The organism is Sphingobacterium sp. UBA865, from assembly GCF_002295765.1.
Classification (GTDB): Bacteria; Bacteroidota; Bacteroidia; order Sphingobacteriales; family Sphingobacteriaceae; genus Sphingobacterium; species Sphingobacterium multivorum.
Genome location: NZ_DBGB01000002.1, coordinates 1 through 57,671, shown reverse-complemented (window position 1 = coordinate 57,671; position 57,671 = coordinate 1). Strand labels below are relative to the sequence as shown.

The 57,671-nt window shown below is 41.4% G+C and carries 44 protein-coding genes and 2 pseudogenes; 11 read left to right on the top strand and 35 right to left on the bottom strand.

Annotated elements, in window-relative coordinates; translation table 11 throughout:
• Positions 1-1,042: 1,042 nt before the first annotated feature.
• Complete coding sequence (locus B2O97_RS01425) at positions 1,043-2,125, bottom strand: endonuclease/exonuclease/phosphatase family protein (protein ID WP_286766782.1); 1,083 nt, start codon at positions 2,123-2,125, stop codon at positions 1,043-1,045.
• 77 nt (positions 2,126-2,202) lie between these two features.
• Entirely contained in the window at positions 2,203-3,294 is a 1,092-nt protein-coding gene (locus tag B2O97_RS01420) for a mechanosensitive ion channel family protein (RefSeq protein WP_286766781.1), read from the bottom strand.
• Positions 3,295-4,076: 782 nt separating this feature from the next.
• Between B2O97_RS01420 and B2O97_RS01415 the strand changes: the two are divergent.
• Positions 4,077-4,613, top strand: a pseudogene (locus B2O97_RS01415) (helix-turn-helix transcriptional regulator); the annotation flags it as partial.
• Positions 4,614-4,934: 321 nt separating this feature from the next.
• Here B2O97_RS01415 and B2O97_RS01410 read toward each other — a convergent pair.
• The 8 genes from B2O97_RS01410 to B2O97_RS25180 all read right to left on the bottom strand — a co-directional run bounded on the left by B2O97_RS01410 (position 4,935) and on the right by B2O97_RS25180 (position 15,267).
• Positions 4,935-5,735 carry an endonuclease/exonuclease/phosphatase family protein gene (locus B2O97_RS01410; protein ID WP_286766780.1) on the bottom strand — a complete coding sequence of 267 codons (801 nt, stop codon included), beginning with the start codon at positions 5,733-5,735 and terminating at the stop codon, positions 4,935-4,937.
• 8 nt (positions 5,736-5,743) lie between these two features.
• The gene (locus tag B2O97_RS01405; protein WP_286766779.1) at positions 5,744-6,619 is read right to left on the bottom strand and encodes an endonuclease/exonuclease/phosphatase family protein; all 876 of its coding nucleotides are present in this window, start codon (positions 6,617-6,619) and stop codon (positions 5,744-5,746) included.
• A gap of 14 nt (positions 6,620-6,633) precedes the next feature.
• Positions 6,634-8,229: a RagB/SusD family nutrient uptake outer membrane protein gene (locus B2O97_RS01400; RefSeq protein WP_286766778.1), complete on the bottom strand. Its 1,596-nt coding sequence runs from the start codon at positions 8,227-8,229 to the stop codon at positions 6,634-6,636.
• Between the two features lie 5 nt (positions 8,230-8,234).
• The gene (locus tag B2O97_RS01395) at positions 8,235-11,441 is read right to left on the bottom strand and encodes a SusC/RagA family TonB-linked outer membrane protein (RefSeq protein WP_286766777.1); all 3,207 of its coding nucleotides are present in this window, start codon (positions 11,439-11,441) and stop codon (positions 8,235-8,237) included.
• A gap of 160 nt (positions 11,442-11,601) precedes the next feature.
• Positions 11,602-12,642 (bottom strand): FecR family protein, encoded by a 1,041-nt coding sequence (locus tag B2O97_RS01390; RefSeq protein WP_286766776.1) that lies wholly within the window; start codon positions 12,640-12,642, stop codon positions 11,602-11,604.
• 46 nt (positions 12,643-12,688) lie between these two features.
• A complete protein-coding gene (locus B2O97_RS01385; protein WP_286766775.1) occupies positions 12,689-13,243 on the bottom strand; it encodes an RNA polymerase sigma factor in 555 nt (184 codons plus the stop codon).
• A 157-nt stretch (positions 13,244-13,400) separates the two neighbouring features.
• On the bottom strand, positions 13,401-15,032 hold the full coding sequence (locus tag B2O97_RS01380) for a TlpA family protein disulfide reductase (protein WP_286766774.1): 1,632 nt from the start codon (positions 15,030-15,032) through the stop codon (positions 13,401-13,403).
• Positions 15,033-15,090: 58 nt separating this feature from the next.
• Entirely contained in the window at positions 15,091-15,267 is a 177-nt protein-coding gene (locus B2O97_RS25180) for a transposase (protein ID WP_376779830.1), read from the bottom strand.
• A 273-nt stretch (positions 15,268-15,540) separates the two neighbouring features.
• Between B2O97_RS25180 and B2O97_RS01375 the strand changes: the two genes are divergently transcribed.
• Positions 15,541-15,981 (top strand): hypothetical protein, encoded by a 441-nt coding sequence (locus tag B2O97_RS01375; RefSeq protein ID WP_286766773.1) that lies wholly within the window; start codon positions 15,541-15,543, stop codon positions 15,979-15,981.
• Positions 15,982-16,357: 376 nt separating this feature from the next.
• Positions 16,358-17,377, top strand: coding sequence for a LacI family DNA-binding transcriptional regulator (locus tag B2O97_RS01370; RefSeq protein ID WP_286766772.1), 1,020 nt, complete (start codon positions 16,358-16,360; stop codon positions 17,375-17,377).
• Positions 17,378-17,446: 69 nt separating this feature from the next.
• On the opposite strand, the gene B2O97_RS01365 is transcribed toward B2O97_RS01370, so the two are convergent.
• The 10 genes from B2O97_RS01365 to B2O97_RS01320 form a co-directional block, all read right to left on the bottom strand.
• Positions 17,447-18,646, bottom strand: a complete 1,200-nt coding sequence (locus B2O97_RS01365; protein WP_286766771.1) for an endonuclease/exonuclease/phosphatase family protein — start codon at positions 18,644-18,646, stop codon at positions 17,447-17,449.
• 54 nt (positions 18,647-18,700) lie between these two features.
• Positions 18,701-19,525, bottom strand: coding sequence for an endonuclease/exonuclease/phosphatase family protein (locus tag B2O97_RS01360; protein WP_286766770.1), 825 nt, complete (start codon positions 19,523-19,525; stop codon positions 18,701-18,703).
• A gap of 47 nt (positions 19,526-19,572) precedes the next feature.
• The gene (locus tag B2O97_RS01355; RefSeq protein WP_286766769.1) at positions 19,573-20,904 is read right to left on the bottom strand and encodes an IPT/TIG domain-containing protein; all 1,332 of its coding nucleotides are present in this window, start codon (positions 20,902-20,904) and stop codon (positions 19,573-19,575) included.
• A gap of 19 nt (positions 20,905-20,923) precedes the next feature.
• Positions 20,924-21,730 carry an endonuclease/exonuclease/phosphatase family protein gene (locus B2O97_RS01350; protein WP_286766768.1) on the bottom strand — a complete coding sequence of 269 codons (807 nt, stop codon included), beginning with the start codon at positions 21,728-21,730 and terminating at the stop codon, positions 20,924-20,926.
• Positions 21,731-21,770: 40 nt separating this feature from the next.
• A complete protein-coding gene (locus B2O97_RS01345) occupies positions 21,771-22,475 on the bottom strand; it encodes a DUF3823 domain-containing protein (protein WP_286766767.1) in 705 nt (234 codons plus the stop codon).
• 26 nt (positions 22,476-22,501) lie between these two features.
• Positions 22,502-24,400 (bottom strand): RagB/SusD family nutrient uptake outer membrane protein, encoded by a 1,899-nt coding sequence (locus B2O97_RS01340; RefSeq protein ID WP_286766766.1) that lies wholly within the window; start codon positions 24,398-24,400, stop codon positions 22,502-22,504.
• Between the two features lie 11 nt (positions 24,401-24,411).
• The gene (locus tag B2O97_RS01335) at positions 24,412-27,558 is read right to left on the bottom strand and encodes a SusC/RagA family TonB-linked outer membrane protein (RefSeq protein ID WP_286766765.1); all 3,147 of its coding nucleotides are present in this window, start codon (positions 27,556-27,558) and stop codon (positions 24,412-24,414) included.
• Positions 27,559-27,638: 80 nt separating this feature from the next.
• Positions 27,639-28,805, bottom strand: coding sequence for a glycoside hydrolase family 130 protein (locus tag B2O97_RS01330; protein ID WP_182983117.1), 1,167 nt, complete (start codon positions 28,803-28,805; stop codon positions 27,639-27,641).
• A 160-nt stretch (positions 28,806-28,965) separates the two neighbouring features.
• On the bottom strand, positions 28,966-30,243 hold the full coding sequence (locus B2O97_RS01325; protein WP_286766764.1) for a sugar porter family MFS transporter: 1,278 nt from the start codon (positions 30,241-30,243) through the stop codon (positions 28,966-28,968).
• Positions 30,240-31,100: an ROK family protein gene (locus B2O97_RS01320; protein ID WP_286766763.1), complete on the bottom strand. Its 861-nt coding sequence runs from the start codon at positions 31,098-31,100 to the stop codon at positions 30,240-30,242. The genes B2O97_RS01325 and B2O97_RS01320 overlap by 4 nt, the downstream gene beginning before the upstream one ends.
• A gap of 430 nt (positions 31,101-31,530) precedes the next feature.
• Between B2O97_RS01320 and B2O97_RS01315 the strand changes: the two genes are divergently transcribed.
• The 5 genes from B2O97_RS01315 (at position 31,531) to B2O97_RS01295 (ending at position 38,829) form a co-directional block, all read left to right on the top strand.
• The gene (locus tag B2O97_RS01315) at positions 31,531-34,614 is read left to right on the top strand and encodes a SusC/RagA family TonB-linked outer membrane protein (protein ID WP_286766762.1); all 3,084 of its coding nucleotides are present in this window, start codon (positions 31,531-31,533) and stop codon (positions 34,612-34,614) included.
• A 12-nt stretch (positions 34,615-34,626) separates the two neighbouring features.
• The gene (locus tag B2O97_RS01310) at positions 34,627-36,192 is read left to right on the top strand and encodes a SusD/RagB family nutrient-binding outer membrane lipoprotein (RefSeq protein WP_286735659.1); all 1,566 of its coding nucleotides are present in this window, start codon (positions 34,627-34,629) and stop codon (positions 36,190-36,192) included.
• 18 nt (positions 36,193-36,210) lie between these two features.
• Positions 36,211-37,023 carry a DUF4397 domain-containing protein gene (locus tag B2O97_RS01305; protein ID WP_286766761.1) on the top strand — a complete coding sequence of 271 codons (813 nt, stop codon included), beginning with the start codon at positions 36,211-36,213 and terminating at the stop codon, positions 37,021-37,023.
• Positions 37,024-37,025: 2 nt separating this feature from the next.
• A complete protein-coding gene (locus B2O97_RS01300; protein WP_286766760.1) occupies positions 37,026-38,018 on the top strand; it encodes a phosphodiester glycosidase family protein in 993 nt (330 codons plus the stop codon).
• 664 nt (positions 38,019-38,682) lie between these two features.
• A complete protein-coding gene (locus B2O97_RS01295) occupies positions 38,683-38,829 on the top strand; it encodes a hypothetical protein (protein WP_317195281.1) in 147 nt (48 codons plus the stop codon).
• A gap of 143 nt (positions 38,830-38,972) precedes the next feature.
• Here the strand turns inward: B2O97_RS01295 and B2O97_RS01290 are convergent, their stop codons facing one another.
• The 10 genes from B2O97_RS01290 to B2O97_RS01245 all read right to left on the bottom strand — a co-directional run bounded on the left by B2O97_RS01290 (position 38,973) and on the right by B2O97_RS01245 (position 47,838).
• Positions 38,973-40,067 carry a PAS domain-containing sensor histidine kinase gene (locus B2O97_RS01290; RefSeq protein WP_286766759.1) on the bottom strand — a complete coding sequence of 365 codons (1,095 nt, stop codon included), beginning with the start codon at positions 40,065-40,067 and terminating at the stop codon, positions 38,973-38,975.
• Positions 40,068-40,157: 90 nt separating this feature from the next.
• Positions 40,158-42,179 (bottom strand): glycoside hydrolase domain-containing protein, encoded by a 2,022-nt coding sequence (locus B2O97_RS01285; RefSeq protein WP_286766758.1) that lies wholly within the window; start codon positions 42,177-42,179, stop codon positions 40,158-40,160.
• 516 nt (positions 42,180-42,695) lie between these two features.
• Positions 42,696-42,974, bottom strand: coding sequence for a hypothetical protein (locus B2O97_RS01280; RefSeq protein ID WP_286766757.1), 279 nt, complete (start codon positions 42,972-42,974; stop codon positions 42,696-42,698).
• A gap of 23 nt (positions 42,975-42,997) precedes the next feature.
• Positions 42,998-43,450 (bottom strand): DUF5675 family protein, encoded by a 453-nt coding sequence (locus B2O97_RS01275; protein WP_286766756.1) that lies wholly within the window; start codon positions 43,448-43,450, stop codon positions 42,998-43,000.
• Between the two features lie 3 nt (positions 43,451-43,453).
• Positions 43,454-44,032, bottom strand: a complete 579-nt coding sequence (locus tag B2O97_RS01270) for a hypothetical protein (RefSeq protein ID WP_070570023.1) — start codon at positions 44,030-44,032, stop codon at positions 43,454-43,456.
• 313 nt (positions 44,033-44,345) lie between these two features.
• The gene (locus tag B2O97_RS01265; RefSeq protein ID WP_286766755.1) at positions 44,346-44,627 is read right to left on the bottom strand and encodes a hypothetical protein; all 282 of its coding nucleotides are present in this window, start codon (positions 44,625-44,627) and stop codon (positions 44,346-44,348) included.
• 66 nt (positions 44,628-44,693) lie between these two features.
• Positions 44,694-45,467, bottom strand: a complete 774-nt coding sequence (locus B2O97_RS01260) for a LytR/AlgR family response regulator transcription factor (protein ID WP_286766754.1) — start codon at positions 45,465-45,467, stop codon at positions 44,694-44,696.
• A 26-nt stretch (positions 45,468-45,493) separates the two neighbouring features.
• Positions 45,494-46,522 (bottom strand): hypothetical protein, encoded by a 1,029-nt coding sequence (locus B2O97_RS01255; RefSeq protein ID WP_286766753.1) that lies wholly within the window; start codon positions 46,520-46,522, stop codon positions 45,494-45,496.
• A gap of 179 nt (positions 46,523-46,701) precedes the next feature.
• Positions 46,702-47,625 carry a hypothetical protein gene (locus tag B2O97_RS01250; protein ID WP_286766752.1) on the bottom strand — a complete coding sequence of 308 codons (924 nt, stop codon included), beginning with the start codon at positions 47,623-47,625 and terminating at the stop codon, positions 46,702-46,704.
• Positions 47,626-47,709: 84 nt separating this feature from the next.
• Complete coding sequence (locus B2O97_RS01245) at positions 47,710-47,838, bottom strand: hypothetical protein (protein ID WP_286766751.1); 129 nt, start codon at positions 47,836-47,838, stop codon at positions 47,710-47,712.
• Positions 47,839-48,163: 325 nt separating this feature from the next.
• Between B2O97_RS01245 and B2O97_RS01240 the strand changes: the two genes are divergently transcribed.
• Entirely contained in the window at positions 48,164-49,135 is a 972-nt protein-coding gene (locus B2O97_RS01240) for a helix-turn-helix domain-containing protein (protein WP_286766750.1), read from the top strand.
• A gap of 314 nt (positions 49,136-49,449) precedes the next feature.
• Entirely contained in the window at positions 49,450-49,845 is a 396-nt protein-coding gene (locus tag B2O97_RS01235; protein ID WP_286766749.1) for a hypothetical protein, read from the top strand.
• 65 nt (positions 49,846-49,910) lie between these two features.
• Here B2O97_RS01235 and B2O97_RS01230 read toward each other — a convergent pair whose 3' ends face one another.
• From B2O97_RS01230 to B2O97_RS01215, 4 genes are all read right to left on the bottom strand, one after another.
• Positions 49,911-51,230 carry a RagB/SusD family nutrient uptake outer membrane protein gene (locus B2O97_RS01230; RefSeq protein ID WP_286766748.1) on the bottom strand — a complete coding sequence of 440 codons (1,320 nt, stop codon included), beginning with the start codon at positions 51,228-51,230 and terminating at the stop codon, positions 49,911-49,913.
• Positions 51,231-51,313: 83 nt separating this feature from the next.
• Positions 51,314-54,460 (bottom strand): SusC/RagA family TonB-linked outer membrane protein, encoded by a 3,147-nt coding sequence (locus tag B2O97_RS01225; RefSeq protein WP_286766747.1) that lies wholly within the window; start codon positions 54,458-54,460, stop codon positions 51,314-51,316.
• Positions 54,457-55,071, bottom strand: coding sequence for a TlpA family protein disulfide reductase (locus B2O97_RS01220; RefSeq protein WP_286766746.1), 615 nt, complete (start codon positions 55,069-55,071; stop codon positions 54,457-54,459). Before B2O97_RS01220 ends, B2O97_RS01225 begins: the two co-directional genes overlap by 4 nt.
• Positions 55,068-55,451, bottom strand: a complete 384-nt coding sequence (locus B2O97_RS01215) for a hypothetical protein (protein ID WP_286766745.1) — start codon at positions 55,449-55,451, stop codon at positions 55,068-55,070. The genes B2O97_RS01220 and B2O97_RS01215 overlap by 4 nt, the downstream gene beginning before the upstream one ends.
• Positions 55,452-56,327: 876 nt before the next feature.
• On the opposite strand from B2O97_RS01215, the gene B2O97_RS01210 reads away from it, so the two are divergent.
• Entirely contained in the window at positions 56,328-56,813 is a 486-nt protein-coding gene (locus tag B2O97_RS01210) for a hypothetical protein (RefSeq protein ID WP_182983091.1), read from the top strand.
• 453 nt (positions 56,814-57,266) lie between these two features.
• On the opposite strand, the pseudogene B2O97_RS01205 reads toward B2O97_RS01210, so the two are convergent.
• Positions 57,267-57,671, bottom strand: a pseudogene (locus B2O97_RS01205) (hypothetical protein); the annotation flags it as partial.

Genomic DNA, 57,671 nt, shown 5'->3' with positions numbered 1-57,671 from the left:
AAACAAAAAAAATAGAAAAATAAACAACAACAATAAACACACTGTTTTCTCCTTAAGAAAATAGAAAGCCAAAATGTAAATATCACATTAAGAAACATATTTCAAATTAAATCTGAAAAATGGAAACATATTCATTAAAAAAAGTAAATTGTTTAAACATATTAAATTATAGAACAATAAATGCCTGATAAAAATATTTGAAAAACGCTAAAAAAATATACATTCATTTGTTTAGTAAAAAGTCTGGAGGAAAAAAGCTGGATTAATCCGGTTTATTGTCGCAAAAAAGCCTCTTTGCCGTTCTGGTCTTTGCCAAGCCTACAATATGCAGCGCATGATCATCTGTTGTTTGCCAAGCATCAAACGCACTTTGGCGCATTAGAGCGTCGACAATAGACCTCCATGCAAGCGCAAGTAGTTGTGAGCGCATTCTAAGTAAGCATTCCTGACTGTGTATAGGGGCGAAATTGCTACAGGAGTTTTACCCATCCGGATCATTTCTAATTCGAGAAAAGAATTACCAGTATAGGACCAGCAGGTATTGGAGGCCCCCTGGTTCTTCACAGCTGTACTTTCCAAGTGGATTAAATCTGTAAAGACAAACTCCGACTTAAGCAACTTTATATTTTTCGGATAATAAAATCTATAAAGAATGGCTCCCGCCGCCAAAATAACTGCTACGATTGCCAGAACGATCCAATTCTTTTTTTTCATGATAATCTACCTCCGCAAATAACTGCCGTAAAACTGGGCAACAGCTTCTTAATAGCCCAATAAAATAATAGCCTAACAGTATAATAATGACTGGACAGAGAAAATACAAAAATAGCATAAAAAAAACCTGAGATAAAAAAGAAAAGCGGCACACAAATTTCAAACACGAACTTCGAAAAAAGAAAAAAAACGTATGCGAAAACAGGAAAGTAGAGTATATTAATCTGTTTTGAACCTTGAATGATGAAATTGGAAAAATCTGTAGGAATAAAGACTACCCCTACGATGAGTGGAAAACGCAAAAAATCGATAGTTTTCGATAAGAGCATTATTCCTCTTCCGGAATTCGATTGTCACTCTCTTCCTCTTTACCTGCCGCGATCATCTCGTTGACATCGGTCATATCACCTTCCTCCAGGTGCTCAATATCCTCCGCCTGCTCTTCGGAGTAGCGGTCGATAAAAAAGGTACAGCCCATTGGAAAATGATCCGATCCAACAGAAGGATAAATAAAAAGTTTATCGATAAATACCGTTGGACTATGAAACAACAGATCCAAGGGGACTCTGAAAAACCAATAATTGGCATGAAAGGTGGAAAGAATACCCCGGCCAATACGTGCATCGATCAATTTGCTGGTTTTTTTGAACAAGAGCGAAGATTTGGCCCAAGCGACATTATTAAAATCCCCTGTAACAACCACGGGCATTTTATAATCACGCACCCGCTTGGCCACACTGAGCAGATCGCCATCCCTTTCTTTTGAAGTTTCCTCTTCGGTCGGACTCGGCGGTGGTGGATGTACGGCAAAAAAGATAAAACGATGACCATCGGCGGTTTCCAGTTCGGCTTCAATACTCGGAATATCATCCGCCACAAAATAATGCACCTGACATTTGTTGATCTTGAGATTGGTATAAAAATGCATACCATAGGTATTGTCCAAGGTTACCTTCTCAAAATTAGGATAATCACTTTCCAGCACATGTAAGGCTTTTTCCCATGCCGCATCGCTTTCCATGGTCAAAAAAACATGCGGTTTTTCTTTCTGAATCAGGTCAATGAAGCGCTTATACGCCGTATTGAATTGCAGCACATTACAGGAGATCACTTTAATACTATCGGATGCATTTTCACCTTTTTCATATTTTTCCCGTCGCCAAAATTTGGTATAACGTATTAATATATAGGCATGATAAACAATCAGAGCCATTTGCACCCCCTGCAGCCACCATATCCATGAATCTTTACCCACGAGGTAAAAGCCTATTGCCAATGCCGGCACCTGAAACACCAGCAGCTGCAGTTTAACAAATTCAGCTACCCGAAAGATCCAATGCTGGCTTTGAATAAAGGGCAATAAACTCAGTACAATCAGTATCCCTGAGAATACAGTATAGAAAATTAGCATATCGCTAGAACTAACATTTTAGACAAACTTAAACAAATTACGCTCATTTTCAACAGACCATCATTTTCGATCGCTCCTTAGTTATTCAATTTCTTTTCTGAACCTTCCTGATAATCCACCCGTGTTCTGGCTAATGCATCCGGGAAATTCGTATGGATATAGGCAATCATCTGTTCACGTATATAACAGCGTAGGTCAAAAGCCTGGCCCGAATTACGGCAGCTCATCAGGCATCGGATCTCCATGGTACGCTCTTTAAAGTCTGTCACCTGAAGTACATTTACCTGACCGTCCCAAAGTGGATGCCCGGTAAGTAAGGTCGTGAGTTTATCCCGCAATTGCTGCACAGGTACGGTAAAGTCTGTATAGATAAATACAGTACCTAATATCTCAGAGGTCGTACGTGTCCAATTCTGGAAAGGTTTTTCAATAAAATATGTAATGGGCAATACCAAACGGCGTTTGTCCCAGATATTGACGACAACATAGGTCAGATTGATTTCCTCTACACGACCCCATTCCCCTTCGACTACCAATACATCATCCATACGAATAGGCTGTGTAAAAGCGATCTGAAAACCGGCGAGCAGGTTCCCTAAAGATTTCTGTGCTGCAAAACCGATGATAATTCCGCCAACCCCCACCCCTGTGAGCAAGCCGGCGCCGATCTTCTGCATGCTATCAAAACTGAGTAGGATGATTGCCAAGGAAATTACGATGATCAGAGTGACCACCACTTTTCGGATAAAAACAATTTGTGTCCTGATCTTCCGTTCCCGCAGGTTATTTTCCTTGTTGATATCAAAACGATGGTAGAGGTAGTCTTCAAAAACCTTGATCCCCTGTATCAGCACGATGGCAAAAAAACTGACCAGCAAAAGTTCATTAGTTTTACTGACCACGCGAAACGTCCGTTCGTTAAATTGGGCAAACGGCAATAAGCTGTTAAAAACAATCAATGGGATAAACACACTCAGCACCCGGTTAAAGCGCCTCACAAAGGAACGGAATAGGCTATAAGACTCCTGCTGAATGGCCTGCCTGCGTAAAAGCGGCATAAAAATCAGTTTGATCAGGAAACCAATTAAAAATGAAAATAGAATTAATGCAATATTCCAGAGCCATGAAGGCCATTTCTGTGAAAGTTGAATTAATGTTTCGTTTATCATGCTGTTCTTTCTTTGCGTTCAAAATTTGTCTCTCATTAAAGTATAACTGCTAAGAAAGCCTAACGTTTGTTTTTTTTTGAGAAAGATTGGTTAAATAAACAGTGAAGAATACGGCCATGCACTTTGCTTAGCACCCATGAGCATTGATCCCGCTATAAAAAAAGACACTAACAACACCAAAAATCAATAACTTTTCAAAATAAAAATTGAAAAATACATTATTACACAAAAATATAAGCGATAAAAACAAAAAAAATAACATTAACAGATATTAACGGAAAAATAAAAGAAAAAAAACAGAAATCACACATTAAAAACAAAAGAAATAGAAGAAAAACAAGTAAAAAACAAAATAAAAATAGATTAATTTTGCGAAAACAATAAAAAAACCTATATTTACAACACCTTATTAGGTTTATAATTGGTTATTTAAAGGTTTTCATCTCCCCGATTGAAAACCTTTTTTATTTTTCATATTTCACGATCGAAAGATGTACTGCGTAAACTGCCACTACAGAGTCTGAGATACAAGAATATGATTTTAACGTATCTATACGTACATTTCAGCGGGACAGAAAAGATATTTTCTCCATTTATAATATCGATATCCAATACGACTTTATCCAAAAGGTTTATTACATTGACCAGGCAGAACAACCCGAGTTGAACGAACGGATATTGGAAGCTTTCGACATATTCAATGCCTTGAACCTCACGGACAGATTATCGAACTATATCCACTTTGAAAGCGAAAGCCACAGGGTACGGAGCATCTTTACGGCTTATTGCATGCCATTAAAAATCATATCCAGATCAAGTTTGTCTATCAAAAATATTGGGAAGATGGATTGACTGACCGTCATGTTGAACCCTATGCCTTGAAGGAATTTAGAAACAGGTGGTACCTATTGGCAAAGGACCTTAAAAACGAAAAAATCAAATGTTTCGCACTTGATCGACTGAACGAATTGGAAATATTGAAAAAGAAGTTTGAATTTCCGAAAAATTTTGATGTTAACGAGCATTATAGATACTGCTTCGGTATTATAGGCCCGAATAGTGACAAACCAGAGGAAGTCACCTTATCATTCAACCCTTTGCAAGGGAAATATATCAAATCATTACCCTTACATGAATCACAAATGCTGCTAATCGATAACGATGATGAAGTCCGTGTAAAACTGAAACTATTCCTCACACACGATTTCTTTATGGAATTGCTATCGTATGGAAATGATGTGAAAGTTATAGCACCCAGTAGTTTAATTAACGACTTAAAAACAACTGCTAGGAATATTCTAGACATATATACAGAATAGGGATCGGCTTAGAACACGGCTTAGACGTGAGATCAAAAATTTCAATTATTTTCCACAAAAGCCATTTTTTTATTCTTAAATAGGATTTGCCGCATAAAACAGCTACCAATTACAAAAGCCACTCCCTTTCGGAAATGGCTTCAATAAATTAAATAAATATAAACTTCAAACTACTTTATTACAGTTTCTCTATTCCTTTGAAATACTTCTCAACCTCAGGCTTGGCCATACCAAGCTTTTGGCAGATTTCAACAATTGTAAATTCTACCTCCCTAAGCATTTCAATCTTGCTTTCAACTTTAATGTCCTGTAACCTAGTTTTTATTCATACTGAAAGACTACAACTACTGGCAAGTGATCTGAAGCATATTGACCAGTCAGGGCTACAGCTGATGCCAATGTATATGTTGTTGCAGCTTTGGGATTAAATATCACAAAATCTATTGCTTTAGCTGGATTGCGTACAGGAAAAGATAGCGGGCAGGTACTCATGCAAGAGAGCCTAAAGCCTTCCTGTAACTTAAGCATTTCAGCGGTTGTCGATTCTGCATTGTAGTCTCCCCCTACAAACAATTCCTTATTAAGGTCACCACTCATCTCATTAAGATACGCGGCCTGAGCTGAACGATTGGGCACGTTGAGGTCAAAATGAGTGGCCGCAAAGTCAATATTTTTGCCATTAGGCAAAGTTACCGTAGCCAAAGCAATACTTCTTTGCTCTCCAGCCGTTGGCATGGGCAGTAATTCCCGGCGCTTATTGGACAACGGATATTTGCTAAGTATAGCGACCCCATATTCCCCACCATTGTAATCAATAGATTTAGAAAAATAGTATTCCATACCCAAAAGTTTTGCCAATTCTGCAGCTTGATTTACGTTGCCCGAGCGACCCACATTAACATCCACCTCCTGGAGGGCAATAAGTTCAGCCCCGCTGTTTTTTATCACCGTAGCAATATTCGACAAATTGATGACATCCGAATTTTCGGGTGCTCCATGGTGAATATTATAGGTCATGGCAACCAGCTTCTTCTTTGCTGCGAGCGGCAACTCAGGGTTCTCATCCCCGCTGCAGCTAAATAATTGTAAAAGAGCCAAGGCTCCAAGAATAATCTTTTTCATTGTATGATCTATTTTGGAAGTTTTAATTTGAATTCTGCCGTCATGGGTAAAAAGGTATTTGCAGATTTCGAGAATGTACCGTAGTTACTCAATTGCAACCTTTCATTACCATCCTTAAAAGTAATATAGTCAAATACGCCTGTCGGTTTATCTTTCGGAGCATTCCAAGGGCATCCAGTGCCTAAGCAACCAAAGGTAAAAGCCCCTTTGAGATAAGACAGCACAGGGCCATTTGCCGATTCCTGTTCATTCAGATTTCCTACTAAAATCACAGGTTGGGTAAGCTTCTCTGTGGCATTGAGCAGATCAACGACCTGAAGCGCCCTGTTATTGGCGACAGAAGGATCAAGTTCGGTACCCGCAAAGTACAACTCATGTCCTTCCTGTATTTCGACCTTAATCATCGTCATGCTCCGTAACTCTGCCGTATTCCCTTCTTCCCGACTTAACAACTGACTGAATTTATCCTTGATCGGAAATTTTGATAATACTGCGTTTCCGAATCCCCCAGTTTGGTAATCTATATTTTTTCTGAAGAAAGATTGCATATTCAATGCTTTAGCAATGGCGCCCGGCCGGTCGACTTTCCCAGCTCTGGTAGTCGCACTATCAACCTGTCTCAAAAACAAAAGATCAGGATCATATTCCTTGATTAGCTCTACCATGACATCAAAATTGGCGATCGAGGTCCCTACATTCATATTTAGGGACATTACCTTAAAACTTTTTGTCGGTGTATCATCCGTTTCTTGCGGTTTTTCCGGCTCTTTCGCCGGCAGCAGATTCCAATCACCGGGACTATAGGTCTTGCGGCAACCATGTAACACTATAGCAGTCTGCAGAAAAAGCAAGCTTAGTAAGATTATCTTTATTTTCTTTTTCATCTGTAAATACACATTTAATAATTTGGATTTTGTACCATATTTGGATTGGCAATCATTTCCACCTCAGGAATTGGCCATAGCCCCTCCCTATTTCTTTTGTAGGTGCGATTCTGTACCCTTACCAATTCTCCTGTTTTGGGATTTGTTGCCCCAAAGACCTCTCCATTCATTACTGCTTCATCGATGCCCCAACGGCGGATATCAAAATAACGTCCTCCTTCGAAAGCCATTTCTGCCTGACGTTCACGGCGGATCAATTCACGCATTTTGACCTGCGTACCATATAAACCGCTATTCACTGCCGGCATCGCAGCTCTTGCCCGCACTTCATTAATCGCCGCCAGCGCTTCGGGGTTATTCCATTGCCCGGTTTCAATCATTGCTTCGGCATAGTTGAGCAATATCTCCGCATAGCGGATGATCATAAAATCAAGACTACCGCTTTTGGCCTGTCTATCTCTGGCATCAATGTATTTTTTTATCCAATACCCCGTCGCTGTCGACTTGGTCTCACCTATTTTATCTGTTGGATTGTAAAATGGATCTAGCGCATATTGGTTTTGAAACTTATCATTCGGCACAAATATGGAAGCTGACAAGCGCGGATCCCTATTATTTTTATAATTTGGATTTTGCTGATAGATCAGTGTTGAGTCACGCCCAAGCTCCTGAATAGTCTTCCCTTGTTTCGTCTCATAATTATTGACAACAGTATTGGTTGGTGAGAGGTACGTTTCGCCGCCAATTCCAAAAGGTGCAAAAGATGTCCAGGCATTAGAGCAGCCATTTTCTTTGAAAAATATCCGTTCATCATTTAGCTCACCAGCATAGCTGAAGAGTTCTGAATAACTATCACTTTTGTTTGTTGTGCTTATCCAGAGTTTATACACTTTGGAGTCAATTACCTGTTTTGCGGCAGTTTTAGCCAGTTCAAAATCCTTATAATACAATCCCAGACGAGATAGCAGGGAGAGACAAACACCTTTGGTCATGCGCCACCGATCAGCATTTACATACGTCGCCGGCAGCTTTGCTCCACAGTCTTGCAGCTCGGCGACCACAAAATCATATACCTCTTTTTGCGGCGTACGAAAAGATTGATTTTCCGTTGGTGTGAGAGATTTGGTCAATAAAGGGACATCTCCAAAAACCAGCATCAACTCCATATGATAGTAAGCCCGCAGGGCCCTTGCCTCCAGTTTCATTCTTTCTTTCAATTCGGCATCTATATAGGCTCCGTCTATATTTTCCAAGAATCTATTGGCTCTACGGATACAGGTATAATCATCTGCCCACAAACTACTGGACACTCCCCAGCGACTAGATGCCAAGCCCCTTGTAAAACCATCGTACTCGCCCTTGAAGTCGCCCCGCTGTACTGCTTCATCGGTAAGACCTGCATAGTACATGATATTTCGGCCCGAACTTCCCCCAGGGATTCCAGCATACACCGTTGCCAAGGCATTATATCCATCCGTCTCCGTATTCCACCACTGCCCGTCAGACACGCCGTCAGGGCTGTCAACGGTCAGGAATTTTTCGCACGAGCTATTTAACATGGCCATCAGCAGTAGGCCAAAAACTTTTATTTTCGTTTTTATCGTATTCATCTTTCTTAAAAATTAGCCGTTAGTCCAATAGAAAATATACGCATCATACCATAAGTCCAAGATCCACCTTGCGATTCGGGATCTGCCATTTTCAACTTTGTAAAGAGAAATGGGTTTTGCGTATTAACATATAGACGCGCATTTTTTATCCCATATTTATTCAAGTTAGCATTATTAAATCGGTACCCCGCCTGAATAAATTTGACACGGAGATATTTGGCATTAAACAACCAAAAATCACTACGCAGGATATTGTTTGCGGGATTTGCCAGCAAACGTGGATAGATAGCATCCTGATTATTTTCGCGCCATGTATTGGCTGCCCGATAAGTCGTTGGAATCCCTCCCGATGCACTTAAATTAAGCGGGTGCCATAAATACCCCGCAGATTTTCCCCCCAGATTAGCTGAATAATCGTGGTTGCCAGCTCCCTGCAACAAGAATTCAAAATAAAAATTTTTATAACTAAAACTCACATTGCTGAAATAATTGACGCGAGGCGTAGGGTCTCCAATTACTCTTTGATCATTCTCATCAATCACTCCGTCACCATTTAAGTCCACGTATTTGATATCTCCGGGACCTTCACCGGCGAGCGCCGGAACCAGGGCAGTTTTCTTGTCCGCGGCAAAATCATCATACTGCAAAATACCGTCGGTTACATAACCGTAATGGCTTTTAATAGCATAACCAACCTCATTCGTGGAGATTCCCGAATAATATGGACCACCCAATAGTTCCGTAATTTTATTTTTATTATAAGAAATACCCGGTCTTATGGAAAAACTAAAATCGTCACCGATCTTATCATTATAATTCAACGACAGTTCCATGCCTTTATTGCTCACCTTACCCGCATTTAAAGGAGCAGAACCAATAGCGCCTGAAGGAGCGACAGTAGGTTTAAGGAGAACATCATTTGTCCTTTTATCATAATAATCAAAAGTCAGTGAAAGTTTATTCTTAAAGATAGACATATCCAAACCCAAATCGAGAATATTCACCTTTTCCCAGGTAATATTGGGGTTTCCCCACACAGACTCCAATCCATTCGTTGCGTTAATCAGATTTTGATAGAGGTAAAGGCCAATATTTTCATTGCCCAGCTGACCATAGGAAGCTCTCAGCTTTAAGTTGCTGATGGCATCCACATGGAAAAAGCGTTCATTATGCAGATTCCAGCCTAGTGCTAATGAGGGGAAAAAACCATATTTTTTTCCAGGACCAAATTTGGACGAGCCATCTGCACGAAACGACAGTTCGGCCAAGTAACGATTATCATAGGAATAATTTGCCTTGGCATAACTGGATACCAAGGATGATTCTTTCCAATAACCATCATTAAATTTTTCGACAGAAAAACCACCCATTGCAAAAATATTGTGCTTTTTGAATGTCTTGTTGTAGTCTAGAGCACCGCTCAGATAGTAATAAGTGTTTCTTGTCTCTGAATAAGCATTCCGCTGCACCGCCCATGTCTGCACCAGTTGCTTGGTATAATAGTCAAAGAAATAGAAATTATCTCTATTCTGTTTATACACATCACTATTCAGCCGGTAACTAAACTGCCCCCGTAAATTTAAATTGTCAGTAATAGACCATTTTGGCTGTAGATTGATTGTTGCCTGGTCATATTGATAACCAATGGTACCGCCGACCTCTTCATAAGCTAATGGATTGACAATATCAGCGTATCGACCATAAATTGCTGGCCAGCCTTCCTCTTGTGGATATTTAGGCAATACCGTTGGCGGCAGGCGATATAGATCGTCCAGTATTCTGCTGCCCCCGTTGTCTATGGTCCTGTTAGGGTATAAAGTATTCCGCCTGATACCTAATACATCCAGATTAATCAAAAAACGCTTGGAAAGCGATACCGAGGTATTTGCCCGAATATTAAAACGGTCCATTTTATTGAGGGCCAACATACCTTTCTGGTACATGTAATTTCCTGTAACCGCAAAACGCGCAACATCATTTCCTCCGCTGACGGCCAAGGAGTGCGAAGTCAAGGGACTATTTTCATCAATAACGATATCCGTCCAGTTGGTATTTGGATAAGTGATGGGATCTTCACCGGATTCGGTTTTACTGATCTGCTCATCCGTATAAAGTATTTGTCCGCCTGATGCCACCTGGGCATAATTATACATGCGCATGTACGTTGGCGCATCAACAAACTCCGGAAGGATTGTTGGAGATTGTTGTCCATAATATCCGTCATACAAAACATTGATCTGTCCAGCTTTTCCACGTTTCGTTGTAACCAAAATAACTCCATTCGCTGCCCTCGCTCCATATATCGCCGCTGCCGCTGCATCTTTTAATATAGTCACACTTTCTACTGTAACGGGATCAATATGGTTCATATCCATCGGTACACCATCGACAAGCACCAACGGATCCGAATTATTCAAGGTAGAAATACCCCGAATTTTGATACTGGCGGCATCTCCGCCCGGCAAGCCAGACCCCTGCTGTACCGTAAGGCCTGTTACGCCCCCCTGTAATGATTGCGAGAGATTAGTAATAGGTTTCCCTTCAATATTTGATTTGATATCCAAAGAAGCCACGGAGCTAGCAATATGCTTTTTTTGCATTTCTGTCATTCCCACGACTACGACTTCATCCAGATCAGAGACGTTCTCTTTGAGTGATACCGTGAGGTTTGCTTCGGCTTTATTCACCAACACCTCTTTAGAAAGATAGCCCACAGCAGTAAACTGCAGGCGGCTACCTTTGACTATCTCCAGCGAATAATAACCTTCGTTGTCCGATACGCTCTTGGCCATCCCCCCCTTTTCAGACACCGTTACACCTGCCAAAGGAAGTGGTGGTTCCTGCATGTTAAAAATACGTCCTTTGACAACAATTTTTTCTTGTGAGACTGACCGTTTATCCTCACTTGCAGTGTTCAGCCCTTTCCCCGGAACCACCGTTAGCTGTCCTACTCCCTGCGTAATATTTAAATTAAATTTCTGGAGAACCTGCCTTAAGGCCGGCAGCAACTCCTCTTTATCAATATCAATATCTACCCGTTTGCCGGATAATAAATTTTCTGGATAAAGCAGCGCCACATCAGTCTGTTTCTGAACCGACTGCAAAAAATGTTTCAATGGTGCATTTTTCATTTTGAGCGTTATCCGCTGGGGAAACGCAAGTGCACTTACAGAAAGCAATACGCCTGTAATAGCAAGGGATCCTATCTTCATGTTATACCTAATTTTAGGTGACAATAGTTGTCCTGAGGAGAGATTTTGTCCCACCTGTTTTTTTTTCATAATTTTGATGAAATTAAATTTTTAGAAACGTTTAATTTTAACGGATAAAGGGGACGGCAATTCCTCTTTATCCAATTTTATGGTTAAATAATCAATTGCTTTTAATCCAGACCTCCTTTTCTAGTTGTGTTATCGTATAATCTCTAAGTTCATAAATGTTACTTAAAGACGTCAGTATATTTACATCCAGATTGATCCTTCCAGAATAAATAGTCGTTTTTTCCAATACAGTTTGATCCGTATGAATTTTCACGTTATAGATTCTTTCTAATTTTCTGATCAGTTCCTTGGTTGACAAGCGATCGAGTACAAGCTGTTTTTTTGTCCACAATATTTCATTCCCATCACCACTATTATCGATCAGCATCTTATTTTGTTGAAGGTCATAAGCAATAAACTGTCCTGGAGTCATGGTGATATGATCGAAATGCGGGCTACTGAGTTCCACTTTTCCTGTTATCAATTCAATTGACATTCTTTTATCCTCCTCATAGGAAGAAACATTAAATGTCGTCCCAAGCACTTTAACTGCAGCATTTTTTGTCTTCACGATAAAGGTTGTGCCTGTATGAGCCACATCAAAATAGCCCTCTCCATTGAGGTAGACCTCGCGCGGTTTATTTTGCATATCCGGGTTATAAGTAAGGTAAGATCCCGCATTTAACCATACTTTAGACTGATCCGGGAGGGTAAATTCCTGTCTCCTGCCATAAGGGACAAATACCGTATTGTAACGAACAGTTTCTCCGGCATTATTAGGAGTTAGCAAATTCAATATATCGGGGCGATCATTCACTTTCAAAAAAGAAATGGCATGGTTTTCAGCAGCTGGATCGATAGAAATGAGTTGCAAGCTATCGTTATTTTTAATGAAAGTTTGGCTAATAGCGGCTATTTTCCCGATATCAAGTTCTGTATCCGCATTGGTATTAGAAGGGGAAAATAATTTGAAGCAGATCAATAAGCAAGCCGCAGCAGCAATTGAGCCTACATAGGCAAACCATCTTTTCCGGCGGCTATTATTTGTACTGTGGACAATCCGTTGAAAGAGTTGCGCCTTATCGTCTTCAGTAAGACAGTCTTCGGGCACAATATCAAATATATGTTTAATTTTTTCTTTTTTGGTTTTCACAAACTATGCTTTTAAAGATATAGAGCACAATTCTTGAAAACATAGACTAAAATTTATAAAAAAAAATATAAAAGATAGTAAAGAGCTCAATCGGGTTCAATTCGACTTTTAATTGCTTGATAGCCCTAAAAGTAAGTGTTCGACAAGTCTCCACATTTACCCCCATCATATTAGCAATCTCATCGTAGGTGAAATCAAGATAATATCTTAAAAAAAGCGCTTCACGTTGTCTTTTAGGTAATGCATCTACCTTTTCTTTGATCACCTTTACAACTTTAGCTTCCACCTCATCATTAATTAGTTCCAGTTCGTGGCTATTTGTCCAGCTGATATCTTCTGAGAGGCCGTCGATAGCTACTGTTTGTACTTTGATCATGAGCAACTTACGGCGTAGCGCAGCGAAAAGATAATACTTAACATTAACTTCTTTTGCAATTTTGGGATTATTGAATAAATTTACGAAAAGATCATGGATACAGTCCAGTACGGTCTCCTTATCAAAATGATATTGTTTACCATAGATATACAAATCATCGATATACGCATCGTAGATTTCCTTAAATGAACTTTGATTACCTTGTATAAATCCAATCCAAGACATAAAACTGAGTAGAAACTTTCCGCTAATTTCTTCTATTTACTATTAAATTAAGATGAAATAATGGTTATCTTATCACTTAGGCCTATTTCATCAAACTGGAGTACAGTATCCTTATTAACAAAGATACAATATTTACCTATAAGTGCCCGTTCTCGAATTATTTGATTCCTTGCATCAATTGATACGTAAACAGCTGTGGATAATTTTTTGGAAGCTCAGTTGTCAGATTATGCATTTGGAAATTATCATTTCTAATTCTACCATCAGGATCCATCAGTATGTACCTCGGAATTCCGTTAAATTTAAATAATTCGCGCAATGCCCTATATTCATCGGCAGAAATTCGATAGGATTCAAACATGCTATTTTTAACAATATAATCTTTATAAAACTCCATATCTGGAGTCCCCTCAATATCTTTTACAAAAACAAAAACCAAATTCGGATTATCTTTGAGTTTTAAGCGTTTCCCTTGCGTTGATTCAATACAGGAGCGGCACGGACCGCACCACTCTGCCCAAAAGTCTACGACAACGACTTTACCACGGTATTTATCTGTCATGTTCTTAAAGACGGCCGCAGCAGTAGTATGGGGCAGTAAATAACCGTTTCTGGACTTCTTTACACGATCTGCCAGTTTGAGCGCTTCATCCCTTAAATCTTTATTTGTTAACACGGCCAACAATTGTTCTGTAGTTTTTGTTATCCCTGCGGTATCAGCCGCACCATTTAATGCCGACTGCAAGGTACGTAGTTTCGCAACTTCGGAGACCAACGTGTTGGCTATTGTTGGGTTAGAGTTTCGATTTGCCGAATCCAATACCAAATATAAATTCCCTTTACGTTGACTATTTAAGGCATCATAATAGACATCACGACTAAATAGTGTCGAATATTCGAATCGGTTGATAAAGGTTGAAAAGTCACCCAGTGCCAAAATGGCCGGATCATTTAGGTCTAAGCGAGCTATAAAATTGAAATAATCACTGGGTAGAGGTTCTTTTAGGAAGGCATTTGTAGGATTGTGCCTTAGGTAATCCTTTCGATACATTTGCATATCCATCAATTGTACTGCGTATATGAGCGCAACATCCGTTTGGATCAGATTTTTTACTTTTGGTGAAAAATCTGATTTTTTTAGCCGTCCGTTTACTTCATTTTGTACCGAATCCCACGCTGTCAAGATTTGCTTTTTTATTGCTGAAATCGGTTGCTCTTTCAAACGGCTTTCCATACCCCGATAAAAGGCACGTTGATTATTTTTCCAATCAAAACCTCTGAACTGCTGATTCTCGGCAGCAAGAGGGCCTTCAAAACCTATTAACGCTAAATTCTCATCTGCTGTAACTCTAAATCGCAAGGCTAGCGTTTGTCCCGGTTCGATATAAAATTTAAATTGGTTATTTTTGAAAATAAGGTAACTCGTTGTCGGGTGCGTGGCCAAGTAGCTCGCCTCAAAACGGCCATCAGGATAAACCTGTATGGTAGTCGGATAATCTTCACGAGTCAACTCATTACTGCTATAAATAATACCACTTGTAAATTCTAGTGCAGGACTATAATCTTCGATAAATCCAATTACACGTACAGTATCAAATTGGAAAAAATTGTTTTTATACGACACTAGATTCTTTTTCACTTTAGCATTAGCCAGCTTTTCCATTATCCAGTCATTTGGATCGATTTTAAGCGGTTTTTCAGCTGATGATTGAGCTGTAGCAAATGATAAAAAGAAGAAAGAAAAAAAAGAAAGTAATGGAAACTTCATAATGAGGCTATTGGTTTCCATAAAGTTAATCATTTTATTTAGACAACAACAAAATAATATCTCCTTTCGTACCCCATATCTACCTAAATGAAAAAGGTATCTTAGTCTTGCCTTTAATCGAGGTGCCAGATTCTCTTTGTACTACATCATTGCCTGAATACCTAACCAATTGTTTTGAATTATGAAACTGCTCAAAACCCATTGTTTCAGCTAATATCGTTGCTACCGTAATCAATCTTACACCTCTTATCGTCAAAACCTTTCTTACATGCTCTTTCAATACATCTTCCTTTTCGATAGCTTTCTTAATTTCTTTCAGGCATCTTTAGATTTCCTTATCTATCTTAGTAATGAGTTTTTTGTTGATCTTGGTAATAAATACTTGGATATCATGTGGCAGTTCTTGCTGTGCCTGATATTGCCAAGTGTTGTCTTTTGTTCCTGAAGCTGAAGATGGTATCGAGTTAGATTCCTGAGTTGCATCGCATCAACTGCATCTGTTTTTTTTCACATTAAGACTAGAGAAATCGTGTTTTCACCTTACATTGGCAATTGTACGGACACCACCAAATTTACTTTTGAGCCCTATGACCTGAATCAATTTGGCGGACTGTTATCCGGCACCAACTGGGTTCGTTACAGGGGTTATAACGTTTTGACTACAGCAGCGGTCGTTCAAGCTGTGACAGCCAACGGACTATCCGCGGATAATAAAACATCTATGCCTTGGTTATTGACCGTGGCGACACCAACTTTTTCGGTAGGCATCAGCTTAAATGATGTTACGGCTTTGATGGGTGCTTTAGGCAGTTATAATGCTTTTGTTCTAAACAGTGGTACCACCAGCGTCATGGTCCAGGAAACCATCACCACTGATCAAATTAATCCGGTGGTCTGGAATACAGTATCTCAGCCGTTAACGACAGGAGGCTCAGCAAGCATCAGCGGTATTGGATTTGTGAAGCGATAAATAGTTTTTAAAAAATCAGCTACTCTACATGCAAGTTGGAATAGCTGATTAACTATAAATTTCAAAACTACTTATTTACAATTGCTCAATTTCTTCATCCTCCCTTTCAAAACTTTTACTCAAAATTTCGTTTATCCTCCACCGTAAATTTACCGATTTCTCCAACTTCAAACTTATATAAAAAAGCAGGAATTATAATTGCGTTCAATAAAATGGAAGCCGCAGTCTCACATATTTTGTGGCCTCAAACTTGCCCCTTAACCAAAGGCAACCTTAAAAACACAACTAATTTTAAGGCAAAAATAATAGATCAAATGTTTTTGGACTGTTATGGATGCGAGTGGATAAAAATCTATATTTTTAAGCTTTAGAATATATGGAAAATAAAAAGATCTCGATAAATGACATTGCGAAACACTTAAATATAGCAAAGTCCACCGTTTCATTGATAATTAACGGAAAAGCTGATGAAAGGCGCATCAGTAAAGAATTACAGGCTAAGGTCTTAGATTATGTCAGGGAGGTTCGTTTTTATCCTCATCACTTAGCTCAAAGTCTCGCAACAGGCCGCAGCAGCAGTATCGGACTTATTGTTGAAGATATTTCGGATTCTTTCTTTGGCCCAATAGCGCTTATGATCGAAAATTTAGCCAAAACGAAAGGTTATCGAATAATGTACAGCAGTACCCTCGGTGATACGAATACAGCCATTGAGATGATCAATTTTTTCAGACGGAGCCATTTAGATGGTTATATTATCGCGCCGACCAAAGGAATAGAAAATATAGTGAAAGAAATGGTCGATGAACATACCCCAATTGTTCTTTTTGACCGGGATCCGGTAGACGGTGTAGATTTCGTCGGAACAAACAACAGGGAAGCAATGACAGAAGCTTGTATGCATCTTTATGACAGAGGCTTTCGGAACATTGGATTCGTTACGCTCGAATCTGCACAGAGCCAGATGCAGGACCGATTATTAGGCTATAAAGAGACGATGGAAAAATTAGCCATTGATCCTAAAGTGGCCTATATATCCTTTGAAAACAAAAAAGCAATAAAACAGCAGCTTATCAAGGATTTTCTTGAAAGCAATCCGGAATTGGATGCGATCATCTTCGCAACCAATTATCTCTGTTTAGCAGGACTGACGGCAATAAATGAGCTAAACACTAGCACGAAAATGAATTTCGGGATTGTCTCCTTTGATGATCATGAAGCCTTTAACCTGATCTCTCCAGCGATCACGGCCATACGCCAGCCGCTGGAAGAACTGAGCAACAACATCATATCACTATTGCTAAAGCAGATAGAGAGACCGATAAGGGACAATCCGAGTCATGTAGTGATACCCTCCGTGATGAAAGAAAGAGGATCATCTGAAAGAAAAACTTAATAATCTCCTCCCGATCGGCCGCAATAACTGATCGACAGAAGATTATTTTAAAAAGAGCGGAATCAGCAATTATTGCACTTTCATTGAAGAAGCCTTATCATTGGCCGTTGGTGTCAATTGAGAAAACAGCGGCGTATCCGTAGTCAGCGCCCAGCTGAGCCCCGCAAAATTCTGGTGTTCATAGATCGTCAATGTAAGCCCATCTGGCACCCTTGCTGAGGATGCCCAATCATTTTCAATACCCCTTGCATTCAGGTCAGCTAAGTTATAAGTTCCTCTCGGCAAGAAAACTCCCTTACCACCATAGTGTGCATCTTTGAAAATACTTACTCCATCGATTTTTAAACGGGCAATAACAGGAAAATGATCAGATGGCAATATTTCTCCCGGATCTTTATGGTACCAATCGACTAACCTGGAGGAAACTGACCATTGACCGGTAACAAAGATATGGTCGATCTGACTATCCCCGCTTGGGCTAATGTTCCATCCATTACCGGTAACACGTAATGCAGGCGACTTAGAACCAGCGATATTCCAGCTTTCTTCTAACCATGACGGACTATTAAGCACACTATATGCGGCAGAATTTTGATTTGCATTTAGGTCGCCCATCAGTACCGCCGGAAGATCGCCGATTTTGTTTTGCATATAGGTCAACAGAAGATTTGCACTGTTAACCTTAGCATCAGCACCCTTATGATCAAAATGCGTATTAAATACATAAAAGATCATTGCCGTCTGTTTATCCTGAAGCTTTATCCAGGTACAGATGCGCTTGTATGCAGCATCCCAGGCTGGTCCGGCCGGAGCTGTAGGTGCTCCAGGCGCCAGCCAAAATGTACCGCTTTCCAAAGCATTAAATTTTGTGTTTTTATAAAATATGGCAGAGTGCTCAGAAGAACTATTTCCTTCTCGTCCTGTGCCCACTTTGCTGTAGCCTTGTAGATCTGAGGCCATATTGTCCATCTGATTTCCTAAAGCTTCCTGAACTCCGACTATATCACAGTCATGTTCCAAGATTCTTTCTTTGACCAAAGATCGCCTGACCGTCCATGCACGGTTTCCCGCATCGGGTGCATCCTGCCGGATATTAAAAGTCATCATGACGTACCCCCCGCTTCCGGCTATTGTTGTTGAACTTTGTACTTCGGTTGGTAAGGACAGCGTTTCGTCAGCCGGTGATGAATTTGTTAAATCTTTCGCACAAGCTGCAAAGATGCAGGTGGACAGAAGTGCCAGCTGCAGTCCATAAATTAATTTTCTCATAATTTATATCTTTTGGTTAACATGAAACAATTACGACTATAGCGTTCACTAAGACTATTTCAGATTAAATGTTCCCACAACTGGATAGTGGTCTGACTCTTTGTCCGCCCAAAATTGAACCGCGTAGTCCTTAACTTCAAAAGCCTGGTGAGGTGCATATATTAACCAGTCACAGGTATATGTAGGCTTTGGAGTCGGTACGGTCCATTCACAATTTGAGATTTGACAAGGCAAAGTAAACCATTTCTGCAAAGCCGGCATCGTCTGCGAATTAGGCCGAGAATTCAAGTCAGCCCCTAAAATGATCGGCTGCTTTAAATTTTTAATTTCCTTCAAAATCTCGTTGATCTGTTTTAAACGGGTGGCATCTTCCTTTTTATAGCCCAGGTGAGTCGTGGCGAAATAAAACTGTTTACCATCCTTTTCCAGCAACGCATATCCAAAAGATCGCGTATCATCCCCATCATCAGCAACCCCCAAATGAATGGACTTTGTTTGCAAAAGCGGATATTTTGAAAGGATAACATTTCCATAGTCTCCTTTCTTCAGGGTGAGCGCATGTGCAAAAAAATAATATTTCATTCCCGTCAACGCCGCTATTTCCTTTGGAAAATCCATCGGATTCACATCGGTATTGCGCTCTACTTCTTGTAGAGAGACTACATCGGGATTGACCTTTCTGATTACCGCTGCAATAGCTTCAATACCCATTTTTCGAGCACTGTAGATGTTGTAGGTCATCGTTTTGATCTCAACTTCACCGCTCAATTTTTGAGCAGAAGTTTCATTCGCGCTTACAGCCACCAGAACAGTGGTGATTAAAGCAAACAGTAGAAGACGCAAGTTTAGATTTCTTGCAATAGACAAAGCTATCATCATGATCCTATTCTTTAATTTAAGTAAGAATTTGGTAAAACATATTTTAGTTATTCTATAACTATTTTTCGAATAACATGATTCCAGGTGTCAGCGACGTACAATGCGCCGTCAGGACCAAATTGCAGGCCTTCGGGTTCATAAAATTTTGCTGATAAAGCGTTTCCGTTCTGGAGGCCATTTGTACCCGCAGTACCCGCGTAAGTAGTTACCGTACCGGTGGTCGTAATTTTTCGAATGCAATGGTTTTTACGATCGGCAACATATAAGTTTCCTTCGTTATCCAGATCCATCTGTGCAGGAGTGTTAAACCGGGCAGATTCTCCATTTCCCACCGCATTCCCCGTTGTATTGGCATTTGGTCCAGCAAGTACCTGTACTGTTCCAAAACTCTTGGTGCTTATGTCATAAGGCACACGATAAACACTGTGTGCATTGTAAGCGCCAGAAATATACATGGTTTGACCATCCTTAGAGAAAATGATGTCCATGATATTCACATTTTTTGAATTGACACCAAACAGTCCCTCCAGACTACCATCGGGTTTTAATCGACATATCTTTCCCCCGGAATATACTCCCACGAATACCTCATCTGTCACTGGGTTAGTTGCGACAGCGGTCAATCCCCCTTGCGCTGACAAAGCCGTCAAATTGTTGTACTTACCTGAAGATTTCGTCATTTTGCCCAGGCCCATGGAGCCATTTGCGTTATTGTCATTAGTAAGAAACAATGTACTCTGATCCATTGAAAAGTCAAAAGCCCGGAGGCGTTCGAACAAAGGACTTTCAGAAGCCTTGAGTAAGGTCGTCACATTGTTATTTGATGCTACACGGAGTGCTGCGAAGTTATCTCGGCTGCTTGCTCCCTCTTCGACAAAATAAAGCGCATTATCCTTGCTCCATTTCAAATATCGTGGCCCCGACAATTTGGCTTGGGCATAGTCCCCATCCATATCGTCCTTGGTACTTCCCAAGTACGTATAGACTACAGTCTGGTAGCCATATTCAAAAGCCTGTTTGTAAATATATTCTTTCCCGCCAATGGTCAATTTGACTTTTCCAGAACCGGCATTCTGTGGAATGCGGGCCGTAATAATACGTCCATTTGAACTCAATACCGTCGCATCCTTATCATTTATGGTCACCTTAATTTTTGTCAGGTCTGTTTCAAAGTTGCTTCCGTACAGCGATATTTCAGTTGCTGATCCTCCGGAGATCGGCGTATACTGTGTAATTTGAGCCCCATCAGTTTTATCAGGGTAAGACATGTCACTGCCTTGATCTTTATTACAGCTCACAACGCCCATGCTGAATGCCATCAATGCCGCAAAGCAGAGGTTTCTGGCACCTGACCGTTTAAAAAAACTAATTATTGTCATGGTTTGTTAGGTAAAAATTTTATGGATTTTTGATCAAAAAGTTTGCAACGACCGGAAAATGATCAGATTGCGAATAAGAACTATAATCAACATCATATGTCTCTGTCACTGCTGCATCTGCTGGCGCATACATCAGATAGTCTATGGTTCCATCAGGCTTAGGCGTCCCAGCCGTAAAACCGCAATATCCATTGAGGCACCCAGATGTAAACCATTTGGTCAGCACTTTATAGGCTTCTTCCGTAGGTTTGGCATTTAAATCTGCGGACAGAATAACCGGCAATGCAAGATCTTTGGTATATTGGCGGATCAGATCAATTTGATGGAGCCTATTTGCATTATCGGACAAATGGTCCAGATGGGTTACGGCGAAATAAAAGTCCATATTTTCTTTGCTTACCTTGACAGTTCCGAGCGCCCTAATGTATGCATTGGCTTCCGATGTAAGTACATCCAGCAAATATGTTTTCGTTTCTTTGAGGGGAAATTTAGACAGGATCAAATTTCCATACTCACCTTGTGCCAAGTTACGTGCCTTAACAAAATAATAATAAGGCATTCCAGTGAGTTCCGAAAGCCGCTTCCCAGTATCAAAATTCAGATTGGCGGAGTTTACCTCCACCTCCTGCAGCCCCACGAGTTCGGGGTCATTTTTCTTAATTACTTCGGCGATAGCCTCTATACCCTTTTTTTGCGCTGAATAGATGTTATAAGTCATGGCTTTGACAGATACACCAGTTACAGGCTGCTCTTCAACCTTGGTTTCATTTTTACTGCATGATACCAATAAAAAACCTATTATACTTAATGTTATGATTTTTTTCATCAGTGACTCGTTTTTAGTTTTCACTTTGCGTGCTATGTGATCAGTCATTTGCTATCAATTCTATGGTATCACTATAATTGACGACTCCGTTTACAGTCGCACTTACCCTGACGTAGATTTTGTTGCCATTTGCCTTGATCTTGTAAAAGTTTTCGACAAACTGTTTATCATTGGCCAGTTCAAAAACATGCGTACCTTCATCTATTTTGCCTTTAGCAATCTTTGTGACATAATTAGCATTATTTTCATCTACCCGCGGCGTATAGTTCCACATGACAGATACGTTGGTAAACGTAAAGGAGTCGTCCGCCTTATCAACCTTAAATGCTATTTCGACCCGGTTTCTTTCGGAAATAGTCGCCGAAGCCGTAATACGGGAAAAAGGAGTTGCCTTCAAATCGAACTGCGTCTCACCATTGACCGTGGTATAACCTTCACAAACCCCTATAAAAGGGCCATTTACGGCCACCCTGTACTTCCCATTAAACACTTTATTATTGGTATAAGATCCATCTGCATTCGCCCTGAAATCGACAGAAGCAGTCGCCTTTGTCCCTATTTCAAATAAAGAAACCAGTACGCCACCCGATCCCTCCACGGGCAGCGGAATAGGCTTGTTAGTTTCCATGTCATATATGGTACCGTGCAGTCCGCCATTCGGAGCTTCCATATTATCGATCTCATTTTCACAACTGTTCATAACAGCAATAAGCATAACACCGAGCATAAAAAAAATATTCTTCATACTTATCATAATTGTATACATCTAAATTAATTACCGTAGCCCGGATTCTGAACCAGCTGCGGATTTGTGCTCAAGTCCGTAGGACTGATGCGGATATAGTAGTTTCTTTCCAGAAATAATCTCTTTTGTTTTGGAGGAACTCCAGTTTCAAAAGTATACTTCTTACTTTTGACATTGTACCAAGGATATAACGCTGTACCCCTATAGTTAGTAAGTCCTCCCTGGGATTCATCCAGATGAGCCACGCGCCACCGCTTGAGGTCCCAGAAACGGAGCTTTTCAAAAGCAAGTTCGACCTTACGTTCTTGTCTTACTTTAGCAGTAGATATCGTTGCAAGAGGTTGAATTCCGGCGCGTGCACGAATGTTATTTACAGCCTGAAGAGCTTCTGCATCTTTGCCACCAAGCTCCACGCAGGCCTCAGCAAAATTGAGGTATATCTCACCAAGACGAAATACCACCCAAGGTGTCTCCGAGCGCTTAGCATCAATATTTGTCATATCCGTGAGAGTTTCATCAAAAAACTTACGCATATAAAACCCCGTTTTTGACGCATCCCCAACGTCTGCACCGCCATCTTTACCCGAAGTATTGTACCTCACACCATCAATTGTAGCCACATTATCTTTGTCTGGCTGATTCTGCGCCTGATATTTTTGTCCCGAGCCGTTCTGTCCGTTAATTACCCCCCGTATCCATTCGACCTTACTGCCCTTTAAAGGAGCTCCGGGGACGTAGATGGAAGCAAACAATCGCGGGTCTTTCCCGACAAAAAGATCGTAGGGACTATCAAAACTACGAGGTGTCCCATCCGTATTTTTTAAGGCTAATTTACCGGCACTACCATCACTGTATTCAAATGCTTCGACCATTTCGAGCGTAGGTGTTACACCGCATCCCCACCCGTCACCACGATAGGAAAAAGGAGCATTCATCTTATCCCACATGTGACCTTTTCCCGCTGAAACATTGAATGTTTTCTGAAAGATATATTCCCCGTTATTCCCATTTACACTTTTGGAAAACAGTTCATAGAAGTTCTCTGCTTTGTCGGAATTTTTGTTATAAAGGCTGTAAGTGCCGGCCTCCAGCAATTCTTTTGAAGCATTATAAGATTCCGTAAAATAACGTGTTGCCTCATTGGCTGCTATACCCACATAACCTCGCGTTACTGCCTCGCCACTTAAATTTGCATTTGAACCATATTTAGCAATCGAGCCAGCATACAGCGAAGCACGGGACCATAAGGCAAGGGCTGCACCTTTGGAGGCTCTGTATTTACTTTCTGCAGATCGCGATACCGGAAGTATGTCGCTGATCGCCTTACATTCACTGATAATAAAATCGTAAACTTCCGATTCTTTATTTCTTGGAACCTGTAATGCCGAAAAATCGCCGGGCACATATTCTTGTGGTGTCGTTAGCAAGGGGACACCACCATAGCGCTTCACCAAACCAAAATATTGCATCGCTCGTATCCACCGTGCCTCAGCATCGACTAGGCGCTTCTCCTCGTCGCTCAAGACTGTAGTCTCACTCAGTTTCTTCAAGAAGTCGTTGGTACGCCGTATCTGCACATATCTAGTCGCAAACGGATCTTCAAATACATAATCACTATACGTATATATCGAATTGGCATTGCTAAATGCATAATCTTTTTGATAAGCTCCTGTGGCTTCATCCGACAAGGAGGTCAAATTAAGCAGATTGGATTTCCCGGTAAACCAATCGTCAAATTCATCTAATCTTAATCCTTCATCGTACATGGTGACCAATACAGACTGTATCGCCTGCGGGCTTTTCCAGATGAGATCAGAGGTGATAATTCCACTGGTGAGCTCCCGGTCCAGGTAATCGTTACAACTATATAAACTCAGTGCAAATGCACAGCTCAGAAGAAGTGGACTGAAATATTTCATTTTCATAGTATAGGGTTTTATAAAACTATATTAATACCAAAATTGAACGTTTTCAATTGTGGATAATAGCGCAATCGGCTTTGATTGCTTTCAGGATCTATATTTTTCAATAACGCATCACTCCCCGTGAAAGTCAGCAGGTTATTGGCATTAAAATAGACTCTGCATCGGTCAATCTTTAAAGACTCTATCCATTTTTTTGGAAGAGAATACCCGACTTCCAATGTTTTTAACCGTAGATAATCCGCTTTATGTAAAGACCATGAGTTATCAGACCGGTTATCCACCTGGCCAGTTACCCGGGCGGCGGGCATCGTGCCAGCAATCCATTCACTATTCGGATCGGCAGGATCTGCCCGATGCCATCTGTCTGTCATAAATGCAAATCCATTGCCGAGCCCCTGTTGAATAAACGGATCAAGGATATCTCCGCTGATGTAAATATCATGACCTGCAGCACCCTGAAAGAATAAGGTCATATCAAATCCTTTATAGTTTGCTCCCAGGTTTAGTCCATAATACATTCTTGGTGTTGCACCATGGCCTATCGGTTCCACATCGTTCCCATCGATGATACCATCGCCATTCACATCTTTGAATTTTAAATCTCCAGGAAGCAGGGATCGATTTCCATTATTATCCTGCACAGGTGAGTTTAAAATATCTTCATAAGATGAAAATTGCCCAACGACCGTCTTCCCCCATCGGATATCCTTATTCCTGTCATTGTTATTGTTCTGCCAGTCATTGTAAAGGTTGGTTGATGCTGCACGTTCAACATAGCCATATCGAATGCGTGTAACGGAAAAATTGGCCGAAACATTATAAGCAAAATCAGCAATTTTATTTTTATGGCCTACCGTCCATTCAAAACCAGTATTGATATCAGAATTTAAATTCTCTTGCGGCATTGACTCGCCGAATGTCGTCGGGAAAGTACCTTGTCTTGTCGCCGGAAGGCCAGAGCGTTCGCGTCTAAACCAGTCGAACTCCGTATTGATCAATCCGTTTTTAAAGGAAGCCTCAAAGCCTAGGTTCATGATATTAGACTCGTACCATGTCAGCCAGGGATTGGCCATTCCACTGCTTCTCAGCCCAGAAGACAAGCCTCCTGTGCCCAGCACATAACTTCCCCCATACACATATCCATCGAGGTATTGGAATGCCGAAAAATCCCCCTCATCTCCCACTTTGGCATATGAACCTCTGATTTTGACATTATCAAAGTGGGGTAAGTTGTCTTTGAAAAATTTCTCTTCCGAAATCCGCCAGCCTGCTGACACTCCCGGGAAGAACCCCCATCTGCGGTCGCGCTGAAATTTGTAAGATCCATCATAGCGGAAATTCAGTTCAAGCAGATATTTTCGGTCAAAAGCGTAGTTGAACCGTCCCACTAAACCTGCGTGAGCCGTTTCTACACTTTTGCCGCTTGCATTCTGATTCTCGGTATCCCCTTTACTGATGTCGTCGATGATACCGATGGAAGATTCCCTAAAACCTAATATATCGGTCAAACGGTCATGATAAGCTTCCCATAACAGTAAGCCGCTGACATCATGTTTTTGTCCAAATACACGGTTGTAATTGATCGAATACTGCTGTGTAGGCATATACAGATTTTCCATCTTGGACTCCAGACTTGCCTTTTTTCGTAAAGCAACTTCGGTATATTGATCGTTCGCCTGATTATACTGATAATCGCTCAACGCCTTTTGCCATGTTTTCCATTCGCTGTTCTTATAGTCATAAGCGACCATAGCGCGCAAAGAAAGTCCAGCTACCCACGGTAGCTTCCAATTTAGATCCACGGACCCATTGAACTCCCTTCTCAGCCGCGACTCATATCCGCTATTTTCGATATAAGAGCTATGTATCGGGTTAGCCATATTTCCGATAGCCTGCCAGTAACTGGGATTATTGTTGGCATAAATGGAATAAATCGGGATAGCCATCTGTGCCTGCGTAAACAGATCATCACCTCCATAGGGTTTTTCACGGTCCTGTAAACGACCTGTCAATTTAAATCCGACCGTGAAATTTGATGTAAGATTCAGATCTATATTGGAACGTAGATTATACCGTTTAAAGTTCCAGTCATCTGATTTCAAAATCCCCCCTTGATCAACATAGCCAACAGAATTATAATATTTGACCTTATCATTTCCGCCATAGATGCTGACGTTGTGTGAGCTCTGTGGAGCATTGTCACGCACCAAGGAACTCCACCAGTCAGTCCCTTGCGTTCCATTTTTGTAACTATCGAGCTGTTCCTGGCTATAAGCGGGCACCCCCGTGTACGGATTGGAGTTATAAATCGCTTCATTGTACAAGGATGCATATTCGTAGGCATTCATCATGCGGGGGTATCGTGTTACCTGTTGCAGTCCATAATAGCCATTATATTCTACTTTAGTCTTTGAATTGCTTCCTTTTTTTGTCGTCACCAATAAAACGCCATTTGAGCCTTTAAATCCGTATACTGCGGCGGCAGCATCCTTTAAGATAGATATAGATTCAATATCATTAGGATCTACCTGTGCGAAATCCCTTTGTACCCCATCTACAATAACGAGCATACTGCCATACCCGCGTATATCGACCGAAGCACCATCATCCCCCGGAGCACCGCTGCGTTGTACCGCACGGATCCCGGGCAATCGACCTGCCAGCATATTTGTGACGTTTGGCGTCTTTACCTTAATCAGCTCTTCAGCCTGTATGGATGCAACTGAACCTGTTACCGAAGCACGCTTCTGGACCCCGTATCCCACCACAACCACCTCGTTCATCATTGCCACGCTATCCTGTAAAATAATGGATAAGCTCGTTCTGCCCCCCAGCATGATTTCCTGGCTTTTATAGCCAGTGGCAGAGATCAATAGCGTTTCATTAGGTTCTGTTGTAATGGAAAACCTTCCAGTGCCGTCCGTACTGGTTCCGATAGACGGTGTGCGCTTTACTTTCACAGTCGCCCCAGCGATGGGATTGCTGGCAGCATCCATTACTTGTCCAGTTATCTGGACGGGCGCTTTGGCTATGACCATGCGTATAGGATTATTGTCCCATCGCTCATGCCCGTAAGCCGCGGATGTCATTAGTGCGAGCCCTAGCAAACTCACTTTTAAAGCTTTTTTGTAGGGCGCATTCAAATCACGCTGTATCATTCTATAAAATTATTTTGGTTATTATTTTTAATTAAAAAACGTAGACGTTCTTCAATATGGCCATATAGTTAAACTTATTTCTAATTAGGCAGCGGATCTAAAGCAGCTGGCTTATTGGGATCAAAAATGGCTACTCCTACCTTTGAATCAGCACAGCCATAATAGAGAAACCATTTCTGCTTAAAATAAACGAGGCCTTCGATAAACACTGTCCCGTCTACGTATTGACCGCTTTTTTCAAAAGCTTCCATTGGCCGCAGAAAAGGTACGTCCATCCTTGCTAATACTTTTCCCGGGTCTTTGCTATCGAAGAGGACCTGCCCCGCTGAATAAGTACCTTTATTAAACCGCTTATCTCCTTTTTCGGGATGGTTTTTGCCGTTATACAATAGTAGAATTCCTTTATCTGTCAGGATGGCGGGCGGGCCACATTCTGTTAATGAGCTGTCAAAATAACCCGCTCGCGGTGAAATGAACGCTTTGAGTTCACCTTTCTCATCTACAACCGGTTCCCAGTCAAGTAAATTATCCGAAGTAGCACCATATACACCGTGCTCGCCCCAATACATCCAATATTTACCGTTTACTTTAGTAATTATCTGCTTACCATGTTCCAGTTTAGTGACAATCGATGCCGATTTATGCGATCTGTTGACTAGGTCAGGAAGGATGTTCGATTTCTTAAAAATAGGTCCATATTTTGTCCAGTTTTTAAGATCTTTTGAAGTAGCTACCCCCAAGCGAGGTACTTTTCGATTCCATTGCGTATAAAACATCACATAGGTACCATCTTCAGCTTCTGCTATGCGCGGATCCTCGGTGCCACCAGGCCATTCAAATTCACGTTGATTGTCATTTCCAGGATAAAACACAGGCGTATGCTGGCGGTCAAAATGTGTCCCATCAGCACTCGCGGCTAGTCCTAGGCGGGAAGTTCGATGTCCGATTTTCACACCTGTCCTATCTTCAGCCCGATACAGCACATAAATACTATCACCTTTAACAACGGCGGCTGGATTGAAGGTGTCATTATTCTCCCACTGTACGAGTTTTCCAGTCATGGGATCCAAAAATGTTGTGGTGCTATCCGGCTCGATTACAGGGTTTACCCCTGCTGGACGAACGAAACCGCCCATTACCCAATTTGGACCGGAATGTGCTTGTTGTTTTTGCACGCTACAGCTCCAAATAGTTATCAAAGTAGCCATTATAGACAGCGACGTTACTAAATGTGTTTTATGTTTCATATGCTTTAACTTTTTAATTTATATTCTTGTCGAAATTTATTAGAGATCATTTAATAGCCAATTTGATTTAGAAAACCGGTTTTGCAATGCGAAACTAAGAAGTTTATAAATCAATAGCGTTTATTTGTGAGAAATTAACAATTATTTAATATAGGTAATCTTAGTTTATTTCCTCTAATACCTTACCTTTCGTTTCGGGCATAAACAGAATAAACACGAAAGACAGGATGACCATGAGTGCGTAGAATAGGAAAACATAATAACCGCCAAACGTACTGCCCTCTACGATAATGGGAAATACCCAAGATATGATTGCAGCAAATAGCCAATGGGTCGTGCTTCCTAAGGAAGAGCCTTGAGCGCGAACTTCGTTCGGAAAAATCTCGGCCAAAAAAACCCAAATCACAGCACCTTGGGATAAGGCAAAAGATGCGATAAATCCCATAATGTAGAAAAGTAAAAATTGTGCGTTTACGCCTTTTAGACCAAACGCGGCCAATAAAAGAAATAAGAACATACCTACGGCACCTGTCAGCAGCAGTTTTTTCCGCCCAAAACGATCGATGATGCTCATGCCCACCAAGGTGAAGAGCAAATTGGTACCGCCGATAAAAATAGGCTGAAGGTAGGCCAGCTCTGCATTAAAACCAGCCATTTCAAAGATCCGCGGGGCATAATATAAGATCGCATTGATTCCTGTCATTTGATTGAAGAAGGCAAGCAAAACAGCGAAGAGTATCGGTCTGGCATACCTTTTTTGAAAAAGGCTGACATTTTTAGCCGGTGTCTGAGACTGGTTGCCCAACATCTCAGCTTTTATATCTAGTCTCAAATAACTCGCATGCGCTTTGTCAATCTGTCCCCGTTGCAACAACCATCTGGGGCTTTCGGGAATGAAATTCAATAAAAGCACAAACAATAAGGCAGGAACCGCCATGATACCGAGCATGTATCGCCAGCCGGCAGATTCAACGCTCATAAAGAGAAAATTGGTCAGGTAGGCCGTAAAAATACCCAGCACAATCATAATCTGAAAGGTTCCTGTAAGTTTACCCCGGTCTTTTGCAGGAGCAATTTCAGAGGTATAAACCGGTCCGACCACAGAACTAATCCCAACAGCAAGTCCGCCCAGCAAACGGAAGAGCAGGAAAAGTTCCCATAGGGAAGCTACGGCGCAGCCCAACGCCGAGAGTAAATATAAAGAGGCAACAAAATAAAGCACGGGTTTACGCCCATACCTGTCGGCCATACGCCCGGCGATAATAGCTCCTATAATAGTTCCGATCAAGGAGATGGATACGGTAAGTCCGTGACGGACAGCATCCAGATGCCAGAGTTTCTGTATAATCTGTTCTGCACCCGAGATGACGGCTGTTTCGAAACCAAACAAAAAACCGCCCAAGGATGCGATTAATGTAAATTTCCAAATAGGCTTCATATACTAAATGTCTTAAGGGTTAATCCTAGAAATAAGTTGCGTTCATCAAATGACGCAAGCGCTAATTTCATGTCAAGAGAGGACGCCAGTTTATCAAAAAAGTGAGCGTGAGCTTTGGCAATACTGCCACCAATGATAATGGTATCTGGAGTTAATGGACCAATATATTCTTTAATGAAAGTAATCAGTTCGTTGCTTAAGAAGTCAAAAGCTTCCTTTCTATAAACCTCCAAATGATCCTGTTGTACTAAATCCTTTATATTGTTTACGGGTACCGATCCAAAGACTTTTTTTAAATGGGATAGAATGCCCCGGGTTGAGATCACATCTTCCACGATACCATTAAGGTAAGGCGCCGATCCTAAATTGAGATCTACAATCTTTCCATCCTCGTATAACGAAGAGCCTAATCCTGTTCCTAAGGTCAAGCCTATAATGCGCTTATTTTCCATTTTTTTTTCGACAACCTCCCCCAACAGAAATGCTGCAGCGTCGTTATAAAAGTGGATCGAACTTAGATCAATTCCAGTGATATGCGCAAAAAATGCTTTTAGATTAACGTTTAGTAATGACTGATATTTGTTCATTCCGTCCATTAGGGATATACCGTTTTCGTAATCGAACGGACCAGGGCAAGAGATGAGAATTTCGGATGGCAGGAGCGTGGTTGAACTTAGGGTTTTGTCGATGGTTTGTTTTATTTCTGACAAAATCTGTCCTCTTTCTGCGTTGCTATTTACATTTCCGCGAAAGTAGGATCCGTCCATGACACGTGCAGAAGGCTCACATACGAGACCAGCAGAACAATGGGTACCACCCAAATCGACACATAAAATTATATTTTCGGTATGATGCATGTTATTTTTAAAATTGGTTATCCCTAATGATTAAGCAAAACCGGTTTTGCTTAATTCTGCTAATATAGCACATAAATTTTAAAAACAACTATTTTTTATTTTTTTTGGCGAATATTACAGCTTACTCAAGCTTTGCTCCATTAAAAACCAAAAACAATGTAATTTATTGAAGCACTGATCTATAGCTATCAAAAGAGTCTAGACAAAGCATATTTATGCGGTTTTATTCAATAATGTTCGTCTTTAAACGTAAAAAACCGTCAAAAAATTTTAAATATTGCACTTTTATGCTATATTTGGTATAAAACATATACAAACCGATTTCTAACCGCTATGAATTTTTTATGGAATAGCACAGTATTACCTTGCCCAAGCACCAGGTGCATTAGCAAAACAAATTAAACGAAACTAATCAAACAACAATTTTATTATGAAAAGAAGTATGCTCATACTAGTGAGTTTACTGAGTACGTATGGTGTCGCCCTGGCCCAAAAAATCGTTACCGGTAAAGTCTCTACGACAGATGGATCGGCATTAGGCGGTGTAACAGTTCTCGAAAAAGGGAAAAACACCCAATCCATCACCAACAATAGTGGCATCTACAAGATCACGGTACAAGAAAACGCCACCTTAATTTTTAGACATGTCGGTTATAAACAGATCGAAAAAGCGCTTTCCGGCCAGCAGGTCCTCAACGTCAGCCTATCCGAAAACAGTTCCTCTTTGGACGAAGTCGTTGTCACCGCTTTCGGCATCAAGCGTGATCGTAAAACCCTAGGGTATTCGACCCCTATTGTCGCAGGGTCCGATGTATCCGAAACACAGCGTGAATCGTTTTTCCAGGGCCTCCAAGGTCGCGTACCGGGTCTTTCTATCAATAGTACAAGTGGTATGCCGGGTGCATCTGCACAGATCGTACTGCGTGGCTTTGCCTCTATCTCTGGAGACAATAATGCACTCATTGTAGTCGATGGCGTCCCCATCAACAATTCCACATTAAACGAAAATGATCTCGCCAGCAATGGTGCCAATAGGGATCTAGATTATTCTAATCGCGCCATGGATATTAATCCAGAGGACATCGAAACCTATACCATTCTGAAAGGACCCGAAGCTACAGCTCAGTTTGGGAGCCAAGGTGCCGGCGGCGCTATTTTGATCACCACAAAAAGAGGCAAGGCCGGTAAGTTTACAGTCAATTATTCCTTATCTGGACGCGTTGAAACGGTAAATAAATATCCCGAGCGGCAATATGTGTATGCACAGGGTACCAATGGTACGTATTCTGGGACCTCTGTCTACGCTATGGGGCCAAAATATCCTGAAGGAGCTACCCTCTACAAAGACAATGTCAACAATTTTTTCCGCACCGGGTATAACCAAAAGCATAACCTCTCCTTTGAAGGTGGTTCTGAAAAAGTGACCTACCGCTGGTCCAACGAATACAGCGACAATACCGGTATTGTACCAAATACAAGCTATAAACGCTTCTCGACCCGTCTCAACGGAACAGCTAAGTTTAACGAAAAGCTTGAATTCAACACCTCTTTCAATTATATCAATACACAGAACGATAAAGCCCGAAAAGGAAATACAGGTTATTTGATTACACTAATGCGCTTCAACCCGCTGTATGATGTACGCGACTGGATTGATGAAAAAGGGAATCGTGTACTCCACAATTCAGATATTTACAACGAGCTCGACAATCCCTTTTGGGATGTATACCGCAATACCGCTAATGATGACGTAAACCGCATCCTGGCCACTTCCAATATGACGTATCGCGCAACAAATTGGCTAAGTCTAAACGGCATCATCGGCATCGACTTCGCCAACACACTGGGCCAAAGCGTTTACCATCCGCAATCCTACTCCGGATCTGGATCTTCGACCAATGTACGCAACGGATCCATGAATGTGTATCAAGTTAATGGCCGTGTGCTATCAGGATCATTCATGGCTACGGCAAATACAAAAATCGGCCGTGATATCAGCTTTCGGGCAAACTTGGGAACTGAATTCAAAGATTATAATACCCTCACCAACTCACAGTACGGCGAGGACTTTTACGATCCCAACTTTTACAGCATCAACAACACATTCCCCAGTACGCGCCTGGCAAGATCTGTTGCCAATAACTTTCGGACAGTTGGATTTTTGGCACAGGCTGGATTTGGATATCTTGACAACCTGCTGTATCTAAATTTAACCGGGCGACTGGATGCAGCCTCCCGAATGATGCCCAATAATCCGTATTTTGGCTATCCATCGGCTTCGTTGGCCTTCAATTTTTCAGACTTGTCTTTCTTCAAAAATAAAGTGCAATGGCTCAGCGACGGAAAATACCGCATCTCTGTGGGAACAACGGGAAAAGCGCCCTTTAAAAGCTATTACACGTTATCTAATCTCGAGCCCAAGCTATCCACAGGTGGTGGATTTGCCTATGGTGTGAATGGCGGAAATCCCGATCTGAAAGCCGAAAAAACCCGCGATTTTGAAACAGGACTCGAATTTGGCTTTTTTAAGCGCCGGCTTACATTTGATTTCAGCTATTTTAACCGTTTAAGCACCGGGCAGATCATTCTGCCACGACTGAGTTATGGCTCAGGCTTCGTTTTACGCATGATGAACGGCGGTGAAGTCAAGACTTACGGTACCGAATTGCAAGTCAACGTCAACCCGATCAAAAAAACCGATTTCAGTTGGGACATGACCTTTAATTTTACCCAGTACAAAGGAAAAGTACTTTCATTAGCGGAAGAATTGCCCGAACTTTATGATTCTGACACCTGGGTACTGAGCGGCGTAAGGTCTTCGGTCATGCCGGGCTATGGTATCGGTACCTTAACTGGAACACAATTTAAGCGAAACGATCGCGGAGACATTTTGATAAACCCTCAAACCGGTCTACCCATCGCTGGCACCGACAAATATTATCCTATTGGAGATCGTATTCCTGACTTCACGCTGGGCATTGTCAATAAGTTCAGCTACAAAGATTTTTACCTCACCTTCTTATGGGACCTCCGCAAAGGTGGCGATGTGCTCAATGGACTGGATTATAGGCTCTATACCTATGGGCAGTCTGTTAAGACGTTAAATCGGGAAAACCCTCGGGTGATTGAAGGGGTACTCGAGGACGGACTCGAAAATACAGCCAATCCAACAACGAACCGTATTGCGGTAACCCCTTATTCAGCTTCAACCTACTATATGACCAATATAGAACCGCAGATGTTTATCGAGAAAAACATCTATGCATTTAGGCTGCGCGATGTTACGCTCCGCTATGCACTTCCCAAGCATCTCACACAGCGTATTTCGCCACAAGCTGCATTAAGTGTATTTTTTACCGCTACCGATCTTTTTCTTTTTACGAATTATACAGGACTTGACCCGGAAAGCAATAGTAATACGGCCGGCCTTGGCGGCATCGGCGGATATGGTATAGATTACGGAAACATGGCTAAGCCAAGAGGCTTCAATTTTGGTCTTAACTTGAGATTTTAGGAGGAATATATCATGAAAACAAAACTTTATATACTCATCTTTTCAGTCCTTGCCGGATTGAGCAGTTGTAAAAAATACCTGGACATCAATGAAAATCCGTCCAACCCGCAGCTAGTCAAAGCCGAATTGCTTCTAGCTCCGATTATCTATCAGATGGCCAATGGTTATGCCAATGACCAACGGCAGATGAACAAATTCAATCAAACCATCTTGGGCGCGAGCACAGACGAATCCTCCCGGATCTGGGAACGTCATGGTTTCCCGCAGCAAAGTGATGTTGGCGGTGTGATGTGGCGTATGGTCTATTTTGATCATGGACTCAACCTGCAGCTGATGATCAACGATGCAATAGTCAATCAAAAATATGAATACGCCGCGATCGGTTATGCCGTAAAGGCCTGGGGCTATCAGATGCTCACCGATTACCACGGCCCGATTATTCTCGATGAAGCCTTGCGTACACAGCAGTTATCTTTCAAATATAATGACCAGCCCGAAGTATATGCTAAAGTACGTGTATGGTGTGACTCGGCTTTATATTATCTGGATCAAAAAAGCCCTGTCGATTATAGTGCCAACCTGAATTCAAAAAAAGGCGATAATCTATTTCGGGGAAATATGGATCGCTGGCGAAAGTTTGTCTACGGTTTAAAAGCACTTCAGTACATTCACTTGGTCAACAAACCCGATTTTAAAGAAAAATATGCCGATTCCATTGCCTATTTTGTGGACCGTTCATTTGATTCGCCGTCCGATGATGCAGGCGTTAAATTTGACGGTGATAAATCGGAAACAGCCAATGTGGTAAGCTCCAGATTTGGTCTTTACACCACATCTTATTATAACAGGGCAGGCAAGCCGATCGTACGCTACCTCACCGGAGGATTGCGCGGTGAACCCATTGAAAACCCGAAAGTATCGACCGATCCACGTCTTTCGCGCATGTTAATGATCAACAATCCGGTTGACAGCATCTACATCGGCGGCGATCCCAATGTATCCAACACAACAGTTCCAAACATCCTTGGAGACGTCAGTAGCGGCGTGGGCAAATTTATCTTTAGGGACGCAGCTGATTTTCCGCTGATGACCTACGCGCAGCTGCAAATGGTCAAGGCCGAAGCACTATTTATCAAAGGCGATGCCGCAAAGGCCTATGAAGCATACATCAAAGGAATTTATGCACACATAAACTTCGTCAATAAGTACATCAATACCACCAACGAAAAAGTCATCACTTCTGTTGAAGCAGATAACTATATCAAGGGAGGAGAAATACCCCTCTCTGCTGCTGATTTGACCTTAGCAGACATCATGGGACAAAAGTACATTGTGCAATGGGGCTGGGGAGGTCTTGAACAATGGTGTGATTTAAGAAAATATCATTATAACACGGAAATATTCAAGCAGTTTATTCCATTGGCCGGCAGCCAGCTGACTTACAATGATTATTGTTACCGCGTCCGGCCGCGTTATAATTCGGAGTACGTATGGAATGCTTCAGAGCTTGAACGATGGGGCGCCCTAGAGCCGGAGTATGTGATTAAGCCGACCTGGTTTGTCACTTCAACTTATTAACGGATTAAAGAAAAAATTATGAAGAATTTCAAAAAAATAGTATTTCTTGCTTTAGGTGCATTTGCCCTATATTCTTGCGAGAAGTCCATTCAAGACTTTGGAAAAGTAGAGTTTCTCGGCCCCGATGATGTCATTGTGAAGGTAAATATGGCATCTATCTATCCCGATGACCGCTATATGTATGTCAAATTTGATGACCAGCGCGTCACTTCGCTCATCCGGGGACGTGAGCCTTTTCCCGGCGGCGGGTACAACACCCGCGGGGACTCCAGACCCGACTTTTTAAAATGGAAGGCCGGCAATGTGAAAGTACAGGTTGCCCTTCCACATAAAACCGATGATGGACGCGACTCCATTATATTGGCCGAATCATCCGTAAACTTTGGTGCCGGCAAGCGCTATACCCTTCATATTACAGACACAGCGCAGAATACAAAAATGATCCTCAATGAAGAAGACCTCACACGGCCCGACAGTACACAAGCAAAATACCGATTTACCAATCTGATGCCCAATGTCCCGTCCATTGATCTCTATTATGGCGCTGCAGCAACTGGAAGCGCGGATGCCCTTGCGGTGCAGGATTCACTTGTCGCCAAAGACGTTAAATACCTAGAGACCAGCCCCTACTTTCAACTGAACCGTATTGCGACACGGACATGGAAGATCCGCAAAGCCGGCTCACCTGTAACAAATGGTACAGTAATCGCCTCTTATAGCAATGCCGGAGCGATACTTGACCGCAGGTCGTATGTTGTTTATGCCTTAGGCTATGATGGATTTACCAGTACCATCATGAAGCCCTATGTTTCATTTTTCTTAGTTCGATAGATATGGAAAGAAAAACAATTTTTAGTTTTGCCCTGCTATGCATATTCTGTATGGGTATAGCTAATTCGTGCAAACAGAGGGATGATTATCCCTCCTTTGATGATAAGGTCGTAGAAAATCCGATCACAGACACAATCCCCAACGATACACAGATGGAGGCGGTCACCAAAACGATTATGGAACGGACTGACCTGATCAAAACGTTTTTGGTCGATTCATCCGTCAAAGTAACGGATGGACTTACACGCACCCATATACGTTATCTGAATAAGCTCGATCAACGGGTGAGTTTTCAATTGCTAACAGTAGACCTTTCATCCAAAGCGGTATTCCCTTCAATTATGAGTGCATTTGACGATTATTTATATGTTAGTCAGCCAATTGGCGATATGGCAAAGTATAATGAACCGCGGGCGGGGGGGCAGATTCTATCGGCTATCAATGCCGCTTTAGCTACGACCTACTCTTACATTAAAAATGGTCGGCAGATCAATGTATCGACCAGTAATATAAAAACCAAAGAAAAGACCAGGCCTTTCTTTGCCATACGCAAAGATGGCTCGCCTTATATTGGCAATTGTCCCGATACCACCAAGTTTGCTTTTGAGCCTTATGATTTGAATCAATTTAGCGGACTGGTATCCGGTACCAACTGGGTTCGTTACCGGGGTTATAACGTTTTGACTACAGCAGCCATTGTTCAAGCGGTAACAGCCATTGGCCTGTCCGCAGACAATAAAACGATGTATGCCTTGGTTGTTGATGGTGGCGACACAAATTTTTCAGTTGGCATCAGTTTAAATGATGTTTCTGCTTTGATGGGTGCTTTAGGCAGTCATGATGCTTTTGTATTAAACAGTGGCACCACCAGTGTTATGGTCCAGAAGACGATCACCAATGACCAATTCAACCCCGTGGTCTGGAATACAGTATCTAAACCCCTAACGGCAGGCGGATCCGCAAGCATCAGTGGTATTGGATTTGTGAAGCGATAAATCGTTTTTAAAAAATCAGCTACTCTACATACAAGTTGGAGTAGCTGATTAAATCGCTACCCTTCGCCATGCCATCTGCTGAACGTTTAGCCATGCCTTGACCCGTCCTAAAATTATTTTTGAGCATGTACTAGACATAGATGAACATTTACCTGCGTAAAAAATTCGCTTTAAGACAAAATTTAACACTTTCTAAACGATTACAACCAGATAAAACATCATCACACACTACATTCGAAGTAAAAAAAGCAAATAAAACACCTACCCGACACAAATAAGTACACATTTTAACAAAAAAACACAGAATATTAGTAGAAAACTCATAAATAAAAGACATAATAAATTAAAATATCCATAAAAATCCCTTTTGATCTAAAAAATTATCAAAAAAAAACAGATTAAATTTGAAAAAGAAATAAAAAATCCATATATTTACATCACCTTAATAGGTTTATAATTGGTTATTTGAAGGTTTTCATTCTCCCCGACTGAAAACCTTTTTTTATTTCACATGTTTCCATCAAAAATGTACTTTTTGAGCACTCTCTACAACAAGATACAATCAATCTCCAGCTGATTACCAGAAATATACCCAAGAACCTCATCCCTATAACTTAAATTCTCAATATCTAAATATTTCGGTAGTGATGAATAGCCTTCTGGTATGTTTTTTAGCCTAAAGATGGTTTCCTTCTCGTTGGAGGCGAAAGACCCAGAGAAGGCTGTAAACGGCAAAAAATCCTGGGAGGAAATTAATTTTGCCAGTTGTACACCTTTGACCGCAGCAATGACGATTTTGACCAAAATATAGACCGAAGCACAAAACACAGAGTCTGATGTGGTTAAAAAGCTGACGAGTGTCCCGACAAGGGCAGTCAATGCACTGTACAGTAGTCTTTTGACTGGGCTAAATCAGGAGCATCAAAGCTGCGGTACAAGCGATCGCTAAACGGGTTAACGCGATGAAACCGGAAAAAATAGGCGAACTACGGTACCTTTGTTTAGTTCGCTCGACAAATGAATCGTCCCATCGATATGTTCCATGAGATGTTTGACCAACGCCAGTCCGATTCCCGTTCCAGCAACCTTGGCCGTATTACTCGCCCGTTCATTCGTAAGAAAAACCTTCTGCAACTCATCTCCGGGAATTCCAATGCCATTATCCTCGATATAATATACGACCCCCTTGTCAGCTTTTTCACTGTAAATATGCAAAAAAGCTTCTCCTGATTTTTTTGCATATTTTACGGCATTACCAATGAGATTGATAAAGACCTGATAAACGATTCCACCATCCGTATACAAAGGAAATAGATCTCCTAATACGAATTCCATGTGTTTGTCGGGATATACCAGTTTAATTTCATCAATACAATTGCCTATTTTTTTATCCATTGCCACACACGCAACTTCTTTCTCGGCACGGCGTATCTTGCCAAGCTGCAATGTCTGATTTATAATACTTTCTATATTTTGAATAGATGCCGCAAAGGTTTCAAACCATTTTTTACTTACCTTAACGGAAACACCCACATTTTTACTCAGAAAACTATTCCCAATTTTCAAAACAGACAATGGATTTTTCAGATCATGTGCCAATGTGCTGGCGAGCACGTCCAATTCGCGGCTAAACATAAGCTGCTCTTGCTTTTCTTTCACATTTTTGTAAGCAAGATGCCGGCCCGTTACATCACTTACAGTATGCATAATAGCATAGGTTTTCCCATCCTCGTCAAGCAATGGTCTATATTCAAAATTAAAATATCGCAGTATTTTCGTGCCATCATGAACAATATAAGCGGGTGTATCCTCAGCCTGATAGACAATTCCTGTTTTCCATACATTTTTCAAAATGGATGAAAAACCTTCTTCCTTAAAATTTGGAAAGCATGCACAAAAACTACGCCCCAGGATGGAGCGATCCACACACCAGATATCCAGCATCCCTTGGCTAACAAAAGCAATATTTAGCTCTTTGCTATCAAAAATTGCGATCGCACTAGGGCACTGCTCCAAAACAGACATCAGAAAATTAGCTGCAATTTTCATATACGCTAATATAATTATTTTATTTTTACAGCTGATAAAATAGTGCCAAAATCCTTGCTCCATTTCGAGGAGCTGTTTTAGTGATTAAAACTAGTCGTTGACATTACTTATCCAGTTATTAGCCACCCCATAATCTGTAGGATTTTCCGTAGATTCAATAGAGAGCGTCCCCCCTTTTCTGAGCTCATCGTGTGTTATCCATAAACGCCCTAAATCCTTACCATTGAGCAGGATTGATTTAATATAACGTTTTTTGTCACTCGCATTCGGCACCTCAATAATCAGCGGATTTGAACCATTGCCTAGAATAATCCGTTCAAAAAAAGGTACGCTAACATAGAAAATAGGCTCACCGATCAAGGGTTGTTGCAATCCGATGGCCGAAAGTACCCACCAGCTGGACATCGCGCCGGCATCGTCGTCCATCGTCCGCACAAAAGCCTTCGGCTCATTTTTATAAATCCGATCGATATGTGCTCCGATTCCTCGGCTATTGTCGTTGAAATAATATTGAATGGTGGTATCCAAAGCGATGCGATGTATCCATTCTTGATAACGCCAAGGCGACTTGCTCGCATTATACAAAGTCAGTGATTGCATGTCCGGTTCATTCGCCCTGTTGAAATAATAGCCGTCATAAAATTCATTTAGTTCCCGCAGAAAGTCTTCCTCGCCACCTGCGAGCTGCTTTAATCCAGCGACATCGAAGGGTACATTCCATCGATATTGCCTGATTGTGCCCTGATACATATCACGCGCAGACATACGATCTACATCCCGTTTTGTCAGATCTTTAAAATCTTTATTCCAAATAGTTCGATATGACTTTGCCCGTCCCAGGTAGGTCTTGCGCTCCTGCGGAAAAAGTTTGGCCATTGCCCACATATCATAACATGCTTCAAGGTATTTGTCCGGTTTCTTAAAATCAAAGCGGGCGGTATCACCTACCAAGGAGTCTCTGATACCAGCAAGATCAACCTCATATCCCTTTCTGACCGCATCCAGCAGGATCACTGCGGCATGCTCTGTCCGGACTGAATTGGCAGGTTCATGCGGGCCAGCAAAATCATATTTCCCATAACGATAAAGGTCGGCTATAGACGTGATGATGCCTTGATACATATGGGGATCTAGCAATTCCAGAAGTGGTAATTGTGTTTTGTAATTGTCCCAGATGGCCCAGCCGTGGTAACGTTTCTCTTTTGAACGATGCATTTTTCCGTCTGTTCCCCAAAAATCGCCCTGCGAGTTGCTGATACTATAGGGAGATTGCAAACTGCGATATAGTAAGGAATAAAAAAGATCTACTTTATCCGGATCGCCCTTTACTTTGAGCCCTGAAAGGGAATTTTTCCAGCGATCAGCCGCGCGTTTTTTTATGGTCTCAAAATCTAGCTTAGCGTATGCTGAGATCGCCATTTTTGCATCATTTTTACTCACAGCCGAAAAAGCGATATTAATATCTGCGACTAAAGCTTCCTCTTTTAGATCCACCCATATCTTATTTCCTTCTTTTCGCCATCCCCTGGCTTTAGGAATCTCCAACGCATAATAAATAGTATAGACACCAACATGGCAGGTCGTTTTCGCACGCATTTTACCTACAAGGAGATTACCCGCTTGAATAAATTCATTGTCAACAAAAGCTCCATTGAAAGCATGTTCCAAATCAATAAAAAAACCTTTTCTCCCCGCGGGAAAGCGATAGTGTTCCCGGCCAAAATCATTATCAACAGCGACTTCAACTTGAATGCCTTCTGCTGTATTTACCGTATAATAACCCGGGCTGGCCTGCTCAATGACTTTATTCAAAGGTTTTGTATCATTTTCTATAAATGGTTTAATCAGGATCAATCCTCCACTGCCCATACAGCCCACCCCCTCCAGGCGATTGTGGGTAAACCCCTTAATTTCCTTGGCCAGATACTCGTATCCTGTATGCGTTGTAGGATTAGTATAAGGTACGATACTCAATTGGTGAAAAGGAGAGGACGCTGCCGGCGAAAGCTGGCCATGGTCACCGGAAGATCCTAAGAAGACATTCACGCGTTCGGTTTGCGCTCCAGCAGCAGCTGAGTAACAGAGGAGCAAAGTAAGCAGCAGCTTTTTCATGTAAAGTCTATTAATTTTTTAATTCTGCTTTCAAGCAGTATAATCCGATTAAACAAATCCCGATTTAATTACTAAAGCACTTTGAAACCAGTTCTTTATGCCGCACTTTTGAGACTAGCTAACGGGATAGCTAAACATATGCAAGCAAAAATACGATCTTTCTTATTCTTTTTTAGTGTACTGCTAATGAATTTCCAATTTAATAGTGCAGCTGCACAATCCCTGCAGTTGGACAGCTCATCTCAAATTGCATTTATTTTCCTACTTAACGTATAACTGTTAAGAAGGACTAACGAATATAAACGACCTACATCTACTACATATAAAACCCTGCTCCCAAAAAGAAGCAGGGCTTTTAAGTTCTATTTCTTCCTGAACATACGATGTAACAACCGGCTCAACAAAAAGCTGACGAGTGTCCCGACAAGGGCAGTTAATGCACTGTACAGTAGTCCTCCTATTGAAAACGATGCCCAGACGCCACAAATAGAGCCGCCAATGGTAGAAAGTTTAACATCACTCCAGCGCATCCGTCCCCCCTTCCTTAAGAATTCCGGCAACTGTTTTCTTATCCTTATCCCGATCAACCTCCTGTCGGCTGTTATCCGGCACGTCCGCAGAAAAAGCTTTGTCCCCTGTCACTGATTCGTCCTTATCTTTTTCTAGGACAGATTCTACAATACCAAGCCCGAGCGCGATATATTTAGCGATATTCAACGCCTTATTTGGCAACTTAACAGGCGCCAGCAGGATCACCTGTAGGACCTTTGTAATTTTATCTATGATTTTTTTCATATTTCGTTTGTATTTAACTCGCGTTAGGCTGTAAACTTGTTCTCGATCGTTAAGGTGACTTGCCCCATTTTTACCTGTTCAATAATTGTCTCATACAACTGTTTATAGGCTTCGGCCGACTGATAGACACCCCAATCGTCATTACTTTTATGAAAATAGGTTCCGACCAGCAGGCAGCCTTCCGTATCTTCATGCGTATTGCCGATATGAATATAAACGAGACTGAAATTGGGGATAGCACTAATTTCGATCATCCCCTCGTGCATATCCGGAAAGCGCTTTTTGTAAGCGGTATTCATCCCGCCCTTCCTGTTGATCCCGAGTTTGTAGGTTCCCGCAGGAATAGCTGTCCGGCCTTTTATCTTTACATCGCGCACGGTGTCTTCAAGACCATAACACTGGAAAGTTCCGTTGATGTAGAGTTCGGACAGGGTACTCTTATTCCCCTGCCGAACACGTTTGAGTGTCAGTTCCATACGTTACGGATTGCCATATACTAATTCATAGGTATATTCATGCCCGGGCGTATCCGTTAGGGTTACCCGGTACTTCGCGTTTTCGAAATTCGAATTATCGGCCTGCACCTGGTACATCCAGGATACCCCTTGTCCGTCCATGTCCTGCGCCATCCCTACTTCCAGTTCCAAGTCATTTGCATCGAAAATTCCGACCTGTACTTTCACCACCTTCATCACATCCTTTACCATAAATAAAATCTGATCCATGGCATTGCCTTGGTATCCACTATCGTCCCAACGACGAATGACCGGTGCCGTAAAGTAATCTTTAAAGGCTACATTGAAGGCGGTCTGGTTGATATTAGCCTTGGCCTGATAGGCCGCCTTTAGGTCAGGATCCTGTATCGCCGTACGAGCGTATAACGAAGCATCCATAAAGCGATTTTGTACATCAAGCTGTTTAACTGTGGGTGCTTTTTTATTTTGAAAAGTCGGTCTGCGGGCGATGATTGTCTGATCGCCACGTTGCCGAAATACGAGCATCTTGCCTACTGTCCCTGATGCTCCCTCCATGACGACATTACCTTTTGATTTTGCCATTACTTGTGTTTTTAATGTTAAATAATCTGTTGACTGTCACAACAAAGGGCGCCCATCATTGCGTTGACGATACAAATATGCACTCGAAAGCAAGCGATGTCAATAGCTACAGCTAACTGCGGTGAAATACGGTAGAATACGATGGAAAACGGTTAAATACGACACCTGCACATGGGTTATCCTTGAGCTTAACAAGGGCTAAGGTAGGGTGATCGTTTAGTCGAGGTAGTGTGTTTCTTGTGTCAAGCTAGAGTGAAGCGTAAAATTGCCCAGATCCGGCACTTCTAAAATCCGGGCAATTGTCTCTTCCACGCTACTTGTACTTTTTGGGATTTGCCTTAATATAGGCAATGATTTCATTTTTAAAGTAATAATCCTTACCGTCCAGATTGTAGCCCGGGAGCTGGGGTTTGATCTGCCCCAATTTGGTATCCCTGATATGCAGTAATTCTTTTATATCGGTATTATCCAATAGTTCGGACGTTGAATTGATCAGGTTTTGGCTTACCTGGCGCGCTTCCTTGGCGATCACCTGCACCGCCTGTACGAGCGCGCGTAGTTCGGATCTTACTTCTTCAAAAAATTTTTCCATCATCTTAGTTTATTTTGACTATCATTCGGTTTATTAATTCAGTTTAATTCATCCCTACTATCCGTCTGCTCATTCGATCACGTGCAGCTTCTGCCGGAGTTCCTTGATATAGCTGCGGGTCACGGCGAACGAGCGCTGAGGGCCCTCGCTCATCACAATTTTACGCTTCAAAAAGGAAACAATAAAGTTCATATTGACTAGGGTCGATTGATCCACCTGAACAAATTCGGTTGCCGGTAGAAAATCAACAATCTCTTTTATGGTCTTTTTTGCCTTTCGCGGCACTGGTTTGCCAAACCCATCCAATCTCATATTTCTTTCGAAAAAAGCCAGCTCATTGTCCCCTTTCACTTTCTGCACGAAGTAAATATCACTGAACTGTACCCTTTGACACATTTTATCGGTCATTTCGATAAAGGCGAATTCAGGCTGTGGCACACATTTAAGATTGATCGGAACAGCCAAACGGCGAAACGCATTTTCTAGCGCTCTGTAGACCATCGGAAACGTAGCCGGTTTGGGCATAAAGTCCGCCGCATCCAAATGATAAGAGCGCAGCGAAAACGCTTCATGCTCTGTCACAAATACGACCTCAGGTCTTTTCTTGGCATCGATAGACTGGTAAAGATCCATTCCATTGAGCAAGGTATCGTCGGCCCTTTGGTCCAGCACAACATCCATAAAAATTACATCATACTTGCCGGAGTTGATTTTCCGTAAGGCATCTTTTTTATTATCCGCCACATCGATAAGTAGATCCAAATCTGTGTCTTCTAAAAGAGTTTTTAATTTTTCAGCATCAGGTCGAAAATCTTCAACGATAAGAATAGGGATTATTGGCATATGGCATTATTTTATAAAATACTCAGTTAAATCGCTTTTTGGTAGTTTTGGAGCAGCGTAAGCTGGACGCTGAAAATAGTATTTTGTTCGCGATATTCAATCCGATATGTTCCGGGCAATACCGCATCAAATAATTCCTGCAGCAACTTATTGCCCACCCCAGTATGTCCCGCTGAGCGCTTGCCGCTGACATAATTGATCATCTGGAAATGCAACTGACCATCTACCCGCGTCCATTCCATGATAATTTGACCCTGTGCTCCCCGAGGACTATAGTTCAGGGCATTTTCAAACCACGAGAGCATGGATGCAGCAATGATAGAGCGGCTCCAATCGGTCGCAAGGAGGACTTCTTCCCCCTTAAATAGCATCAGGCGGTCTGTAAAACAGGAAGCCATCACCTTGAGCTGCTTCCATTCTTCGGCAATAGCTACTTTGACTTTCCGGTTTGCCGTCACTGCAATGATGTATCGAAATAGTTCCAGTGTATCGTTTCGGTGCAGCAATTTGTTATGCTGCACGATCTTGATCCATTCTTTCACGAAATGCTTAGAGAGACGTCCCGCCAGCCTGCCGGCATCCAATTCCATGGTGAGCAATTGAAACCTTAGCCAATAGGAACAATTTCTAAAAACGCTGTGTACAATTAAGGCTGTCCCCAGTACCAATAAATTGCCTACCATGATCCGATTGTGGAATTGCATCAAATGATAATCCGTCAGTTTTCCGGCAAATGAAATGCCGTGAGCAGGAAGCCACGAGTAGGTATAATACACCCAGAAATCTATACTCAGGTATTGCCAGCAGCCCAGCACAAGCAGTATGACCAGTTTAAGATAAATAGAACTTAACTGCAATAAATTTATCGCCAGCCAATACATAGCGAATGAAAACAAGTATGGTCCGGTTAAGGCCAACAGATGTCGCATGGTCAATCGATGCCAAACCTGAATATTCAATTTGAACAGCAGCAGCAGCAAGAATCCTGTTCCGATAAAAAATAAGATGTATCTCCGCGTGAAAAACTGGGTTATTTTGGTCCGTCTATCTTCCATTATATCCTATTTTAAACGTTGGCTAAATTGTTTTTTCTATAATTGGTGTACTTTGAACACTTAAATTACAAAAAACAAAGCGTAAAGAATAAATTAATTAAAAATAATATTTCGTCAAAAGGAAACACCATCCCTATCAAGAAATTATACATCAACTCACTTACTTCATTTCATAATTTTTACCCTTTTAGCAAATTACCCGTTTTTAGTTCGAAAAATTGACGATTTTTCACGTCGAAAAAAAAGGCACGTTCTTGTAAATATATAGGCATTACCCACGTGAGTGCATCTTGTGAAACGACCTTTCTCTCTTTAAGATCCGGATGATAAAAATGAATCAAGGGCCAGTTTTCCCATGCTGTCCATTCCTTCATGACAATGCGGTTTATCGCCCTGTTTAATTTTCCCTTGAACCTCTTCATAAACCCATCAGGTTGCTCCGCTCTTTTACAGCGCAGCCCTTTTGATAAAGCCAGATTCCACAGGCCATTGTTCTCATTTTTTTCCATCAGCAGAAAAGAGAGGGGAATATGAAACCGGAAGGCAAGCTCGGCGATACTCGCGTGGAAATACAGTCCACTAGCTGCGACGGGGACCTTAAGCAAAGATCGGGTCCCTTTAGCAGCCAAGCGATTCACCCCTTCGTCCGCGTCAAGGTATACCAGCACCAAACGCTTTTCATTTAGGTCCGAAAGTATATTTTTGAGCACTGTACGTCTTGAAGCATCGATATAGCGCAGGCTATCTGCTTCGAGATTGTTTAGCTGCATCAGGAGTTCAGTCTCTTTTTGTTCCTTTTTAATGATACCGGGCGAAGCTAGTACAGAGATTTTATAGCCTGCCGCAAGCAGATAGCGCGGTATCAGACGGTATGGGCCATAATGGAAAGAGATGAAAATCCCGCTAAGATCAGTTGGAAGCATTTCAAGACAAGAGGCGTCCAGCATTCGGTCCAGTTGGACGGGTTGCAGCATCTTGGCAAAAGACTTTCGGTAAGCGCTCCATCTCAGGTAATTTATTTCAAGATCTTCTACCGTAAATTCCGGAAAAAAATTCCATACGTTGGCAAACCAAAACGGTTTGGTCAATTGATTATTGTTCATTTAAATTGTGGTCTAGAAAAATTAGGTTATTATTCAATCAGTGAACAGCATCGCCTTCCGACGGAAAGCGATGCTGAATTAGCGTTAAGGTATTTCTACCCAGCATTTTTCATCGTCAACGACATCTCCCATTTCCGGAAATAGCTGCATCATCTGAGGCAAAGTTAACCCCAGTTCGACGATCTGATCACTTGTCTGTATGTTGTCGTTCATGTTTGAATTGAATTAAACATCGGCCTGCAACGATACGGGTCAGGCCACTCCCGCTGGCTGTACAGCACTAAAATTGTATTAGCTAACGATCAAATGTGGCTGAAATCTTTCAAAAAAAGGAAAAGAATGATAGGTTACAAAAAAAGAAGGCATATTGACAATGACTGACGAAGGAACAGAAAAAGAGGTCAGATATCCTTGTTTTTGTGCATGATTTCCTCAGAAATAGGTCATCTATCATTTTTTTAGGTATTTCTCAGTCCTCGATTTTACTTTTATAAACATGGATTGAGCCCTTTATAAAACCCGATTGACTGTATATCCAATGATCAAAACTTTTCATTTTATATTGCCCGAGGTGCCCCAGTTTTCCAGACAAGTAAGAGCATTTTTGCCCAAGCTTCCCGATTCACAGTTACAGCGCTATGAGGATGCGAGCATCCAATTGCTAGAAGAATATATTGATTACCATAGCGTCATATTTTATCGCGTGCAGGCCCACGTGCAAAGAACGCTTCAATTGTCCCTGCAAACCGATAAATCCGATTATCATCTGCTGTATAATAGGTATTCCGTTTCGACCATTAACATAGAACATTCAGCAAATAATAGTCACGTGCAGTTGCCTTCTGGATATGATACTTATGCCTACATTCCCAAAGGGAAGATGCAAATTCTTCTGATGCAGGGAGAATATTTGATCTACGGAGTTCTGGTCGATATAGGGTATATACGATCAGCCATATTTAAAGAAGACCATTTCCTCTTTAAATTCAGTACAGCACATCTACGCGACAAAAAGCGACTTTACCAAAGTGTAATATGGCCAATCAAAGAAAAGACAAGCTATCAGCTTTCTAGAATTGAAGAGCATTTTTTCAATTATCATAAAGACAATGAAGCTATGGCTGTAAAACTTGTCTATGACCTATTTGATATCGCCATTTATAAAAATTTTGAACACTATGAAAAGATAGATCCCGATCAATTCCTAGCCGAAAGGGCCGAACAAATGATCCGGGATCAGGTGATGCAGACATTTAGCAATTGTTCGATACAGGCTATTGCCGACCAGCTACAGATTGACATTAGTAAATTGGATAAGTTGTACAAAACCGTCTATGGTGAGACTCCCAGACAGACCTGGAACACGCTTATAATTCAAAAAGCAAAAGATCTACTTCTTGCAGGGCATTCGGTCAAGGAAGTTTCAAACTATTGCGGCTATGGGTCCCAGCAGAATTTTTCAGTTTTTTTTCGGAAACAGACGGGCATCTGCCCGAGCGCTTATAAATAAACAAACATTCCTATCCATCCCACCATATTTGGCATTTGCCCCTGAAATTAGACCTCTCGTCCCAAAAATGAGCGCTACCATTCAGTAATAGAAATACAACCTCAAAGAAGAGACCGGGCGCCATCGCACAAAAAATCATACGACGAGCTCCCCAAAAGTCATACATCTTAAGCTGATCACTGCAGTAACTTTGGTATAAGATAACAGATCGGAGGACAGGGAGATGCCCAGCCGGTCAATAGGAAACACCTCCACGGCCGATCCAGGAGGATAATAAGGATAAGCGACAAGGATAAACTTAAACACATAAAAAAATGAAAAAAATTGCAAAACGAATCATTGGCGCCATGAGTATTGGTGTGATGACATTTGGAATCGTACTAGGCGTAAATGCGTTGACAAAAAAAACTGAACTTAAAATAGAGAAAACCGAACCTGAACTTAAAGAATGGCATTTCGATGGGGCGACCAACCCTTCGAACAATGATGTTAGCGATGCCACACAATATTCAGAAGGTAAAAGTTCAACATGCCCGGGTCTAGCACAAACGGCTTGTAACTTAAATGCTCCCGAGACAAGTCCAAGCTCAGGTGTTATAGATCTTAATTATATGGTACCAGGAACAAGTCAAACTGTCCAGCAACGTATCCAATCAGCCATTTCATCAAGTACACCAAATGAGACCGTTGAATCCTTTCGTGCCAATTAGTGAGAACAAATGATCGAAACGTTTGTAAACAGGGCTGTCCAAATTACGTGGATAGCCCTGATTCTTTAAAGTGGATTCTGCTGCATACCGGAAAGCTGGACTACATCCTCTGGGAGCTGAAATGTGAATCGCTGGTCATTAGCAGGCAACTGAAAAGTCTTCTCCCCCCCTTCAAAAGAAAGATTTCTCTTTAAATCTTTTTTAAAACGCTGATCAAAATTTAGCCTTCTAATATCGGTCCAGCGCAATCCCCTAAATAAAAGTTCTTTCCGTCGCTCGTCGAGTATATAGCGTAAGATTGCATCCTGTCCATGTATTGTTTCAGGAAAGGTAAAACCATTGCGATACCTTTTATCCAGTAACAATTTCAATGTTGCTTTAGCCAATTCAAGCTGACCTTGTCGGGCCAGACATTCAGCTTTGATGAGATAAAGCTCATCTGTTGCAATACCATTAAAAAAGACCGAATTATAAAATCCGACATAGCTACCTTTGAAAGCAGCAGTTCCGTCCGATTTAAGGTTAAAAAATAAGAGTTTTCGGAGGTCGTCATCCAAATAGCTGCGATATAATGCCGTATCAACATTCGCAATACTTGGGTCTATTGCAAAGACCGTCGCATTATAACTTAAAAATATCGTCTCCGGGTTCAAGATCTCAAAAGGAGTCGCACTTTGAAAACTTCTATCCTTATAATCCATAAGAGCAGCATTTAAAGTGAGTGCACGGTCTGAGTAAACAAACGATTTGTCGTAAGCCCCCATCGTTAAGTAAAGTCGTCCAAGCATCGCCAAGCTAGCCAATTTAGAAGGTCGCATCGCAATTTCGGCCCGGTCCGGCAACAGTTCGACAGACGCCAGCAAATCTTTCTCTATTTGGACATAGGTTTCTTCTAGAGTAGACCTAAACGATCTTTCTTCAAAGTCCGGAGACAGTCTTAATGCCAATCCCAGATTCATCCTATTATGTTCGGCATCGCCACCTTTATAAGCTGGACAGTATACCTGAGCCAATTGATAAAAAGCATACGCACGAAAAAAAAGCGCTGCTCCTTTGATAGAGTTATACGTTTCCTTATTGCGGTCATCCATTTTCTTTAATTGGTCCAATACCGTATTGGCATTAAAAACTACGCGGTATATATTGGAGTAATTCATATTTCTTTCCGCTATTGTGAAGTAAGCATAGGGCTGCCAAGTATAAGCATGCTTTTCTAACTCGGAGAGCGCATTATAGGAAGCACCAGAAATATAAAAATCATCTGTGCCCACTTCTGCCAATCCAGACCCCATATACACATTCATTATATTATTGTTATCCAGCAAAGCTTGTAAAGCGGACAACGAATTGGGAATCACTAATGAGCTTTCCGCCTTTTTATCCAAAAATTTATTACAGGATAGCAAAAATAGCATTGACACACAACAGCATATAGCCCTTGCAATTCTTGACCAACAACATATCATTTTCATTTTTGTAAGTTTAAATTAATACCTATTGCATAAATACGACTGGGTGGCGTAGCAAAATAATCTGGGTCCAACCCTTTTTTATTGGCCCGCCATAATATCCCCACATTATTGACCGATGCCGTCAAACGCACGGGAAGCTTACTAAGACCATAGCTCAGTTGGATGTCTTGCAGCCTGATTACATCCCCTTTTAAGACATTCGCTTCGGAGTACCGGTAAAACCGGTCCCGATTCGCATCTCCGGGATAGATCATAGATGGTACAGTCGTCCACTGTTCGTCGCCAGGCTGCTGCCATCGGTCGTAATAATCGCTATGACCACCCATGGTGATGGAAGTGCCCGCATAGCTCACTGTATTTTTCTTAAAGTAATATCCAAATTTGTAGTTAATCGAGAAAGTCACTGATAATGATTTCCATGCAATCAAACCTCTAAAAAAGCCATAACATTTAGGCAGTGCATTTCCATAATACCTCATATACTGGAGCGAATCGTTCATCATTTTGGCATAGGATTTAGAAAGATCACCATGTAGATAACCCTGCGGGTCGCCATTTTCAGGATCTAACCCCGCAAATCGGTAAGCAAAAATAGGATACATCTCTTTTCCGATAATCGGATTAATTATTCCGCCATTATTTTCTACATATACGGAAGAAGAATATAGTGCTCCTTTATAATCTTTGACTACACTACTAGACTTAGAAAGTCCTACCGTCGCACGCCATTGCAGCCGGCTTGACCCCAAAGATGAAATTTCGATTTTGGCATCGAAACCTTTACCCCTGATTTTACCGATGTTGCGTTGTACCTCTGCAAATCCTGTCGTCGGATCGATCTGATCCGGTGCTATCAGATCAAGAGACCATTTGTCGTACCATTCGAATGATCCTGAAATTCTATTCTTAAGAATAGTGAAATCTACTCCATTATTCCAGGTCCGCACCTCTTCCCACTTTAAGTTGGGGTTCGGCGGAATGGAGATAATTCCAAAGGGATAATTTGTATAATTAGCGGCACTAGAATAGGTCATGATTGGATCACGTGTTGCGCCTACGCTGATATTACCGCTTGTACCATAAGTACTTCGAATACGCAGGCTATTCAACCATGTGTAGCTTTTCAGGAATGACTCCTTTGATAAATTCCAGGCTACTCCCGCTGACCACAGTGGATTCCAGCGCTCGTTGGTCACTACGCCAAACTTGTTACTGCCATCCTTACGCATGGATGCGGTTACGATATATTTCCCTCTATATGCATACGCCGCATTCCCATATATAGATATAAATCGTTGCACACCCGAGCTATTCGATCCACTATAGGGGATATAAGCATTATTATACAAATTATCATACGTTGGATAAGCATTGACATAGTCCACTTTCTTCACGGTCAGCACATCCGTATCCAGTCCATAATTACGGTACGAGTTGCCCTGCGATTGGCGGTCGCTCCATTCAGATCCGATGAGGAAGTTTAGTTTGTGAGTATCATTCCAGTTTTTATCATAATTTAGCTGTGCCCGTACACGATGCCCGATCATCTCACTGTATGATCGGTCCTCAATAGCACCTTTGGGAACAATATACTTTACCGTTCCATCCTGAGCCACCTGCGTAAATTTATTGATGATATCACGAGCAAAGAAACTATTTTCCCCGTATAGCGCCCGCCCTTTGGACTTTTGGGATTCAAGTCCATAAATTAGCTGCATATTTAACCCTCCTATCAGTTTGTATGTTGTGGTTAGATTTGCGGCCATATGAGCAATATTGCCCCGAGATTGACTCTGTGCAAGATCATCATAAGGATTTAGTCTCCAGTCCATCAGTTTACTTCCAGCCAGGCTCTTTACGTAGTCTGGGTTTAATAAATAAGGCAGTGTGATACCATTGCCACTATCGTCAAAAAGTCTTGTATATGGATAAGTGACGTAATTACTTATTCCGAGTGAAGACCTCAAAGTCTTGGTGGCGTAAGAAAGATCCGCCTGGATTTGCAGGCGGCTTCCAATCCGAAAAACATTATTCTGTCTCAAGCTTATGCGGTCATCACTTTTCATTAACTCATTTGCTAGGGATCTATCCCATCCAACGGAAAGACTATGGTCAGATCGTGGTGAGCCACTATTTATACGCAGGTAATGCTGCTGTAGGCCGCCCCAGCGAAAAAACCGTTCCCTGTCTTTACGCACATCCTGATCCCTCAGGCCATCGATATACTGCATTGCTGACTCATGAGAAATAACGCCTGTCTTGGCTTTTTGCAGCATGTTGACTACTGGCGATGGAATAATCTTTCTTAGTGAAAGCGGATTAGTAAAGAGATTATTATAATACCCCTTATCAAATAGCATCATTTCCACATCGATGGCGTCGGTAGCTTTTACGACCGGCGTATAATAAAGATCTTCAGGGGCCTGAAAAGTCCAATTGGAAGAAAAGGTGGCCTGAAACCCATTACTTGCTTTTTTCGTAGTGATCACGATAACACCATTGCCGGCTCTAGCTCCCCAGATCGAAGTGGCAGCCGCATCTTTGAGCAAGGTGACAGATTCGACATCATTAGGGTTAATCTGATCCAGAGAGCCTTCATATGGAAAATTGTCTACGACAATCAATGGCGCTATGCTAGCCCCTGAAAACGAATTTAGACCACGAATATTCAGTTGTGCATTTTTAGTTCGATTATCAAACTGTAATCCCGTCGCCGTTCCATCCAATTGACCTAGTATTGACGTCGACACCCTTCTCCTGAGCAATTCACCATTCAGTTGTTCGAAAGAGCCGGTAGCCCTTTCTCGTGGCAGTTTTTGAAAACCGTCACTATACACCACTGCTTCTTCCAACTGTATAAGGTTTCTTTTCAGCACAATATTCAGGGCTTCGTCTCTTGTCACCAACAAGGTATCCGGCCTATACCCCAGCTTATTGCTATTGATCAGTAGGGGCAACTTTAAAACAGCGCATGAAAAAAAACCAGTATTGTCAGTGGTCGCTAATAATTTGTTTTTGCCATTTTGTATTATAACTTGGGGGATGGGGTCCCCTGCTTCATTCCGGACCTTACCTGACAAAGTTATTTGGCCGTATAAATTACTCGCACATAGTACAATTAACACGATAAGTAACGATTTCATTTCTTCGCTCCTTTCCTTCTAGCGATCAGCGCTTCAAGCTGGTTTTCGTTTAGAAAGTCAGACGTTGATGTGGCCCCTAGGCGCCCAAAATCATCCAGCCAGACAAAAATCGGCACCGCCTGATGAGGAAACAGCTGTTTTAAATAACTACCTAAAACTATTGAGGGCGTTTTCGTACGATATTTAGCATACTTTTCACCAATAAAGATATCAGCCACCTTTACCGTATCATTATCATAACTATTGACGAGCAAAAAATTTATCTTATCGCCATAGCGCTCTTTAAAACGGTCAAGTTTAGAAAAATTGGGCATACAGGAAGTACACCAAGTTGCCCAAAAGTCCAGAATCAGCGGTTTGCCACGATATTTTTCGAGAGTTTGACGGGTATATTTTCCGTTCTCAAAGATCATGAACTCGTGCGACCAAAACTCTTCTGGCACCCTAAATCCTAGCATGACAGGCTGGGCAATATTAAGCCCATTGGCCCCGCTGTCCTTGCGGGGCGTTTGGGCAGATAAACTAAACATAGAAACCAAACACAGCAGCATCGCTCGTGCTCGTTTGCTTTTAAAAGCCTTGTATAAATTATATAGTATTGTTTTCATCATCTTAAGGTTTTAGGTTGGTCAATGGATTGAAAAAAATCGTTGATTTTTTTGGTCAGTCTGATTTCCTCCAGATTCGCTTCCAGAGCTGACAGTCTAATTTGGCCCGTATCTAAATGGCGGCTATGCGTCAGGAAATAGGCTATTAGCGCGCGCAAAATATCCGACAAAAACAACGTTTGCTGTAGAGCTTCTAATTTGCTTTCGGTAGCTTCGCCGAGGGTTTTGCATTTGAGATCCAATGCATAGAGGTTTTCGCGTATCGTGACTAGCGAATAATGATCCCAAAGGTTTTCGATACATTTCAATGGATCGTAACTGTCTTCATGGATCTCATAGAATGGCCTGTCGAGATGCAGGAGATCTTCATAAATGGCTTTCATGTGTTTAGTTTTTAGCTGTGACCATAGCACATAGCATTCCCTATCCGACCGAAATCAGCTTTTTTGTGGGAACCTGAATGGGTTCAGGTCACAGCGGTTAAAAAATAAGAAATAGGTTATCGGGCGCGGTGCAGGACAGTTACACCTAATTTGATAGAGACGATACCGCGTCCGTTGGTAAAATAAAAAACCGACCTTTTTTATAGAATTTCTATAACAGTATTTTTCTCAAATCTTTGCTTTTGAAATCGGAAACCCTTACTTTTAAAGTGCGAAGATAAAAGAGATGAGGGCTGTTCAATTTTAGAGCGTGGATCTAAAAAAATAGGCCGGCAAAATCAACAATTGGTATGCTATAATAAGCCCATTACGGCTTTTATATCCATTCGATACCCAGGGGCTATCGGCCATTGTTAATTTTAAGCTTTTAAGGAGCTATTCTGGTGGGCAGTATTTGTTCTTGATGAGCAGTGATACTGCAAGCTGACGAAGCTGATTCTTAATCTGCCGCCATTCTGTTGTGGTTAATGACTCTTTTTGTCTCATAATTTACTAGTTGGATTATCAATAAGAGTCTCAAAGGGGAAGTAAGACGCAAGCATCTATAAATATAAAAGAGGCAAGCCCCACTATCTTCCACTAAATACGAGGTACGACGAATACCCATGACACAGTTTCCAATAGGGGAGCTTGCCCCTTCCTTTTGCGAAAATACAAAAAGCACAGGGGGTTCGCAAACCCTACGTCTCGCGTCATTGAAATTTCGTCGTTTTCGTATTCGAGACTAAATCAGATCAACTGATTATAAGACAAATATAAATATAAAAATCAATATTAGTCCCATTTGAGACTTTTTATTTTAAAAAACAAATAAAAATGACTGAATATCAATCAAATAAACTCGAAGAATTCTCCAAATATATTTTATCCATACTTAAGAAAAAGATTAAAAATAAATCTGAATTAAAAAATAAATCTAAAGAAATATCAAATCTTCTTAGTGAGAGCTCTCCCAAACTAGACGGCAGAATCTTTCATAAGACCTTGATTTTTTTAGGAGAAGATATTGATACTTTCTGTAATAATTATTTTAGAAAACATGAGGGCCATATTTTAGCGAGTCTAAAAAAGAATGAAAACTTATTTCACGATTTGATCAATCCTTATATAAATAGCCAGAATCAAATTAGTGATAGCTCTAAAATTATTGCGAAGAGATTTAATAGACTTTTCTCAGGAGAACTTAATGAACTATATGCGGATGAAATATATGGCCTTTCTAAAGCTCTAGCGTGTAAACCAAGTCAACTCTTCGACTACTTCTATCGCGATGGCGAGCGACCAATAATTGGGTTAAGCTAAGCCAGCTCAAAAAATGGAGAAGCAGACATAAAAAAATATTTTTATTTTTCCAATTCCAAAAAATTATTTCTATATTAGATCAGCCGGTTGAAATATACCAACATCTAGCGAAGCGCCTTATTTATTAGGGCGCTTTACTACTAAAAGAGTCAACCCCATCTACATAAAAACAGATTTTTTTCATAATATATTTAGTTTATAAAAGGTACTCCTCTCGCATCACTTGATGAATGGGGAGTTTTTTTTACAACTACTCTATCATTAAAATGAAAAGCCACTCCCTTCCGGAAATGGCTCAAAATAAATACAACGTAGCCGTATTTGATGCGGATTTTCCGCAGCACAGCCTGATGAAAATGAAAACCCGTGATTTGGTAATGGTAATGGAAAATGAGGCTTTGAAAAAACTGGCATATAAGCAGTTTACCACCGTTAACAAAAAAGCCTATCCCATTATACAGCACAAAGCGGATACAGAGGGGTCAGTATCGCCGGAAAGGGGTCAACATCACCGGAATATGCATAGCTCAAGGAGTGAATAAGGTCCTTGGCTTGCGATTCGGTATAAGGCGAATAATCATGAGCTGCTCCAGAGATAAAAACGTTTTTTCTCCTTATCTTTTTTTCTAAATCTTTAAGAATTTGAGTAATATCTGAATACTCTTTTATCATTATGGCATGTATCCCATATCTAATCAAATCTTCTATTTTAAGTTCTTGCTTTATTTTCGCATATCTATAGTCCTCTTGGTTTTCTTCAGGAGTTTTATAAGGACTATTAAAATCTTTTTCAGAAACCAGCTTAAAGAAGCAATAATGAGTTGGCGTATTGTCTTTGCATATTCCGCACCATACTAC

What these genes read in the sequence shown, in the direction of transcription:
- B2O97_RS01385 (WP_286766775.1), bottom strand. Translation starts at nt 13,243, where the DNA reads ATGTCTTGGATTGGATTTATACAAGGTAATCAAAGTTCATTTAAGGAA.
- B2O97_RS01310 (WP_286735659.1), top strand. Translation starts at nt 34,627, where the DNA reads ATGAAAACAAAACTTTATATACTCATCTTTTCAGTCCTTGCCGGATTG.
- B2O97_RS01335 (WP_286766765.1), bottom strand. Translation starts at nt 27,558, where the DNA reads ATGATACAGCGTGATTTGAATGCGCCCTACAAAAAAGCTTTAAAAGTG.
- B2O97_RS01290 (WP_286766759.1), bottom strand. Translation starts at nt 40,067, where the DNA reads ATGAAAATTGCAGCTAATTTTCTGATGTCTGTTTTGGAGCAGTGCCCT.
- B2O97_RS01265 (WP_286766755.1), bottom strand. Translation starts at nt 44,627, where the DNA reads ATGATGGAAAAATTTTTTGAAGAAGTAAGATCCGAACTACGCGCGCTC.
- B2O97_RS01210 (WP_182983091.1), top strand. Translation starts at nt 56,328, where the DNA reads ATGACTGAATATCAATCAAATAAACTCGAAGAATTCTCCAAATATATT.
- B2O97_RS01300 (WP_286766760.1), top strand. Translation starts at nt 37,026, where the DNA reads ATGGAAAGAAAAACAATTTTTAGTTTTGCCCTGCTATGCATATTCTGT.
- B2O97_RS01340 (WP_286766766.1), bottom strand. Translation starts at nt 24,400, where the DNA reads ATGAAAATGAAATATTTCAGTCCACTTCTTCTGAGCTGTGCATTTGCA.
- B2O97_RS01360 (WP_286766770.1), bottom strand. Translation starts at nt 19,525, where the DNA reads ATGATGATAGCTTTGTCTATTGCAAGAAATCTAAACTTGCGTCTTCTA.
- B2O97_RS01215 (WP_286766745.1), bottom strand. Translation starts at nt 55,451, where the DNA reads ATGAAAGCCATTTATGAAGATCTCCTGCATCTCGACAGGCCATTCTAT.
- B2O97_RS01240 (WP_286766750.1), top strand. Translation starts at nt 48,164, where the DNA reads ATGATCAAAACTTTTCATTTTATATTGCCCGAGGTGCCCCAGTTTTCC.
- B2O97_RS01260 (WP_286766754.1), bottom strand. Translation starts at nt 45,467, where the DNA reads ATGCCAATAATCCCTATTCTTATCGTTGAAGATTTTCGACCTGATGCT.
- B2O97_RS01325 (WP_286766764.1), bottom strand. Translation starts at nt 30,243, where the DNA reads ATGAAGCCTATTTGGAAATTTACATTAATCGCATCCTTGGGCGGTTTT.
- B2O97_RS01305 (WP_286766761.1), top strand. Translation starts at nt 36,211, where the DNA reads ATGAAGAATTTCAAAAAAATAGTATTTCTTGCTTTAGGTGCATTTGCC.
- B2O97_RS01365 (WP_286766771.1), bottom strand. Translation starts at nt 18,646, where the DNA reads ATGAGAAAATTAATTTATGGACTGCAGCTGGCACTTCTGTCCACCTGC.
- B2O97_RS01235 (WP_286766749.1), top strand. Translation starts at nt 49,450, where the DNA reads ATGAAAAAAATTGCAAAACGAATCATTGGCGCCATGAGTATTGGTGTG.
- B2O97_RS01370 (WP_286766772.1), top strand. Translation starts at nt 16,358, where the DNA reads ATGGAAAATAAAAAGATCTCGATAAATGACATTGCGAAACACTTAAAT.
- B2O97_RS01255 (WP_286766753.1), bottom strand. Translation starts at nt 46,522, where the DNA reads ATGGAAGATAGACGGACCAAAATAACCCAGTTTTTCACGCGGAGATAC.
- B2O97_RS01395 (WP_286766777.1), bottom strand. Translation starts at nt 11,441, where the DNA reads ATGAAGATAGGATCCCTTGCTATTACAGGCGTATTGCTTTCTGTAAGT.
- B2O97_RS01275 (WP_286766756.1), bottom strand. Translation starts at nt 43,450, where the DNA reads ATGGAACTGACACTCAAACGTGTTCGGCAGGGGAATAAGAGTACCCTG.
- B2O97_RS01220 (WP_286766746.1), bottom strand. Translation starts at nt 55,071, where the DNA reads ATGATGAAAACAATACTATATAATTTATACAAGGCTTTTAAAAGCAAA.
- B2O97_RS01285 (WP_286766758.1), bottom strand. Translation starts at nt 42,179, where the DNA reads ATGAAAAAGCTGCTGCTTACTTTGCTCCTCTGTTACTCAGCTGCTGCT.
- B2O97_RS01345 (WP_286766767.1), bottom strand. Translation starts at nt 22,475, where the DNA reads ATGAAGAATATTTTTTTTATGCTCGGTGTTATGCTTATTGCTGTTATG.
- B2O97_RS01425 (WP_286766782.1), bottom strand. Translation starts at nt 2,125, where the DNA reads ATGCTAATTTTCTATACTGTATTCTCAGGGATACTGATTGTACTGAGT.
- B2O97_RS01350 (WP_286766768.1), bottom strand. Translation starts at nt 21,730, where the DNA reads ATGAAAAAAATCATAACATTAAGTATAATAGGTTTTTTATTGGTATCA.
- B2O97_RS01320 (WP_286766763.1), bottom strand. Translation starts at nt 31,100, where the DNA reads ATGCATCATACCGAAAATATAATTTTATGTGTCGATTTGGGTGGTACC.
- B2O97_RS01225 (WP_286766747.1), bottom strand. Translation starts at nt 54,460, where the DNA reads ATGAAATCGTTACTTATCGTGTTAATTGTACTATGTGCGAGTAATTTA.
- B2O97_RS01270 (WP_070570023.1), bottom strand. Translation starts at nt 44,032, where the DNA reads ATGGCAAAATCAAAAGGTAATGTCGTCATGGAGGGAGCATCAGGGACA.
- B2O97_RS01380 (WP_286766774.1), bottom strand. Translation starts at nt 15,032, where the DNA reads ATGGAAACCAATAGCCTCATTATGAAGTTTCCATTACTTTCTTTTTTT.
- B2O97_RS01330 (WP_182983117.1), bottom strand. Translation starts at nt 28,805, where the DNA reads ATGAAACATAAAACACATTTAGTAACGTCGCTGTCTATAATGGCTACT.
- B2O97_RS01405 (WP_286766779.1), bottom strand. Translation starts at nt 6,619, where the DNA reads ATGAAAAAGAAAATAAAGATAATCTTACTAAGCTTGCTTTTTCTGCAG.
- B2O97_RS01420 (WP_286766781.1), bottom strand. Translation starts at nt 3,294, where the DNA reads ATGATAAACGAAACATTAATTCAACTTTCACAGAAATGGCCTTCATGG.
- B2O97_RS01410 (WP_286766780.1), bottom strand. Translation starts at nt 5,735, where the DNA reads ATGAAAAAGATTATTCTTGGAGCCTTGGCTCTTTTACAATTATTTAGC.
- B2O97_RS01295 (WP_317195281.1), top strand. Translation starts at nt 38,683, where the DNA reads ATGTTTTTTAGCCTAAAGATGGTTTCCTTCTCGTTGGAGGCGAAAGAC.
- B2O97_RS01400 (WP_286766778.1), bottom strand. Translation starts at nt 8,229, where the DNA reads ATGAATACGATAAAAACGAAAATAAAAGTTTTTGGCCTACTGCTGATG.
- B2O97_RS01315 (WP_286766762.1), top strand. Translation starts at nt 31,531, where the DNA reads ATGAAAAGAAGTATGCTCATACTAGTGAGTTTACTGAGTACGTATGGT.
- B2O97_RS01245 (WP_286766751.1), bottom strand. Translation starts at nt 47,838, where the DNA reads ATGAACGACAACATACAGACAAGTGATCAGATCGTCGAACTGGGGTTA.
- B2O97_RS01280 (WP_286766757.1), bottom strand. Translation starts at nt 42,974, where the DNA reads ATGAAAAAAATCATAGATAAAATTACAAAGGTCCTACAGGTGATCCTG.
- B2O97_RS01355 (WP_286766769.1), bottom strand. Translation starts at nt 20,904, where the DNA reads ATGACAATAATTAGTTTTTTTAAACGGTCAGGTGCCAGAAACCTCTGC.
- B2O97_RS01250 (WP_286766752.1), bottom strand. Translation starts at nt 47,625, where the DNA reads ATGAACAATAATCAATTGACCAAACCGTTTTGGTTTGCCAACGTATGG.